Origin of the sequence: Mucilaginibacter corticis (assembly GCF_007558865.1) — a bacterium.
GTDB lineage: Bacteria > Bacteroidota > Bacteroidia > Sphingobacteriales > Sphingobacteriaceae > Mucilaginibacter > Mucilaginibacter corticis.
In genome coordinates, this window is the sequence record NZ_VLPK01000008.1 from 56,330 (window position 1) to 114,000 (window position 57,671).

49 protein-coding genes (2 of these 49 running past the window's edge) are annotated in these 57,671 nt (G+C 46.4%); 41 read left to right on the forward strand and 8 right to left on the reverse strand.

The features are described from left to right. From FO440_RS23685 to FO440_RS23730, 10 genes are all read left to right on the forward strand, one after another. Positions 1-498 carry the 3' portion of a hypothetical protein gene (locus FO440_RS23685; protein WP_144250799.1) on the forward strand. 378 nt of this gene lie to the left of the window's left edge, so 498 of the gene's 876 nt are visible here — the last part of the coding sequence; the start codon falls outside the window, past its left edge; it ends in the stop codon at positions 496-498. 337 nt (positions 499-835) lie between these two features. Continuing rightward, positions 836-4,213 (forward strand): SusC/RagA family TonB-linked outer membrane protein, encoded by a 3,378-nt coding sequence (locus FO440_RS23690; protein WP_144250800.1) that lies wholly within the window; start codon positions 836-838, stop codon positions 4,211-4,213. A 20-nt stretch (positions 4,214-4,233) separates the two neighbouring features. Continuing rightward, entirely contained in the window at positions 4,234-5,766 is a 1,533-nt protein-coding gene (locus FO440_RS23695) for a RagB/SusD family nutrient uptake outer membrane protein (RefSeq protein ID WP_144250801.1), read from the forward strand. Positions 5,767-5,809: 43 nt separating this feature from the next. Next, positions 5,810-6,667: a glycerophosphodiester phosphodiesterase family protein gene (locus FO440_RS23700; RefSeq protein ID WP_144250802.1), complete on the forward strand. Its 858-nt coding sequence runs from the start codon at positions 5,810-5,812 to the stop codon at positions 6,665-6,667. Continuing rightward, positions 6,664-7,089, forward strand: coding sequence for a hypothetical protein (locus FO440_RS23705; protein WP_246104315.1), 426 nt, complete (start codon positions 6,664-6,666; stop codon positions 7,087-7,089). The genes FO440_RS23700 and FO440_RS23705 overlap by 4 nt, the downstream gene beginning before the upstream one ends. A 47-nt stretch (positions 7,090-7,136) precedes the next feature. Further along, positions 7,137-11,111 carry a hybrid sensor histidine kinase/response regulator transcription factor gene (locus FO440_RS23710; RefSeq protein ID WP_144250803.1) on the forward strand — a complete coding sequence of 1,325 codons (3,975 nt, stop codon included), beginning with the start codon at positions 7,137-7,139 and terminating at the stop codon, positions 11,109-11,111. Positions 11,112-11,384: 273 nt separating this feature from the next. Further along, positions 11,385-14,501 (forward strand): SusC/RagA family TonB-linked outer membrane protein, encoded by a 3,117-nt coding sequence (locus tag FO440_RS23715; RefSeq protein WP_222104047.1) that lies wholly within the window; start codon positions 11,385-11,387, stop codon positions 14,499-14,501. Positions 14,502-14,517: 16 nt separating this feature from the next. After that, complete coding sequence (locus tag FO440_RS23720; RefSeq protein WP_144250804.1) at positions 14,518-16,077, forward strand: RagB/SusD family nutrient uptake outer membrane protein; 1,560 nt, start codon at positions 14,518-14,520, stop codon at positions 16,075-16,077. 46 nt (positions 16,078-16,123) lie between these two features. Next, positions 16,124-17,185 carry a glycoside hydrolase family 43 protein gene (locus tag FO440_RS23725; RefSeq protein WP_144250805.1) on the forward strand — a complete coding sequence of 354 codons (1,062 nt, stop codon included), beginning with the start codon at positions 16,124-16,126 and terminating at the stop codon, positions 17,183-17,185. 1 nt (position 17,186) lies between these two features. Beyond that, on the forward strand, positions 17,187-18,236 hold the full coding sequence (locus FO440_RS23730) for a glycoside hydrolase family 43 protein (protein WP_144250806.1): 1,050 nt from the start codon (positions 17,187-17,189) through the stop codon (positions 18,234-18,236). Between the two features lie 105 nt (positions 18,237-18,341). On the opposite strand, the gene katG is transcribed toward FO440_RS23730, so the two are convergent. The 4 genes from katG to FO440_RS23750 form a co-directional block, all read right to left on the reverse strand. Then, positions 18,342-20,609: a catalase/peroxidase HPI gene (katG, locus tag FO440_RS23735; RefSeq protein WP_144250807.1), complete on the reverse strand. Its 2,268-nt coding sequence runs from the start codon at positions 20,607-20,609 to the stop codon at positions 18,342-18,344. A 38-nt stretch (positions 20,610-20,647) separates the two neighbouring features. After that, entirely contained in the window at positions 20,648-21,058 is a 411-nt protein-coding gene (locus tag FO440_RS23740; RefSeq protein WP_144250808.1) for a nuclear transport factor 2 family protein, read from the reverse strand. 90 nt (positions 21,059-21,148) lie between these two features. Continuing rightward, positions 21,149-22,669, reverse strand: a complete 1,521-nt coding sequence (locus FO440_RS23745; RefSeq protein ID WP_246104316.1) for a carboxylesterase/lipase family protein — start codon at positions 22,667-22,669, stop codon at positions 21,149-21,151. A gap of 10 nt (positions 22,670-22,679) precedes the next feature. Next, on the reverse strand, positions 22,680-24,062 hold the full coding sequence (locus FO440_RS23750; protein WP_144250809.1) for a glycoside hydrolase family 30 protein: 1,383 nt from the start codon (positions 24,060-24,062) through the stop codon (positions 22,680-22,682). 335 nt (positions 24,063-24,397) lie between these two features. Here FO440_RS23750 and FO440_RS23755 point away from each other — a divergent pair, with 335 nt between their 5' ends. The 6 genes from FO440_RS23755 to FO440_RS23775 all read left to right on the forward strand — a co-directional run bounded on the left by FO440_RS23755 (position 24,398) and on the right by FO440_RS23775 (position 29,351). Beyond that, positions 24,398-25,243, forward strand: a complete 846-nt coding sequence (locus tag FO440_RS23755; RefSeq protein WP_144250810.1) for an RteC domain-containing protein — start codon at positions 24,398-24,400, stop codon at positions 25,241-25,243. A gap of 456 nt (positions 25,244-25,699) precedes the next feature. Next, complete coding sequence (locus FO440_RS25030) at positions 25,700-25,834, forward strand: hypothetical protein (protein ID WP_262711515.1); 135 nt, start codon at positions 25,700-25,702, stop codon at positions 25,832-25,834. A gap of 56 nt (positions 25,835-25,890) precedes the next feature. Then, a complete protein-coding gene (locus tag FO440_RS23760) occupies positions 25,891-26,274 on the forward strand; it encodes a glycine cleavage system protein H (protein WP_144250811.1) in 384 nt (127 codons plus the stop codon). Positions 26,275-26,470: 196 nt separating this feature from the next. Continuing rightward, on the forward strand, positions 26,471-27,586 hold the full coding sequence (locus tag FO440_RS23765) for a histidine decarboxylase (protein WP_144250812.1): 1,116 nt from the start codon (positions 26,471-26,473) through the stop codon (positions 27,584-27,586). Positions 27,587-27,588: 2 nt separating this feature from the next. Then, positions 27,589-28,521, forward strand: a complete 933-nt coding sequence (locus tag FO440_RS23770; protein WP_144250813.1) for an NAD-dependent epimerase/dehydratase family protein — start codon at positions 27,589-27,591, stop codon at positions 28,519-28,521. Then, positions 28,518-29,351, forward strand: coding sequence for a sigma-70 family RNA polymerase sigma factor (locus tag FO440_RS23775; RefSeq protein WP_144250814.1), 834 nt, complete (start codon positions 28,518-28,520; stop codon positions 29,349-29,351). Before FO440_RS23770 ends, FO440_RS23775 begins: the two co-directional genes overlap by 4 nt. Before the next feature lies 1 nt (position 29,352). Here FO440_RS23775 and FO440_RS23780 read toward each other — a convergent pair whose 3' ends face one another. Next, positions 29,353-29,568, reverse strand: coding sequence for a CHC2 zinc finger domain-containing protein (locus FO440_RS23780; protein ID WP_186292788.1), 216 nt, complete (start codon positions 29,566-29,568; stop codon positions 29,353-29,355). Positions 29,569-29,741: 173 nt separating this feature from the next. Then, positions 29,742-30,011: a helix-turn-helix domain-containing protein gene (locus tag FO440_RS23785; RefSeq protein WP_144250816.1), complete on the reverse strand. Its 270-nt coding sequence runs from the start codon at positions 30,009-30,011 to the stop codon at positions 29,742-29,744. 249 nt (positions 30,012-30,260) lie between these two features. Between FO440_RS23785 and FO440_RS23790 the strand changes: the two genes are divergently transcribed. From FO440_RS23790 to FO440_RS23800, 3 genes are read left to right on the forward strand one after another with little or no spacing between them, the layout of a single operon-like run. Continuing rightward, the gene (locus tag FO440_RS23790) at positions 30,261-30,890 is read left to right on the forward strand and encodes a SatD family protein (protein WP_144250817.1); all 630 of its coding nucleotides are present in this window, start codon (positions 30,261-30,263) and stop codon (positions 30,888-30,890) included. Next, positions 30,868-31,221: a hypothetical protein gene (locus tag FO440_RS23795; RefSeq protein WP_144250818.1), complete on the forward strand. Its 354-nt coding sequence runs from the start codon at positions 30,868-30,870 to the stop codon at positions 31,219-31,221. The genes FO440_RS23790 and FO440_RS23795 overlap by 23 nt, the downstream gene beginning before the upstream one ends. Before the next feature lie 3 nt (positions 31,222-31,224). After that, complete coding sequence (locus FO440_RS23800; RefSeq protein ID WP_144250819.1) at positions 31,225-31,416, forward strand: hypothetical protein; 192 nt, start codon at positions 31,225-31,227, stop codon at positions 31,414-31,416. An 11-nt stretch (positions 31,417-31,427) separates the two neighbouring features. Here FO440_RS23800 and FO440_RS23805 read toward each other — a convergent pair whose 3' ends face one another. Continuing rightward, the gene (locus FO440_RS23805; RefSeq protein WP_144250820.1) at positions 31,428-32,552 is read right to left on the reverse strand and encodes an acyltransferase family protein; all 1,125 of its coding nucleotides are present in this window, start codon (positions 32,550-32,552) and stop codon (positions 31,428-31,430) included. Positions 32,553-32,572: 20 nt separating this feature from the next. Further along, positions 32,573-34,108, reverse strand: coding sequence for an AAA domain-containing protein (locus tag FO440_RS23810; RefSeq protein ID WP_317129824.1), 1,536 nt, complete (start codon positions 34,106-34,108; stop codon positions 32,573-32,575). Positions 34,109-34,840: 732 nt separating this feature from the next. Between FO440_RS23810 and FO440_RS23815 the strand changes: the two genes are divergently transcribed. From FO440_RS23815 to FO440_RS23920, 22 genes are all read left to right on the forward strand, one after another. Beyond that, positions 34,841-36,385 carry an IS630 family transposase gene (locus FO440_RS23815; protein ID WP_144250822.1) on the forward strand — a complete coding sequence of 515 codons (1,545 nt, stop codon included), beginning with the start codon at positions 34,841-34,843 and terminating at the stop codon, positions 36,383-36,385. Between the two features lie 63 nt (positions 36,386-36,448). After that, positions 36,449-36,727 carry a hypothetical protein gene (locus tag FO440_RS23820; protein WP_144250823.1) on the forward strand — a complete coding sequence of 93 codons (279 nt, stop codon included), beginning with the start codon at positions 36,449-36,451 and terminating at the stop codon, positions 36,725-36,727. A gap of 74 nt (positions 36,728-36,801) precedes the next feature. Next, the gene (locus tag FO440_RS23825) at positions 36,802-37,014 is read left to right on the forward strand and encodes a hypothetical protein (protein WP_144250824.1); all 213 of its coding nucleotides are present in this window, start codon (positions 36,802-36,804) and stop codon (positions 37,012-37,014) included. After that, positions 37,014-37,592 carry a hypothetical protein gene (locus FO440_RS23830; protein WP_144250825.1) on the forward strand — a complete coding sequence of 193 codons (579 nt, stop codon included), beginning with the start codon at positions 37,014-37,016 and terminating at the stop codon, positions 37,590-37,592. Before FO440_RS23825 ends, FO440_RS23830 begins: the two co-directional genes overlap by 1 nt. Positions 37,593-37,859: 267 nt before the next feature. Continuing rightward, positions 37,860-38,588, forward strand: a complete 729-nt coding sequence (locus FO440_RS23835) for a polysaccharide biosynthesis/export family protein (RefSeq protein ID WP_186292789.1) — start codon at positions 37,860-37,862, stop codon at positions 38,586-38,588. Continuing rightward, on the forward strand, positions 38,585-41,011 hold the full coding sequence (locus tag FO440_RS23840) for a GumC family protein (RefSeq protein WP_144250827.1): 2,427 nt from the start codon (positions 38,585-38,587) through the stop codon (positions 41,009-41,011). Before FO440_RS23835 ends, FO440_RS23840 begins: the two co-directional genes overlap by 4 nt. Positions 41,012-41,031: 20 nt before the next feature. Next, the gene (locus FO440_RS23845; protein ID WP_144250828.1) at positions 41,032-41,562 is read left to right on the forward strand and encodes a UpxY family transcription antiterminator; all 531 of its coding nucleotides are present in this window, start codon (positions 41,032-41,034) and stop codon (positions 41,560-41,562) included. A gap of 113 nt (positions 41,563-41,675) precedes the next feature. After that, positions 41,676-43,463 (forward strand): asparagine synthase (glutamine-hydrolyzing), encoded by a 1,788-nt coding sequence (asnB, locus tag FO440_RS23850; protein ID WP_144250829.1) that lies wholly within the window; start codon positions 41,676-41,678, stop codon positions 43,461-43,463. Then, positions 43,456-44,577: a glycosyltransferase family 4 protein gene (locus FO440_RS23855; RefSeq protein ID WP_144250830.1), complete on the forward strand. Its 1,122-nt coding sequence runs from the start codon at positions 43,456-43,458 to the stop codon at positions 44,575-44,577. The genes asnB and FO440_RS23855 overlap by 8 nt, the downstream gene beginning before the upstream one ends. Further along, the gene (locus FO440_RS23860) at positions 44,570-45,433 is read left to right on the forward strand and encodes an ABC transporter permease (protein ID WP_144250831.1); all 864 of its coding nucleotides are present in this window, start codon (positions 44,570-44,572) and stop codon (positions 45,431-45,433) included. Before FO440_RS23855 ends, FO440_RS23860 begins: the two co-directional genes overlap by 8 nt. Before the next feature lie 3 nt (positions 45,434-45,436). Beyond that, the gene (locus FO440_RS23865; protein ID WP_144250832.1) at positions 45,437-46,726 is read left to right on the forward strand and encodes an ABC transporter ATP-binding protein; all 1,290 of its coding nucleotides are present in this window, start codon (positions 45,437-45,439) and stop codon (positions 46,724-46,726) included. Then, positions 46,713-47,621, forward strand: coding sequence for an FkbM family methyltransferase (locus FO440_RS23870; RefSeq protein WP_144250833.1), 909 nt, complete (start codon positions 46,713-46,715; stop codon positions 47,619-47,621). The genes FO440_RS23865 and FO440_RS23870 overlap by 14 nt, the downstream gene beginning before the upstream one ends. Next, positions 47,621-48,409, forward strand: a complete 789-nt coding sequence (locus tag FO440_RS23875; protein WP_144250834.1) for a glycosyltransferase family 2 protein — start codon at positions 47,621-47,623, stop codon at positions 48,407-48,409. Before FO440_RS23870 ends, FO440_RS23875 begins: the two co-directional genes overlap by 1 nt. Continuing rightward, positions 48,406-49,527, forward strand: coding sequence for a glycosyltransferase family 4 protein (locus tag FO440_RS23880; protein WP_144250835.1), 1,122 nt, complete (start codon positions 48,406-48,408; stop codon positions 49,525-49,527). Before FO440_RS23875 ends, FO440_RS23880 begins: the two co-directional genes overlap by 4 nt. Positions 49,528-49,532: 5 nt before the next feature. After that, positions 49,533-50,543: a glycosyltransferase gene (locus FO440_RS23885; protein ID WP_186292790.1), complete on the forward strand. Its 1,011-nt coding sequence runs from the start codon at positions 49,533-49,535 to the stop codon at positions 50,541-50,543. An 11-nt stretch (positions 50,544-50,554) separates the two neighbouring features. Next, complete coding sequence (locus FO440_RS23890; RefSeq protein WP_144250837.1) at positions 50,555-51,469, forward strand: hypothetical protein; 915 nt, start codon at positions 50,555-50,557, stop codon at positions 51,467-51,469. Further along, a complete protein-coding gene (locus FO440_RS23895; protein ID WP_144250838.1) occupies positions 51,466-52,611 on the forward strand; it encodes a glycosyltransferase family 9 protein in 1,146 nt (381 codons plus the stop codon). The genes FO440_RS23890 and FO440_RS23895 overlap by 4 nt, the downstream gene beginning before the upstream one ends. After that, complete coding sequence (locus tag FO440_RS23900; protein WP_222104049.1) at positions 52,598-53,524, forward strand: glycosyltransferase family 2 protein; 927 nt, start codon at positions 52,598-52,600, stop codon at positions 53,522-53,524. Before FO440_RS23895 ends, FO440_RS23900 begins: the two co-directional genes overlap by 14 nt. Positions 53,525-53,653: 129 nt before the next feature. Then, positions 53,654-54,922 carry an MBOAT family O-acyltransferase gene (locus FO440_RS23905; RefSeq protein ID WP_246104317.1) on the forward strand — a complete coding sequence of 423 codons (1,269 nt, stop codon included), beginning with the start codon at positions 53,654-53,656 and terminating at the stop codon, positions 54,920-54,922. Beyond that, positions 54,922-56,031, forward strand: a complete 1,110-nt coding sequence (locus FO440_RS23910) for a hypothetical protein (RefSeq protein ID WP_144250840.1) — start codon at positions 54,922-54,924, stop codon at positions 56,029-56,031. Before FO440_RS23905 ends, FO440_RS23910 begins: the two co-directional genes overlap by 1 nt. A 6-nt stretch (positions 56,032-56,037) precedes the next feature. Further along, positions 56,038-56,913, forward strand: a complete 876-nt coding sequence (locus FO440_RS23915; RefSeq protein WP_186292791.1) for a glycosyltransferase family 2 protein — start codon at positions 56,038-56,040, stop codon at positions 56,911-56,913. Positions 56,914-56,958: 45 nt separating this feature from the next. Further along, a protein-coding gene (locus FO440_RS23920) for a glycosyltransferase family 9 protein (RefSeq protein ID WP_144250842.1) crosses the window boundary here: on the forward strand, positions 56,959-57,671 show its 5' portion. It continues 190 nt past the right edge of the window; 713 of the gene's 903 nt are visible here — the first part of the coding sequence; its start codon is at positions 56,959-56,961; its stop codon lies off the right edge, out of view.

A 57,671-nucleotide genomic window follows, 5' to 3' on the forward strand; every position in this document is an offset into this window, starting at 1 on the left:
GCATTACTGGAAAAAGGAACGCTTGACGGCCCGCTGCTGAACACGATCGACGATGACGCCTGCATCCAGGGAACCCGCCCTGAATATGTTCAGTACCACCATAAATGGTACGTAGCGACGGCCGATTACGGCAACCATGGGAACGAAGTACGTTTATATGATCCGGAGAAATTAAGCAAGTGCAAAAAAACCTCCGAGCCGGGTGTGCTCTTTAAAAAATTCACCTGCACGCCCTGGGTGCAAAACCTGAACTGGATCGCTGATAAAGGGATATTGGTGCTCCTACAAAATAAACTGGAGGGCCGCCAGTGGCGCTTCACTTATCTGGACCTGGAGAGATCCGTCGACTCGGGTAAACAGGTTGTGATCAGCCAGGTCGACCATATCGGCCGGGCCGATGAACTGGAAGGCTTTGCATATACCGGTGATGACCGGCAAGGCATTGCCGTGACTTCCTCGCGTGCCAACAATGTTAATTTTATAAAAACTTCCTGGTAAATAAGTTACTTATCGCGCTATTGGTTAATTAAAACTTAATATTTAAGTAGCATACACTTTAACTTACCCCAATAGCTTTGTTGCAAATATTTCAATAATTCTACCGAATATTTTGGCTATTTTTCATAAGTAACGCTTTTTTTTATAAAAGTGTTAACAATTGTTAATTACTGCATAAATAAACGCCTATGTAACAAACCCCCTTTAAGCTATCGGTTCCGGCGATCCATGAAGAACCGGGGAATGCGCTAACATTCACCCGGTCCGGTAAATTGTCAAATAACTCATAAAGCGCTTGCAAGCTTTCATTCGTTCTCAACAATCAATATTTAAAAGTATGCATAAAAAGATTACGCATAAGCCTTTAACAGGATTTTATGTTAAACTTCACCTGATCGGCTTGCTCTTGCTCGCCCTTTGCCAGCCGCTCGCCGCGGCGATCTTACCAGTTAACGCACATCATGCCTTAAAATTATCCGGTACCGTGGTTGATGAAACCAACCAGCCGTTACCGGGCGTATCAGTAAGGGTAAAAAACACCGATAATGGTGTAGCTACCGGTGTCGATGGTAAATTCAGCATTAACGCTGACCCGGGTTCAACACTGGTCTTCTCCTTTATCGGTTATGAAACGCAGGAGATCGTATTAACGAATCAAACCGAACTGAGCGTTAAGCTGAAGCCGGTAACGAATATTTTAAATGAAGTGGTCGCTATCGGTTATCAAAAGGTCCGTAAAAGTGATTTTACGGGCGCGGTAGCCAGCGTAAAAGCGGATGAGCTGAACTTAACAGCGCCGACCGCCGGCCAGGCCCTGGTGGGTAAGGTCGCGGGGGTACAGGTTTCGCAGATCACGGGCGCACCATACCAAAGTACCAAGATAACCGTACGCGGTGTCGGTTCCTTCAATGCCAGTTCTGATCCCTTGTACGTGATCGACGGTTACCCGGCAGGAAACGACCTGTTTATCAATACCGAAGATATCGAATCGATCGATATCCTGAAAGACGCCGCCTCTGCCGCCATCTATGGTTCAAGAGCTGCAGGTGGTGTGGTGCTGATCACGACCAAGCATGGTTCAAAAATAAACAGCCCCGGCAAGTTTGAGTATGACTTCCAGGTTGGTATGAACCAGATTGCTAAAAAAGTTAATTTATTAAATTCGGACCAGTTCGCACAGCTGGTGATCGATGGGCGGAACGATACTTACCACGATCTCTGGGTAGCCGCCGGGCATACCTGGAACGACGCGATGTATTCGGACCCGAATGCTACCCGTATCGCCAATGTCGGCAATGCGGCATCCGTAAGTATCCCGCCGGGATTGTATAATTTTACGACCCAGTCGCTGATCCACCAGACGATCAACACCGACTGGCAGGATGAACTTTACCGTAACGCGTTTACACAAAGCCATAACCTTTCATTCAGTGGTAATTCCAACGGGACCAGCTATTACTTCAGTACCGGTTACCAGGACCAGCCCGGGATCATGCTGGGTACCGGCCAGCAAAAGATCAACCTGCGCGCCAATGTAGATGGTAATATCGGGAAGCGCCTGAAAGCGGGCGTTAATATTTCATTTACGCAAAACACCAACCAGGAAACACAGGATGGCCGCTGGGACCACAGCCCGGCATTCGGCGCGCTGATCTATATGCCTTTTTTCCCGGCTTATAATGCGGACGGCAGCATAGCTACCAACTTAGCGGCCGCGCAGTCCACGGCTTATGGTTACCAGTCGATCGAGAACCCGATCGCTACAGCGACCCTGATCAAGATCAGCCGCGTAGGGGACAGGGCCACTTACAATGCCCATGCCAGCTATACCATATTAGATGGTTTTACCTTTAATGCCAACCTGGGGATGCAAACCTATGGGGAAAATTATAACTATTACCTGCCGACCAGCATTAGTAACGGCGCTAACCCGCCTTATTCGTCACAATCCATAGCGGCTGCCAAAGCGGTTCGCCAGGTGATCGATTACCGCGACGAGTTAGGTGAGTTTACCCTGAACTACACCAAACAACTGGGGGACCACCACATCGACGGTTTGCTGGGTTATACCGCTCAAAAAACAGTGAATAACGTACTTACTGAACAAGGCATCGGGTTCCAGAATGACAATGTGCCGAACATCACCGGCGCGGCCCCGAACCTGATCACCCTGATCACACCCAGCAGTACCCAAATAGAAGGCGTTCAGCCTACGCAGGATCAAACGTATACCTTGTTATCTTACCTGGCCCGTGTTAACTATAATTACGCCGGCCGTTATTTCCTTTCCGGATCCTTCCGTACAGATGGTTCTTCGCGTTTCGGCGAAAATAACCGCTATGCCGCTTTCCCTTCGGTATCCGGCGGCTGGAACCTGTCCGATGAGTCCTTTTACCACAACTGGCTCGGCGCGGGATCTACCGTTAAATTTCGCGCGAGCTGGGGTTTAAGCGGTAATAATAACGTAGGTAATTATAACACCCAGCGTGTTTATAATTCGCCGACCAACGCCGTTTTCGGCACAGGCAGCCTGGCACCGGCGCTTACCGCCGGCAATATTAAAGACGGGAACCTGGGCTGGGAAACCACCTCGCAGTATAATTTTGGCACGGACCTGGGCCTGTTCAAAGGGCGCCTGTTCATTATTGCCAACTATTACCTGAGCCATTCTTATAATTTATTGTTCAATGAACCGATATCTGCGGTTGCCGGCAGTTCCACGATCCTGACGAACCTACCGGGTTCTAAGATCAGCAACAAAGGATTTGATTTGCAGGCGGATGGTAAACTGATCTCCAAACGTGATTTTGTTCTTGGCCTGAGCGGTAATATCTCCCTTAACCGGAACAAAGTATTGTCCCTTAGCGGTAACAATACCATCATCAACGCCGGCGCGGAGCGTTCTTATCTGACCAGCATCACCGAAACCGGTTATCCGATCGGGATGTTTTACGGCTATAAGGTAGCCGGGATCGTCAGCCAGGCGGACCTCGCTAATATCGCGGCGGATAACGCGGTCTACAACCCGGTTACCCAATCTTACCCGGCAGGTTATAAACTGAAAGGGCCGCCGCGTTCCTCTTTTTCGACTACCGCACTTTCACAAGGCGATCTGTATTTCAAAGATGTTAACGGTGACGGGATCATCAATTCAAAAGATGCCGGTATCATCGGTAACCCGTACCCAAAATTCACCTATGGTTTCGCGCTTAACGCAACTTATAAAAGCTTCTACTTCAGTACCGCATTCGCAGGCTCTTATGGTAACCAGGTACTCGACGGCCAGGATTACTACCTGTACAACATGGAAGGCTCGGGTAACCAGTATGAAAACGTGGTTGATCGTTACCGTTCGCCCTCAGATCCCGGTAACGGAACAGTTTACCGTGCTTCACGCGGCGGTACCCAAAGTAACAGTACCCGCCTATCCACCTTTTACCTGCAGGACGGCTCGTTCCTGAGAAATACCAACACGACGATCGGTTATACCCTGAAATCAAAATATATCGAGAAGAACCTTGGGTTGACCTCGCTTAAATTCTACGGCTCGGTAAACAATGCGTTCACGATCACTAAGTATAAGGGTTATAATCCTGAGGTGAACTATGACTATACCTACGGCGGATCACAGGGCGCGAACCTGTCACCGGGCATCGATTATGGTGTTTACCCGCTGGTACGTTCTTATAACCTGGGCATCAAAGCTAATTTTTAATGGTATTCAATTTTAAAAAGATGAAGAATAAATATTTAATATCGATGTGCCTGCTGGCTTTGTTGGCCCTGGGCTCATGTAAAAAAGATTTCCTGCAGCAGACCGACCCGGACGCGAACGCGATCAGCAAATCTTTTAAAACTGAAAATGACGTATTACTGGCCGTTAACGGCTGCTATTCCTTATTAAGAAGCGGTAACACCATCGGGGAGGGCAGCGACCTATGGACGGACCAGCGCTCGGATGATACCGGTACGAATGATAACCAGTCCAACGCCGGTGAACCTTTCCAGTTCAATAACTTTTCGCTGATCCCTACTAATAGTTATATGTACACCCACTGGCTGGCCATGTACACCGTGATCGCCAATTGCAATATCGTTTTGTCGAATGTCGATAAAGTAACTTTTGCTAAAGCGGCGACCAAACAAAACTATGTAGCGGAAGTCAAATTTATCCGCGCGCTGATCTACTTCCACCTGGTGCGTGAATGGGGCGATGTACCGCTGGTTACCAAACAACTGACCAGCACCGAAGATGTTGCGGCCAGCACCGGGCGTACCCCGCAGGCACAGGTTTATGCCCAGATCGTGGCAGACCTGAAAGATGCGGTAGCCAGCCCGCTCCCCGCGACCCAATCCGCCGGTGTGATCGGCAGGATCTCGCTGGCTGCTGTAAATACCTTACTGGGCCAGGTCTACCTGACCATGGCGACCACCGGTGACCAAAGCGCTAGGACAGCCAACCTGAATAACGCGTTAACTTACCTTACGGCGGCTTACAACGCGAAGACCTTTAATAACTTAAGCGACATTCCTTATACCGACGTATTTGATGTGACCAAAAAATCAACCTGCCCTGAACTGATCTGGCAGATCGTTAATATCCAGGGTGACCCCGTGTATAGCTCGAGCATCGCGGCCAACAGCCAGGCGATCGGGGAAACGACCGATTCGCAAAAACCATCAACCAGCGTGGGTGATAACGTGACGCATGACCTTGTGAATGATTATGAAACGGGGGATGCCCGCGGTACTTTTTCGATCAAGTACGCCGCAGCGGCAACGGTCAAGGACTGGTATGTCACCAAATTCAGGGATGTCAGCGCCGGTGCGGGTAAAAACGGCTATGGCGGGAACGACTGGATCCTGATGCGTTACGCGGATGTGATCCTGATGCTGGCCGAAGTAAACCAGTACCTGGGCAACAACACGGCGGCTATCCAATACCTGGACATGGTACGTACCCGTGCGGGTATGCCAACTTATGAGGTATCTTCACTTGACCCGGTTTACAATGCAAAATATCCGGGTTTAAAACTGGCCATATTGCATGAAAGGCGCGTGGAACTGGCTTTTGAGCACCACCGCTGGTTCGACCTGTTGAGGACCTTCTCCACAGATGAACTGGTCGCTTATTTTAAAGCTAAAAACCAGGCAGATTTTGGTTCGGCGCTCCTGAGCAATTTTTCGGCCAAGGACCGGTATTTCCCGATACCGTTCAATGAAACCAAACTGGATCCGGCCAAAGTTTATCAAAACCCCGGTTATTAATCACTATTTTACAGGGAGCCGTACTACGGCTCCCTTTTTTCTTATGAAAAAAATACAAGTATTCCTATTACTGGTTTTTGCCGGTTATGCGTCTTTTGCCCAAAACAAAATAATGGTCACCGCGCACAGGGGCGACTGGCGCAACGCGCCGGAAAACTCCTTATTGGGCTTCACCTACGCAGCTAAGATGGGCGTGGATATGGTCGAGCTGGACCTGAAAAAAACAAAAGACGGCGAGCTCGTGATCATGCATGACGCGACCATTAACCGCACAACGGATGGTAAAGGCGAACCGGCTGATTACACGCTGGCTGAACTCAAAACATTTCATTTAAAAAACGGACTCGGCCGGGTAAGCAATAACCCGATACCGACGCTGAAAGAAGTCATGCTTGCCCTTAAGGGAAAGCCGGTAAAAGTAAACCTGGATAAAAGTTACCCCTTTTATCGTGAAACTTATGCCCTGTTAAAACAGACCGGAACGCTTGAACAGGCCGTTTTTAAAGCAGAAGTGCCTTTTGACAGCCTTAAGCAAAAATACCCGGAACTTATCGGCAAGATCACCTATATGCCGGTAGTAAACCTGGATAAACCCGGAGCCAAAAAGACCATTACGGACTATCTCGCTCACATGAAGCTCTATGCAGTTGAGCTGACCTTCAGTAAAGATACATCGGACATCCTGGCCCATAATGAATTCATCCGGCAAACCGGCGCGAAGGTATGGATCAACTCCCTCTGGGCATCGCTCAACGGCGGCCATGACGATGATCTGGCAGTAGAAGAAAATAACAAAAAGGACAGCTGGGACTGGATCATTGCGCACCATGCGACCATTATTCAAACGGACCGCCCGCAATTGTTATTACGCTACTTAAAGCAAAAACACCTGCATCAATGAGCGTACAGCACTTAAACTCCGGCTATAAAAGCCTTGCTGGTCTTCTTTCGATTCATGCGCCTTCAACAAAACAGCCCATAGTTTGTTGTACAACCATAAAACAAGCTCCTATGGAATGGTCCCATTACCTCGCCGCGTTTTTCTCCGGCGCATTCTTATCCAACGCCGTGCCGCATTTTGTCAACGGCGTATCCGGCACCCGTTTCCCAACCCCCTTCGCCAAACCACCCGGCAGGGGCCTGTCCTCACCGGTAACTAATGTCCTCTGGGCCGCCTTCAACCTGCTCATAGGCGGAATCCTCTGGCAAGTCTCCCGCCTCAGCCTGGGAAACACGACCGCTTTAATTACGTTTCTCGCCGGCTTCCTGGCTATGGGCATTCTGTCCGCTCTAAACTTTCAAAAAAAGGAACGCCTGTCATGATCCTGCTTTAAATTGATAAAAGGCTATATTTGTTTAAAATAACCTTTTTGAAGCCTGTATATCTATTCTTCCTTTTTCTTTTTTGTGTTTTGGCCGGTGATGCACAGCCTTATTACTTCAGGCATTACCAGGTAGAGCAGGGGCTTTCCCATAATACGGTTTATTGCTGTTTGCAGGATAAACAGGGCTTTCTTTGGTTCGGCACAAAGGATGGACTGAACCGTTTTGACGGCTATAATTTTAAAGTCTACCGGCATAATATTAACGATAAAAACAGTATCAGTGATAATATGGTGCGTTGCCTGCGCCTGGATCATAATGGCCGGATGTGGGTGGGCACCAACCAGGGACTCGATCTATTTAACGCGACGAACGAAACCTTTATCCATGTAAATTCCTCAAGATCGCATATTGTGTGGACCATGCAATTTGACCAGCATGACAATTGCTGGTTTATAGCGGGCACTTCACTCTTCAGGTATAATCTGAAAACAGGCAAACTGACGAATTTTACACCCATGCAGCATTTTGAGGCTACCTTCATCGCCCAGAATGATGACGGGTATATCTGGGTGTCTGCGACCTCCGGGAATATGGAACGGCTGGATACATTACACAACACCTTTAAAAGTTATAACGTATTTAACCATTCCCCGTCGGTAGCTTCCAATTATATTGAAACGATCTACCAGGCCGGTCACAATAAGATCTTTGTGGGGACGACCAGCCAGGGCTTTAAAGAATTTGATTGCGCGACAGGTACATATAAAGACCTGCTCACTATAAACGCGGAGCATACCGGGATTTATGTGCGGGATTTCGTTCGGTATGCCGGGGATGAATACTGGCTCGCCACCGAATCGGGAATTTATATTTACCATGCCAAAAACGGTACCTTTTCGAACCTGAAAAAGCGTTATAATGATCCTTATTCTGTATCCGATAATGCCATTTACGCGCTGTATAAGGATGGACAAGGCGGTATCTGGGCCGGTACTTATTTCGGGGGTATCAATTACTATACCGGGCAATATGCCGCCTTTAATAAATATTACCCGGGATCCGGCAAAAGTTCACTGATGGGTAATGTCGTTCGTGAGATCTGCAAAGACGGCTACGGTAATTTATGGATAGGCACGGAAGATAACGGGCTCAATAAATTAAGCCCGGATAAACATACTTGGGTGCATTATTACCCGGGAATTAAAAACGGGATCACCAATATCAATATCCACGGCCTGGTCGCCAATGGTAACGAATTGCTGATCGGCACCTTTGAGCGCGGGCTGGATATTTTTAATATTAAAACCGGGAAAGTTGAACGGGTGTATGTGGCCGCTAAAGAAAAGAACGCTTTGAAAAGCAATTTTGTGATCACCTTTTGTAAAACCCGTTCCGGAACCATATATGTCGGCACAACCTGGGGACTATACCGTTATAACCCGCAAAGCAAGGATTTTACGCTGATAGATAAGCTGCCTTTTAATGATTACATCTATTCGCTGGCAGAAGACCACCGGGGAAAGATCTGGGTGGGAACGACCTTTGACGGGATCTATTGCTACGATCCGGTAAAAAATACAGCGGACAAACTGAATTACCGGTACAAGGTCAAGAATGCGCTGGGCACCTCCAGTATTAACGGGATTTTTGAAGATAGCGCGCATATGCTCTGGTTCTCGACTGAAGGGCTTGGTTTATGGCGCTACGATCCGGACCGTAAAACCTACCGGTTTTTTGACCTGGGTAACGGGTTTCCCAGCAATTATGTATTTAAAGTACTGGAGGACAACCACCGGCATTTATGGATAACAACAACCAAAGGCCTGGTTTCCCTGGATATGGGGACGCAAAATATAAAGGTCTACACGCAGGCTAACGGTTTGTTAAGCGACCAGTTCAATTACAATTCAGCCTATAAGGATACGGACGGTACAATGTACTTTGGTTGTCTGAAAGGAATGATCAGCTTTAATCCTGACCTGTTTTCAGAAACTCATTTTGTGTCCCCGGTATATATCACCGGTTTCCAGGTGCAAAACCGGGAGCTGGCAGTGAGTGGCAGCGACTCGCTGCTCCGTAAGTCAATCATCCACACCAAACAGATCGATCTGAATTATAAACAAACTTCTTTCAGCATCGATTTTGCGGCCTTAAATTATTCATCCCCGGAAATGTCGCAATATCAGTACATGATGTCCGGACTGGATAAGGGCTGGACCACCCTGAAAAGTAACCGCCGCGTTTATTTCACGCAGCTGCAGCCCGGACATTACCGGTTTATGGTTAAGGCATCAAACAGTAACGGGACCTGGTCGGGGCAGGAGGCCAGCCTCGCCATCATCATCGCCCCGCCTTTTTGGGAACGTCCCTGGGCCTACCTGTGCTATGCGCTTTTATTGATTTTGATACTGTACTATCTGTTTGACCAGTACCACCGGCGCAACCGGGCTGCAAATGAACGCTTAATTGAAATGCTGGAAATTGATAAAGAGAAACAGATCTACCATGCTAAAATAGAATTTTTTACTAATGTCGCCCACGAGATCCGGACCCCTTTGACGCTGATCAAGGGCCCGATGGAAAAAATGATCCGGAAAGTTGAAAGTGTACCCGAGATCCACCATAATCTGAAGATCATGGAACGGAACACGAACCGCCTGCTTGACCTGGCCAACCAGTTACTGGATTTCAGGAAAGCGGAGACCAATGGTTTAAGCCTGAATTTTGTCCGTACAGATATCGTTGCGTCGCTGAACGATATCGTATCCGGCTTTGAACCCATAGCAGAGCAAAAGAACCAGGATTTTACCTTTCTGCACAACGATCAGCATTTTTACGCCTATATCGATGTGGAAGCATTTAACAAAATTATCAGCAACCTGGTGATCAACGCGATCAAATATGGACGCTCCGTCATCGAGGTGGAATTATTAAAAAGAGAACCCGGCGACCCGACCTTTGCAGTGGAGATCAGGAATAACGGGGAGCTGGTGCCCGATGAAATGCGTGAGCGGCTTTTTGAACCGTTTTTCAGGATGAAGGAATCTGAAAAGCAGGTGGGTACCGGGATCGGCCTGTCCCTGTCCAGGTCACTGGCGGAATTGCACCGCGGGCAATTGGTATTGAAAAAACCGGTAAACCAATTGAATACTTTTAATGTTACCTTACCCGTGCACCAGGAAAAGGAATTTGACCTGGACGGTTCAAAAACGGAGTATGAAATTGCCGGTACGGTAAAAGATGATAAATTTGATTTTATGAAACCCCACCTCTTATTAGTAGATGACAATCCTGAAATTCTGGACTTTATAGCGGATGAGCTGAATGAGAAATACGCAGTGATCAAGGCTACCGGGGCCCAGGAAGCCCTGGACATGATCGAAATGGAACATATCCAGCTGGTCATCAGTGACGTGATGATGCCGGGCATGGATGGTTTTGAGTTTTGCAAACGGATGAAAACCAACTTCGATTACAGTCATATTCCCATCATCCTGCTGACGGCAAAAAACACCATACAAAGCAAAATAGAGGGTTTGGAAGTAGGAGCGGACGCTTATATAGAAAAGCCTTTTTCACCGGAACATTTACAGGTACAAATTGCAAACCTGCTGGTCAACAGGAGCCGGATCATGGATCATTTTGCCAGTTCGCCCCTGGCGCATATCAAGACCATGGCGTACTCCAAGCCGGATGAAAGTTTTTTGGATAAGTTAAACGCGATCATTAACCAGCATATGGAAAATGAAGCACTGGATGTGGAACAAATCGCCGGCTTAATGAATATGAGCAAGCCCACGCTCTACCGTAAAGTAAAAGCCATCTCCAACCTGACCATCAATGAACTGATCAATATTACCCGCTTAAAAGCTGCCGCCCGCCTGCTGGAGCGCGGTGACCTTAAAATCTTTGAGGTAGCCAATATGATCGGCTATAGTTCCCAATCCCAGCTGGGACGCAATTTTTTAAAGCAGTTTGGCCTAACCCCTTCGGAATACCAGCAAAGTAAGCGGGTGTGAATTAACCTTTACTAAAATTACAGCGCCAATTTTTTCTTTGAATGATACTTTTTGTAGAATTATTGAGACGATCTGCCTAACGCTTGCCATTTAATTCCTTTTCCTTTGTTAGACCATTATAATTCCCGGTTGCCCTGTAGCAGCGGGTTATAACCTATAACAAACATTTATGATCAAGCTGTATCCAACTTAAGCGGCTTGCCGGCGGCTAAATTCCGCCCGCAACGCACGAGCACATTATCTGATTTTTTAAAAAAGCTAATCTATTCAATTATGAGTTTTTCTTTACTAATTCCAAAGTCCTGGTATAAGATCACGAGAGCAGTACTGGGACAAGTATGCCTGAGCCTGGCCATAATGGGTATGGCCAAAGCACAGGCCGGGCAGCAGGTTGCCGTAAGCGGGACAGTGAGCACCGCGGCAGGCGAAACATTGCCGGGCGTAAGTGTCGTCATCAAAAATTCCGGTACCGGCACGACCACCGATGTTAACGGTAAGTTTTCCATTAATGTAGCTGACGCTAACAGTACGCTGGTTTTTAGCTATGTTGGCTATTCATCACAGGAGATCGCCCTGGCGGGTAAGACGCAACTAAACGTGGTACTTGAACCGTCTAAACAAACCAACCTGGAGGAGGTGGTGGTTATAGGTTACCAGTCCGTTCGTAAAAAAGACCTGACCGGCGCGGTGGCCAGCATCAGTCCTCAGGATGCTAACCGGGTCACTTCGAGCTCGCTGGGCGAATCCTTACAAGGTTTGTCCCCGGGTGTGACCGTAAGAACCAGTGGCGCACCGGGAGCAGGCGCTGAAATTGAAATCCGGGGCATCGGCAGTTATCTTTCTTCGGCACCGCTATATGTGATCGACGGCATGCTTTCTGACGCTAATGTTACGGTAAATAATAATGATATCGAATCCATTCAGATCCTGAAAGATGCCTCTGCGGCGGCGATCTACGGTTCCCGTGCGGCAAACGGCGTGATCATTATCACTACAAAACAAGGAAAGAACGGTCCGCCAAAAATTACTTTTTCGGCAAAGTACGGCAAACAATACATTCCGAAAAAATGGGATGTGATGAACAGTACACAATATGCGGCGATCAAACGCCAGGAGTATTTAAACTCAGGTACAGCCGCTGATCAGATCCCGGCAAGCATCGCCGCTGGAACTTTTAATCCTTCGATCAATACCGACTGGCAAAAATTAGATGAACGTGCCGGCAATGATCAGGATTATAACGTGACGATATCCGGTGGTACTGATCATTCCAAATACCTGGTATCCGGCAGTTATTATGATAACCAAAGCGTTTTGTTGGCAAACTCGTTCAACCGCGCCAGTTTGCGTATCAACACTGAGTCAAAAAAAGGGATACTGACTTTTGGTGAGAACGCCTTATTGACCAATACCAATACACGTGTGCCTAATGAAGGCAGCCCGTTCTTTGACCTGCCCACTTCATTACCAACCGTTCCGGTGAAGGATCCTAAATGGATCAATTCTACGAATCCCCAGGGATTCACCAACGGTACCAACGACCAGGGACAAAATGTGGACCTAAGCTATGCCAATAATATATTGGCCGGCAACCAGGTAAGCAGCCAGTACACCAATAACGCGAAGCTGATCAGTAACGCCTTTGCACAGTTACAATTGACCAGCTGGCTGTATTACAAGTTTAATATCGGCCTGGAAACCAGTTTTGATTATACCCGTAACTTGTTTGACGGTATTCCTATCCGGTATGGTACGCCTTCGGCATCAAGCGCTGTGAATGAAGTACGCGGCCAGTTTACCAACCTGCTGATGGAACATACACTTAATTTTAACAAGTCTTTTGGCGAACATACGATTAACGGTGTTTTTGGGTTTACCCAGCAGCGCGAAAAGGATACTTTCACCGGTGGCGGAAGAACAGATCTTACGTTTATAGATGGCGCCTATCAAACCTCCATCAATTCAGCAACAGGTGATCCGACTTCGTTAGGTGGCACCGGTACTGATTTTAAAATTATCAGTTACCTGGGAAGGGTGAATTATACCTTTAATGACAAATATTTATTTACGGCAACCGGGCGTATTGACCAGGATTCCAGGTTTGGCGCTAATTTTCAAACCGGATTCTTTCCTTCACTCGCGGCAGCATGGCGGATTAACCGGGAAAGCTTTTTTAAAGCGGATTGGATAGATGATCTGAAATTAAGCGGGTCTTATGGCGTATTAGGGGTGAATACCATCCCGCAATTTGCCAATATGGGCTATATCAATAACGCCCCAAGGGCGGTTTTTGGTAATGACGTGATCGCGAATGGTGCTTACCAGGCATCTTTGTATAACCCCGATGTTCACTGGGAAAGCCGCCATGAAACAAATATAGGCCTTGATGCAACTATTCTGAACAACAGGTTAACGGTATCGGCGGCGGTATACCGGAATGTTTCTAAAGATGCTTTGCTGATCGAACAGCTACCCGGTTACCTGGGTGCCAATAATAATCCATATATCAATGCCGGATCCATCAGTAATAAAGGGATTGAGTTTTCAGCAACGTATCGCGATAACAGCCGTCAATTTAAATGGAGCATTTCAGGCAATGTAACCACCATTAAAAATAAAGTATTAAGTGTAGGTGACCAGGGTGGTGCAGATTACCTGGTACAGAACCCGGATATTACCCGTGCGCAGGTCGGTCACCCGATCGGTTCCTGGTACGTACTCAAAGATATCGGCCTGTTTCAAAGCCAGGCAGAGATCAATAATTACAAAAGGTCAAACGGCGATCTGATAGAACCCTTCGCAAAACCGGGTGACATCAAATTTTACGCAGATCCAAACGGTACGGGCCAGATCAGTAATAATGACCGTGTTTTCAACGGTTCGGCCTTACCGAATTTACAAACCGGTTTACAGTTTAATGCGGCGTATAAACAATTTACCATGAATATTCAATTGGTTGGTGTATTTGGTTCAACCATATTTGATGCCGTTCGTCAAACTTTAGACAGCTATCAAACCAGTAATTTCCGGGCCGACATAAACCCCTGGACCCCTACCAATACACATACTGCTGATCCGCGCCTGGGGCTTGCAGGAAATGATGCGGGTATCGTGAGCAACAATACTTATGCAAGTTCACGCTGGCTGGAGAATGGTTCCTACGGCCGTATCCGTAATCTTGAAATAGGTTATGCCTTACCTAAAAGCCTGTTGACCCAATGGCATATCGATAATGCAAGGATCTTCATCAGCGGCCAGAACCTGCTGACCGTAACCAGGTACAAAGGGCAGGACCCGGATGTAACCGGTAACCTAACCCAGCCAGGTTTTGACAATGGCGGCTGGCCGCCAAGCAGGATCCTTTCCCTTGGAATTAACTGTGGATTTTAATTAAGATTTTATTAAGATGAAAAAAATAATCATAGGCTTCGCCGCAGTTTTGACAATGGGGCTGGCCGGTTGCAAAAAATCATTGAATATTGTGAACCCGGATGCCGTGACGACGCAGCAGTTTTGGAAAACTGCTGCTGACGCGCAATCGGGCGTAAATGCCATTTACAGTACTTTTCACCGGACCGGGCCATGCCGATGGTATTTCTTTGCCACCATGATCCGTGCAGACGAAGGTTGGAGCAAAAGTGGCGACCCGAACCTGATCGCTAATTTTGACCAGTTTGTGGTTAGCGATTACAATTACGGTAACGTTTATGGCGGGCTTTGGACCGATAATTATTTTGGTGTTAACCGCGCCAACCAGGTTCTGGATAATGTGCCGAATATCAATATGGATGCCAACCTGAAAGCGCGGTATATAGGCGAGGCAAAGTTTTTAAGGGCCTTATTCTATTATCACCTCGCTACCTTTTTTGGCAATGTGCCTATTTTGTTAAAATCCTCATTGCCTTCAGATAAGCCGGAAACATCACCGCAAGCCGCAGTCTGGGCACAGGTTGAAAAAGACTGCGCGGACGCCGCAGCGGTGTTACCCGCAAGTTATACCGGCAGCGACATTGGCCGTGCAACTAAAGGCGCAGCCAACGCGCTGATGGCCAAAGCCTACATGCAGCAGCGCAATTACCAGGCGGCCTTGGCACCCTTGCAAGCGGTAATACAAAGTGGTACATATGCTTTAACAGCTAATTACCAGGATAATTTTCTATCAACTACAGAAAATAACAGTGAATCCGTTTTTGAATACAATAATGCGTTAAATCCAAATGATACCCATGACGATGATACGGATGTCGGTGCTGAGGACAACCTGAACTATGGTTCATCCATACCGCCATTTTTTGCACCTCCGCAGCTGGGCTTTACAGATGGTGAAGCCAGGCGTTGGCCGGTTGCCGAATTTGAGCAAGAGAAAACAACTACAGGCCAGCGCGACCCGCGATTAGCAGTTACGTTCCTGTTTGATTCGACCGATGTGCGCGGCCCGAACTTTACGCAGATCTACGGACAGACTTTTGCGTCAAGATATGGCACGAACAACGTGGCTAACGATAATTTTATTTGGTTCGCCAAGCTGTTGGATTATAATAATGGCACCAGTGCGGCTCCGGGTAATTTTGAAATTTTCCACTCGCCGAATAACTATCGTTTTATTCGATATGCCGACGTGTTATTACTCTATGCGGAGTGCCTGAATGCAACAGGCGCTACATCAAGTGCCTATCAATATGTAGATCAGGTAAGGCGAAGAGCCGGCCTGGCAACTTTGAGCGTAGCCAAACCTGGTTTGAGCCAGGACCAGTTTTTGGTACAGCTTAAACATGAAAGGATCACAGAGCTTACCGGCGAAGGCCATCGCTGGAACGACCTGGCGCGCTGGGGAGACCTCGGACCTGGCCTGGCGTCCCGCGATGCAGGGTTCAAAAACTTTAAAACCGGGAAGAATGAATTTTTTCCGGTACCGCAGCGGGAAATTGATGTAAATCCAAAACTGAAACAAAACCCCGGCTACTAACCGGACCAAGGGGGCAGGTTTGCCTGCCCCCTTAAAATACCATTCTATGATCCATTTAAAAAACAGTCTCTATTTGCTGCTCGTATGTATCGTATTTTCATGCGGTAAGAACGCTGAAAAGACCACCGGCACTACCGGCACCACGGGCACAAGCACAGGGTTGTCGTATTTTACGAATCCATTGCTTAATACAGGGCCGGACCCCTGGGTGGTACAGTCAGGTGATAACTATTACTTTACGGCTACAACCGGGAATAACATCACGGTTTATCAAACGTCAAAAATGTCGCAACTCAGCAAAGCGCCAAAACAGGTAGTTTGGACACCGCCGGCAACCGGTCCGTATTCGGGCGATATTTGGGCACCCGAGATTCATAACCTGAACAATAAATGGTATATCTATTTTGCGGCTGATAACGGCAACGATACAACGCATCGTATTTACGTGCTGGAGTCTTCAGCGGCAACGCCGGAAACAGGCTCCTGGACCCTAAAAGGCAAACTGGCAGCAGCTACGGACAGGTGGGCGATAGACCCAACCATTCTTTCTTATAACAATCAATTATATTGTATCTGGGCCGGCTGGCAAGGCTATAACCAGCCGGGTACAGAGCAACTCTATATCGCTAAAATGAAAGATCCTTATACGATCGAAGGGGATCGTGTGATGTTATCGCAGTCCACCTATTCCTGGGAGAAAAATGGCGCTCTCATCAATGAGGGGCCGGAGATCCTCACCAATAAAAATGGCAATGTGTTTTTAATTTACTCAGCCAGCAGCTGCTTCACCGACGATTATTGCCTGGGCATGCTCAGCCTGCGAAACGGGGGGGATCCGATGAATCCGGCGGACTGGACTAAAAAAGCGGATCCGGTATTCGCCAAGAACGCGGCTGGCGGGAGTTTTGGCCCGGGCCATTGCAGCTTTTTTGTATCAAAAGACACGAAAGAAAACTGGATCTTATACCATGCAAATTCCTTCAGTGGTCAAGGCTGCGGGGATACCCGCAACCCGCGGATGCAAAAATTTACTTTTAACGCGGACGGTACGCCTGATTTTGGCAACCCGGTAGCCGTTGGCAATCAAATCGTTCCATCAGGAGAATAACATGAAAAAGATCTATTTTAGTTTCTGCCTGTCACTGACTATAGCAACAAATGTCATGGCCCAGGCACACCAACCCAAAATATTCAAGAATCCACTATTGAACTCAGGTGCTGATCCCTGGGTAACTTACCGGGATGGGTATTACTATTACACTAATAGTACCGGCAAAGACCTTCAACTATGGAAGACGAAAGATATGACCGACCTGAAAAATGCGCAGCATCAGGTTATATGGACCCCACCCGCAGGTAAGCCCTGGTCAAAAGAATTATGGGCTCCTGAAATTCATTACATCAACCATAAATGGTATATGTATTTTGCCGCGGATGATGGTGAGAATAACCACCATCGTTTGTATGTGATTGAAAACAGTTCTGCTGATCCGATGCGGGGACGTTGGGCTTTTAAGGGGCAGATTACAGATGAAACCAATAAATGGGCCATCGATGCATCTGTTTTTGAAAACAAAGGGATGCTCTACATGATCTGGGCAGGTTGGGACGGGGATACCAATGGCGAGCAGGACATCTTTATCGCCAGGCTGAAAAACCCCTGCACCATAGGAAGTAAAAGGGTTAAAATATCATCACCTACCTTCAATTGGGAAAAATACGGGGATTTGCATGACCCGGGAAACCCGCCGCATGTCAATGTAAATGAAGGGCCTGAAATATTGAAACACAACAATAAATTGTTCCTCGTGTACTCTGCCAGCGGATGCTGGACTGATTATTATGCTTTAGGCATGTTAACGGCAGATGCAAACAGTGATTTACTGGATCAACGTTCCTGGGCGAAATCTCCGGATCCGGTTTTCAAGCAATCGCCGGAAAATAAAGTCTACGCTACAGGCCATAATTCCTTCTTTAAATCGCCGGACGGCAAGCAAGACTGGATCTTATACCACGCCAACCCGCAGCCCGGCATGGGCTGCGGCGATGACCGTTCGCCGAGGGCCCAGCAGTTTACCTGGCATAAAGATGGCACACCCGATTTCGGAAAACCGCTACCCACTGGTATCGCATTAGCAATACCTTCCGGCACCCCTTAAAATAGGGATGTTCAAAAACCAGCGATCGGTGCCGGGCTTGTTGTCGGCAATTAGTGATGTTCAGGTTTAAAAAAGGCACCGCGCTTATAAGGCGGTGCCTTTTTTTTAACCGATATCGAAGCGGTCCAGGTTCATGACTTTTGTCCAGGCGGCGACAAAGTCTTTCAGGAATTTGTCACCCGCGTCAGCGCTGGCATACACCTCCGCGATTGCGCGCAGTTCCGCATTGGAACCAAATACCAGGTCAGCCCTCGTGGCGGTCCATTTATGCGCTCCCGTGGCCCGGTTACTGCCTTCGTACAGTTCCTGATCCGGGCCTGCCGCTTTCCAGGCGGTGCGCATGTCCAGAAGGTTGACGAAGAAGTCGTTGGTCAGCACGCCTGGCCTTTGCGTGAAAACACCGTGCCCGGAACCGTCATAGTTGATATTCAATACCCTTAAACCACCGGTCAGTACCGTTAGTTCCGGCGCGGTGAGGGTCAGCAAATTTGCCTTGTCAATAAAGGACGCCTCTGTAGACACCGGTAATTTAGATTTCCGGTAGTTGCGGAAACCGTCGGCGGCCGGCTCCAGGTAGCCGAAGGACTCCACATCCGTTTTTTCCTGCGAGGCATCCGTACGGCCGGGAGTGAAGGGAACCGAAAGCGTATGACCGGCCTCTTTTGCTGCCTTTTCGATCCCGGCGTTACCGGCCAGCACGATCAGGTCCGCAAAGGAAATTTTCTTGCTGCCCGCGTTAAATTCCTGCCGGATCCCTTCCAGCACACCCAGTACTTTTTGCAGCTGTGCGGGGTTATTTACCTGCCAGTCCCTTTGCGGAGCCAGGCGGACCCTTGCGCCGTTGGCCCCGCCGCGTTTATCGGAGCCCCTGAAAGTTGCGGCAGACGCCCATGCCGTTCCGACCAGTTCGGATACGCTCAATTCGGAGGCCAGGATCTTTTCTTTCAATACAGCACCGTCCGCAAGACCGATCAGGGGATGGTCAAGTGCCGGCAAGGGGTCCTGCCAGAGCAGCTCTTCCTGCGGAACGTCCGGGCCGAGATAACGGGAAACCGGTCCCATATCCCGATGTGTTAATTTGAACCAGGCGCGGGCGAAAGCGTCCGAAAATGCGGCATGGTCTTCGAGAAAATGCCGGGATATCTTTTCATAGGCTGGGTCGAACCGCAGGGCGAGGTCAGTAGTGAGCATCGCGGGCAAATGTTTTTTAGTACCGTCATAGGCATCAGGAATGATCGCGTCCGCGTTTTTAGCGACCCATTGTTGCGCGCCTGCGGGGCTTTTGGTCAGCTCCCATTCAAATCCAAACAAGTTCTCAAAGAAATTATTACTCCACCGGGTAGGGGTGGTCGTCCAGGTCACTTCCAGCCCGCTGGTAATGGTATCCGCGCCCTTACCCGAACCGTAAGCATTCTTCCAGCCAAAACCCTGCAGCTCCAGGTCAGCGGCCTCGGGTTCTTTACCCACGTTGTCCGCCGGGGCGGCCCCATGGGTCTTGCCGAAGCTATGACCGCCTGCGATCAGCGCGACGGTTTCTTCATCGTTCATGGCCATGCGGCCGAAAGTATCACGGATATCCCTGGCTGCGGCAAGCGGGTCAGGATTTCCGTCCGGCCCCTCCGGGTTGACGTAGATCAGGCCCATCTGCACCGCCGCCAGCGGTTTTTCCAGGTAACGGCTATGGATATCCCCATCCGCGTCATCATCTGATACCAAAACGCCATGGTTCTCCACGACGCCCTCTGAACCATGCGCGTAACGCAGGTCGCCGCCCAGCCACGTGGTTTCAGCACCCCAGTAAACCGATTCGTCCGCTTCCCATACATCTTCGCGCCCGCCGGCAAAACCAAAAGTTTTAAAGCCCATGGATTCCAGCGCGATATTTCCCGCGAGGATCATCAGGTCCGCCCAGGAGATCCTGCGGCCGTATTTTTGCTTGATGGGCCAGAGCAACCTGCGCGCCTTATCCAGGCTCACGTTATCCGGCCAGCTGTTCAGCGGGGCGAAACGCTGCAGGCCCGCGCCGCCGCCCCCGCGGCCGTCCGTGACCCGGTAGGTGCCGGCGCTGTGCCAGGCCATCCGGATGAATAAGCCGCCGTAATGACCGAAGTCCGCCGGCCACCAGTCCTGTGAATCCGTCATCAGGGCGTGCAGGTCTTTCTTGACCGATTCCAGGTCAAGGCCCTTGAAAGCCGCGGCATAATCAAAATCACCGCCCATCGGATCAGCCAGGGAAGAATGCTGGCGTAAAATATTCAACTTCAGTTGCTTTGGCCACCAATCATGGTTGCGGGTGCCACCGCCGGCGGTGTTTTGTTTACTGCCGCCGTTGTGGAAGGGGCATTTGCTGATGTCATTTGATTCGTTTTCCATTTCTCAAATTTTTAGGTATCCAATGATTTAAAGTTAGATTATTTAAAAGACAATCCGGCGGCTTGCCTGATCCCGGCGACATTGGGGTAATCCCGGTATACTTTGATTTTATCACCCTCTATATACAGCAGCGCTACAGACGAAGGAAAGTGAAAGGATTGTCCGTCTGCCAACCGTTTGCCCTTAATTTCAAAAGAAACAAACACCGTCATCCCGTCCGCGCCCGGGATGGATGAGGCGGAAACACTTTCTATCTTCATCGCTTTGTTGATGGGGCTTTCGGTCATTTTCGCGAAATGGGCGCCGATGGCGGCAATCCCTGCGATTCGTTTATTCTCGGTGGCAAAGGGCGTTTCATAAACGCCGTCAGCCGCGAACAGCGCCACGAACGGATTGAAGTCGCGGGTTTGAAAAGCGTTGCGGATGGTTTCTATTACGTTCTGTATCATTTCTTTTCAGTAAATAATTACAACATTCTGATCAGCTTTTTTGTGTCTGTTCTATCTTCATACTTGATTCACATGGACACACTTCTTTGGTTACGGATTAAAGAAACTATCCATCAACACATACCGTTTTGCATTTTTTTCAGGCTGTGATTTACTCTCGGTATCGATCACCATTACTTTCGGGATACTGCTTTGCAGGCCGTACCAGGTGGGTAAGCCGGTGCCGTTCGGATTTCCGGTCTTTACAAAGTTGACGAAGAAATTTTGCATCGTTTCTGATACCTTATAATCGTCGTCCGTCCAGGCATAAACCTTGTTGGTTGGCAGGTTTCCAAGGGCATATTCTATTTCTGAGGCGTGTACCGCGCCTAAAGCCTGGTCAGCATTACCCGGGCGTTTTCTGGCAAACAAATACCGGTAAACAGGGTGTCCGTTAGTTTTGCTATGCAGGTCAATAAACTTCCAGGTGGCATAGGCAATGAATTTGTCCGATGCCAGGTCGGTCGCGGCCCGCAATACTTCAGCGTCGGTATTAGCCGGATAAACCCGGAGGATCTCATCGGCGCGGTTGCCGTATAGCTGATGAACCGCTGATTGATAGTTTTCAACCGTAGGTTCAGCCTTACCCAGTACGTCGCCCGCGCCAACCTCGGCCGTATTCCAGCCCGCTAATAAAGGCACGTCCATTTGTCTGCCCGTAGCGTAAATGGCTTGTGGGGATTCCGGGAGAAAATAGCCGTCAACAGTAGTCGGGAAACGATTATTTGCGGCCAGCTTTAATAAGGTATCTGCCGGGATTTTACGCAACTCCGCGATAGATGCTGCGTTGATACTTTTAGCAAATTTTAAGCCGTTTGCTTCGGCTTCCGTCAATGGCACCGGCGAACGATTACCCAGGAAGGAGCCGCTTTCACCTATTCCGCCTACAAACAAGCCTTTTGATAAAGGCGATGCGATCTGCCCGCATACAGACATCGAGCCTGCCGACTCGCCGGCGATGGTTATTTTATCCGGGTCGCCGCCAAAGGCTGCAACATTTTTCTTCACCCAAACCAATGCTGCGTGCTGGTCTAACAAACCGTAATTGCCTGAAGCATGGTGCGGCGATTCCGCCGTTAGGTCCGGATGCGCTAAAAAGCCAAAAATACCCAGGCGGTAGTTTACAGTGATCGTAATGATGCCTTTTTTAGCCAGGGCTTCTCCGTCATAACGGTATTCTGATCCGTCACCGGCATTCAGTCCTCCGCCATAAAAATAAACCAGCACCGGCAATTTCTCCTGTGCTGATTTTGCAGGTGTCCAGATATTCAGGTATAAACAGTCTTCGCTTTTGCCGGCGCTTCTGAACAGCATATCGCTGTAAATTGGGCGCTGCATGGCTTGCGGCCCAAAATGATCCGCTTTGCGTATGCCTTTCCAGTTTAAGGGTGCCCGCGGTTCTTTCCAGCGCAAATTGCCAACCGGTGCCTGTGCAAAGGGTACGCCTTTATAGGAAACGATACCGCTGGCTTCGGTAACACCTTGTAAAATGCCGTTTGCTGTTTTAGCTTCCTGCGAATAGGCCTGCGCAGACAAAAGTACTCCTATCAAAACAAATATTTTTTTCATCATAAATCTAAATTTACCAGACATAAGTAGCAACCGATGCCGCGCTCAAGTGCGCAATCACCGCCTTGTTTTTATAAGCTATTTTAAAGGTTTGTGCCGAGTTACCTTTATTTGCAACCACCAATACGGTCTTACCGTCTGGCGTGGCAAAGGCTACATCTGACAGGCCATCCGGTAAAGAACTTTCGATCCGGACCGAACCGGCCGGAACAAATTTTGACACCTGCCCGATGGTGTAATAAGCCAAATTCCGACTCACCTTGTCCCCGTCAATGGTAATAGCCCCCTGGCAGCCCGCACAACCGCCGTTATCGGTATGCGGTTTGTTTTGCGGGTCGGCGGCTATATTCCATAAGATCACGTTACGGCTCCAGTTACGGGTAGCGCCAATAACGATGCGTTCTTCAGGATTAGCCACATTAAAATCACTATGGCTTACGGCCATCATCTCGGTAAAATAAAGGTTCTTGTCCGGGAAAGCATCATGCACTTTACTTAACGCGGTTACCGGCCCGGCGTATAAGTGAAAGCCCGAGCCATCCACATATTGATTAGCCATCGGGTCGGTCATAATAGAGATTGGGTATTCGGGGGCGTCGCAATTATGATCATACAGAATAATCTTAGTTTTAATACCATTTGCTTTAAATAAGGGGCCCAGGTTATTTTTAATAAAGTTCAGCTCCTCTTTAGCCAGGAACTGGTTGCTGGGTGTATTGCCGTCATTAAATGGTTCATTTTGTATAGTGACAGCGTCTATCCTGATCCCGTGCTTTGCCATCTCCTGGACGTATTTTACAAAGTACCGGGCGTAAACGTCATAATATTGGTCCTGCAGCCTGCCGCCCTGGATATTATGATTTGATTTCATCCATAACGGGGGCGACCAGGGCGAACCTAAGATCTTAATCGCAGGGTTAACGGCCAGTATCTCTTTCAGCACCGGTATGACGTCCCGCTCGTCCTCCTTTAGCGTAAACTTTTCCAGCTTTAGGTCCGTTTGTCCCGCAGGAACATCATCATAAGAAAAAGTGTGGTCGTTTAGGTCAGATGAACCGATACTTAGACGTAAATAACTGATGCCGACATCATTTGGTCCGTTGCCAAATAATTCCCGGATGATTTTATGGCGCTCGCCTGCAGACATGCGGATCATGTTTTGGGCGCTGCCACCGGTAAGCGCAAAGCCAAACCCGTCAACCTGCTGGTATTTTTTCGCCGGATCAACCGTAATGACCGGTAACTTTTCGTCAACGCCCGTGCCAAAGGCCAGGGGCGATTGTTTGCTGAGCAAGGCCGACTTTTCGTTATTGGTCAGCCACCAGCTGATCGTATTTTGCGCGCAGCATGCGGTATTCAGCAGTATGGCGGTAAATAAGACTGTTAGGAATTTCATTGGGTCATGATTTAGTGACAAGATAAAGATATTACACTAAAAAGAATATTTAATAAAGCTCTTGTTTATAAGGATTAGGGGTTTGCTTCTTCATGAAATTTGTTTTGACTTTCCGGAGTGATCCCGGCCCTGGTAAATCCCGGAGCGGTGCCGTATAGCTGACCGGCTTATTTAACGATCACTAAATCAATTCAGGGCTTCAGATTTTAACGTGTAAATCAATTGGATACACTTTTTTCAGCACTGCGCTAATCCTTGTTTTGCTCCATCATCAATAAATAAGATGTAAAACGGGGGTTACCCCATTACCGTCATGGATTTATATTAAAGCAATTATGTACAATCAACGTTACGAAAAATGCCTGCAGGACCTGCAGGCAGAAATCAAACTATTGGACGAAGCCGGCATTTCACCGGCAGACCGTATCCGGCAAAGTGTACCCATCATCAGCCGGGTCACCGCGGATGTAAGGGAGCAGGTGTTACAGGATGGCTTTGGCGACGCGGCGCAGGAGATCAGTTTTTTCAAACAAGTCAAACCTCAAATGCTGGCTTTACGGCTATTTGAAACCTTGTTTTACAATTTATGTACCGGCAAGCCCGAAGGAACGCCAGAAATGCTGAAAGCTTATTATGAGGCGGAACTCTTACAGGTATTCCGGGAATTTAAAGTCAACCCGTTCGCCTATGCTTACTATAAAGCCGGTGCCTGCGAACTTGACCATTTCTACTTTATCCGCGACGCGAAGCTCCATGATTTGCCCATTTGTGAGCTCATCGATCCCTCACCCGGTTTCTCCACCGCCATGGATTATTCCTTCGCAAAATTTATCGCCTATGAAAAGCTCCGGGATCATCTTTTGCAGCAATTGACCAATGAACTGATCCGGGAGAAAGTTTCAGGCGCCGCGTTAAACGAGCTGCCCATGATCCGCTGGACCGGCGACTCGATCAACCTCGCTGAACTGGGTTACGGGATCTGGCTGACCGGCCAGGTCAATAACGGTCATGCCACGATAACCGAGATCCTCGCAGTCCTGGAATCAATATTTAATATCAGGATCGGGACCGCCTTCCGCAGGTGGCAGTCCATCAGCCGGAGAAAAAGGCTGAGCCAGACCAAATATACCGATGAAATGAAAGCGGCGCTGGTGAAAAGACTGGATGATGAGAATAGCTGAAATATCAATTTTCGGGATTTATGCGATTTGTGGGAAGAACCGCATTTAGCTGGCCTTGGTAAGCGTTTGATCTCAGTGCCGTTAGAACATCCTTTTAATGGACGATTTGGGAGAAATCCCTGTTTTTCGACTGCGACGCCGTAGGTTTTCACAAAGTAAAAATACCCGGCACTGATCCGCCATTTAATCTCAACCTTTAGTTCATAATTATAAGCAATGTCTTCAGGATGTTTCATTAGTTTATTTGGTTTTAGTTCGAAAAATGTGCCGGTTAGCCGGCGCATTTTTGAAATTGTACATGTCTACGCTTCTCACAAGGTAGAATCATAGGTTGGTTCGAAAGGTGCCGGGTCCTCCGGCACCTTTTATGAACAGCTGATGCGCCGGGAGATCATGATACTCAAACGTTCTTTATCGTTTTTTCATTCGTAAAATGAGATTAGTTAAGTTAAAAAAATGATGGTACCTAACACCCACCAGGAGCAGGTGGGTGTTTTTCGTTTACTCCGAACGTATTTAAATGATCAAAAACAACATATTGTTAACTGGCGCGCCGGGACAGATCGGAACCGGTGGCCGCGCCGTTTCTAAATATGTCAAACTGAGCGCGCCTCCGGGAGTAGGGGGGCTTCTTTAAGTCAAATTATATGAAAGAATATCCTGCAAATTTAAAATACACGGCAGACCATGAATGGGTAAGCCTTAATGGCAATGAAGTAACTGTCGGCATCACCGCCTTCGCCGCAGGTGAATTGGGCGACCTGGTCTATCTTGACCTGCGCGCTGCCGGAACGTACCTGGAGGCTGGTGAGGTATTCGGGACCATTGAAGCGGTGAAGACCGTATCCGACCTGATCATGCCTGTGAGCGGCACTATTACCGCTGTAAACATCCTGGCGATCTCAGCCCCTGAAGAAATCGCAGGTGATGTTTATGGCATGGCAGGCTGGCTGATCAAGGTGTTGCTAGAAGACCCGGCTGAAACCGAAGGCTTGCTGGAAAGGGGCGCTTATTATAAACTTATCGCTTGATTTTTATGTACAAAACTTTACAGCTGCAACCGATCACTGATTTGCTTCCGTGCAGTGAGATCACCCGGGAAGATGGCCGGCAGGTCATTGCCTTCTGCGCGAATAACGAACCCGTCCCGTCCGGGCGGCCGGCTGATGTGGCAGCACAATTTTGAAGGAACAGATATTTCCGCACAAACATTTCGATCAAAATAACATGAATACACTTTTAGAGCAGGATCAGATACGCCTGGATAATTATATCAGCAAAGTAAAAGAGCGCGCGGCACAGTTCCTGGGTTACCCGATCGCGGTGGATTTTAATTACGATGAACTGCTGCCGCTGCTGCGCTACCCGTTAAACAATGTCGGCGACCCTACGGTCGAATCTACCTATGATTTGAACTCCCGTTCGCTGGAAATGGAAGTACTGGCTTTTTTCGCGGATCTTTTCCGCGCCAGGGCAGGCGAGTGGTGGGGCTACGTGACCAACGGCGGTTCCGAAGGCAACCTGTACGGGCTTTATGTCGCCCGTGAGTTATACCCCAAAGCGATGGTATATTATTCAGAAGCGACGCATTACAGCATTCAAAAGAATATCAGCCTGCTCAACATGCCCAGCATCGTCATCCGCACTCAAGAGAACGGCGAGATCGATTATGAGGACCTTTGCAATACCATTAAGCTGAACAGGCACCTGCCCGTGATCATGGTGGCCAATATCGGTACCACGATGACCGAGGCCAAGGACGATATCATCCGCATCAAAAGCATTTTCAAGGAGAACGCCATCGCAGCCAGTTATATCCATTGCGACGCCGCCCTGACCGGTTGTTACGCCGGTTTCCTGGAACCTAAGCCACCCTTTGACTTCCGGGACGGCGCGGACAGTATCGCCATCAGCGGGCATAAGTTCCTGGGCTCGCCGATACCCTGCGGCGCGGTGATCGTAAAAAAGATCTACCGTGACCGGATCGGCAGAGAGGTGCCCTACATCGGCACGCTTGATACCACCATTTCGGGATCTCGTAACGGCCACAGCCCGGTATTCCTTTGGTACCGGATCAGGCAATTGGGACTGGACGGGATAAAAAGGCGGATCGAAGAGAGTCTTGAACTGGCTGCTTACACCATAACACAATTTCAATCTATCGGTATAACGGCCCGGAGAAATGAAAACGCCATTACGGTGGTCTTCCCCCAGCCATCGCAACAGGTCATTTTGAAATGGCAGCTGGCGACAGACGCCGGCCGGTCTCATATTTTATGTATGCCCGGCGTAAAGAAGCAACATATTGATCTATTGATCGCAGATATAAAAACAGGAATTTAAAGATGAAAAAAGATCACATATTGATTATCGGCGCGCTCGGCCAGATCGGTACCGAACTCACTATCGCGCTCAGGGAAATCCATGGCGAAGCCAACATCTTTGCCGCGGACATCCAGGCCACAGGCAGCGGTCCCAATTATCTGTGTCTTGACGCGCTCGATCATCAGCAGCTGGAGAAAGTGGTCAAAGAACACGGCATCAACCAGATCTATTTACTGGCAGCCATGTTATCCGCCAACGGGGAGAAGGATATCAATGCCGCCTGGCGCCTGAATGTCCAGAGCCTGATGTCTGTCCTGCAGATCGCCAAAGAGCAAAAGCTGGATAAAGTTTTTTGGCCGAGCAGTATCGCTATCTTCGGCCATAATGCTGCCAAGCATAACTGCCGCCAGCACGCGCGCGCGGAACCGGTCACGGTTTACGGCATCAGTAAAAAAGCCGGTGAACACTTCTGCAATTACTATTTCGAACATTATGGGGTGGATGTACGCAGCCTGCGCTTTCCCGGCCTGATCTCGTATACTGCGCCTCCCGGGGGCGGAACAACGGATTACGCGGTGGATATATACCACCAGGCAATCAAGAATCAGCATTATTCCTGCTTTCTTAAAGAAGATTGCTGCCTGCCGATGATGTATATGCCCGACGCGATCCGTGCGATACTCGAACTCATGGACGCGCCCAAAGAAAACATCACGATCAGGACCTCTTACAATATCGCGGGTATGAGTTTCGCCCCCTGCGATATCGCGGCCGCGATCAAAAAACATATCCCGGATTTTACCATGGATACGCAAGTCGATTTCCGGCAGGCCATCGCCCAAAGCTGGCCGGCCAGTATTGATGACGCGCAGGCCAGCGCGGACTGGGGCTGGAAACCCGGGTATGACCTGCAAAGTATGACCAAAGACATGCTGGAAAATCTGCAGCGATGAGAGGTATTCACATTACCAGCTCGATCACGGACAGGGGAAGCCAGGCGGTCGAGCTATATTTTAACGATATTTCAAAAACTGCGCTGCTGAGCGGCCAGGAAGAAGTGGAGCTGGCGCAAAAGATCCGCCAGGGTGACCAGGCAGCGCTGGATAAGCTGGTGAGCGCCAATTTACGCTTCGTGGTTTCTGTTGCCAAGAAATACCAGTACCAGGGCCTGCCCTTAAGTGACCTGATCAATGAAGGTAATCTGGGCCTGATCAAGGCGGCCAAACGGTTTGATGAAACCCGCGGCTTCAAGTTCATTTCTTTCGCGGTCTGGTGGATCCGCCAGAGCATTGTCGCGGGCCTGCTCGAAAACGCCCGGATGATCCGTTTGCCATCCAATATTGTTGCCGATATCTCTCAGATCAACCGTGCCGCGGGGGCGATCGAGCAGGAAACCACACGTGCGCCCACACAGGAACAGATCGCTCAACTGGCTAAGATGAGTCTGAACAAAGTCAGGGACGGCCTGCACAGCGCGGCATGGACCTGTTCGTATGATTCCGTTTTAGATGAAGATGGTTATACTTTGCTGGACCGTTTGAGTAGCCCGGATCATGAAACTGATAAGCACTTGCTGGCAGAATCGCGGCAGCAGGAAATGCAAAGCCAGCTCTGCCGTCTGTCTGGAAAAGAACAGCAGGTGATCCGTATGACCTATGGTTTTAATAACACTTACGAAATGTCGGCCTCTGAGATCTCCGGGATCTTAGGTCTGAGCGCCGAGCGGATCCGTCAGATCAGGAACAGCGCTTTGGATAAGTTAAAAGCCGGCCTGGTAAAATAAATTAATTTCGGGCTTGTATGGCCCTGGTAAATTCATCCGCACCGCCTTCTCGTCCGCAGCCAAAGCATTTAAAGATCTCTTTGGAGGGATAGACCATAAAGGAGGATGTGGTGTCGTTGTGAAACGGGCAGTTGCCTTTAAGGACCTTTCGGCCTTCCTGCAGCCTGACGTATTGCGTAATTAAACCGATGAAATCGTTTGGATGTAGTTCTGACAAGTTAATATGCGTATAGCACAAACATAATAAAGCTGCGCTATGAGCAGCAGCGGTGTTGATAAATTACATGTTGTGAATAAATTTCAGCATTCGTGTGCAAAAACAAATTGATGACAGGCGCTGATCAGGTACCTGTGGCGGGAACAATAAAGATGAACCCGAAAGCTTTTTCATTATTTTTTATTGCTGTGGCCGTTCAAAACCGACATTATTTCATCGTAGCTATAATAAAGTATACCGCCTATTTTTGATGGCGTCAAAGTTCCGTCCTGGCGCAGTTTGTGCAAGGTATTAGGCGATATTTTTAATAGGTTTTTCACCTGGTAACTTTTAAGCCATTTCTTTGGCTCGTCGCTCGATTTACCTAATAATGCTTTTATCTCGGTGAGTAATTTTTGTCCGAATATTTCTAAATCCTCTTTTGTTATGATTTCAGCTGCCATGTTTTATTTATTATCAACAGCAAAGCAACGGATGGAGCCGATAACAATTAGGTTGTTAAGAGGTTGGAAACCACAAATTATTGCTAATTTTCAGTGATGTTTTAAACATTTTATTAAGCTCAATTAGCAGCGGTTATCATGCTGTACACTTGGTTTCATAAAATAAAATAATTATTTCATTTTATTTGAAATAAAATTATTATTTCATTATTTGTGATATATTATTGACATTTTCACTATATTTGAAATATGAAAGAATATATCATCTTAATGGCGGATATCATCGGCAGCCGCAAGCAGGAACAGTCCGAATTAATGGCCGGGTTTAAAGAGATCGTGCAAGCGGCAAATGCGCAGGCCGGCTGGTTCGTTTCACCATTAACGATCACACTGGGGGATGAGTTCCAGGGCGTGCTTACTGATCCGGGCACAGCCATCCGGGCGATCCTGTTTCTGGAGGAAATGATCGTGAGCAGGGAGATGGCGTTCAAGCTGCGCTATGTGATCGTCGAAGGGTTGATCGAAACACCCGTTAACCGGGAGATCGCGTACGGGATGCTGGGAGACGGTTTAACGCGGGCCAGGCAATATCTGACCAACCTGAAAAAGGAAGAATCCCGTTTCTTTTTTTGGCTGAAAGACCAGGCGAAGAAAAAAGCGTTAAATAATGTTTTTATGGCGCTGCAGGATGTACTCGACGACTGGCGGCCGGAGAAAGATTTTTACCTGGTCAGGGAGTTCCTGGCAGAAGAGAGCTATCGGAAGGTGGCTGATAAACTTGGCAAAGAACCGTCCCTGATGTGGAAGCGGCGAAAAAGTTTGCGGATAAATACCTATCTTGCCCTAAAAGAAACCAGTGATTATATCGCCTATGCCTAAATTCCTGATCTTAGCTATCCTTTTCGTGGTGACAGAAGTCATTATCGCCTTTTTGTTCGCGGTCATCGCCCAGATCTTCTATAAACGGGTAGGCCTGGACTTTAAAGCGATCTTTAAGGGGATGGCCGAACGCGTTTTTTTATTTATCCTGCTGGCGAACGGTTATAGCAGCGCCCTGACTTTTTTCAGCGCGCTTAAACTGGCCACCCGGCTCAAACATGAAGAGCCTAAGCAGACGCTGGACGGTTTTAACGACTATTACCTCCTGGGGAATTTACTCTCCGTCGCAGTCGCCATCGGTTATGTCAACGCCTTCCAGCATATACAATAAACAATGAAAATTCCGGGAATTACGGTCCATAACAAATATTTCTATTACACTGGCAATGTGCTGATGGGAATAGGGATCTACCTGGATTTAACCAACAAAGCAAGCTATAATGCGATCAGTATATTACTTGTTTCAGGATTCTTACTGATGTTATTAGGCGTAAAAAAGCCAAAACAAAATAAGGATATGGTTTAAAAGTCAGGACCTTACCTAATTTTTCCCTTGTTATATTTAAGCTTTTCTTTTATTTTAAGGAAATACCATTCATATTGGTATGAAAAAAAGGCAATAACAAAAACAACCCCAATTTTAAATATAACTAATTGCCACAGCGGTAATCCGTGCAAATAACGCATCCAGGGCTGCCAGGTATTTGAGCCTATAAACAGCTGCTGCCATATATAGAGGCTATAAGAAAGAATGCCGATGCGCATCAATATTTTTGATGTTAAAATTCGGATTAACGGCCCTTTTTGCCCGAAAGAAAAAATAATAACAAAAGCCATCAATATTGCAGAAATGTACTCGCTGGCATATTTTGTATAAAGCTGGAAATTACGTGTACGAATAATAATTGCAATAACTAATAAAATAATGTCCCCAAAGGCATATAACCGCGAAGCTTTTAGTGTGATCATTTGTTTGAAAACCATTATCGCACATACGGACCCGATCAGGATGATGACCGGTCCCTTCCAGAAAGCATACATACAGGATTTTACAAACAATCCTCCTCCAGCAATAGTCGGAAAACAGGTAGCTGCTATACACGTGAGCGGTACAACGGTTATCAGCAGCAGCCCGACAATAAAATAACATTCTAAATTAAACACTAACAACAATGGGAATACCAGGTAAAATTGTTCTTCGACAGCTAATGACCAAAAATGCGCGGTATAATAGGAGCCGCCCATGGGTAAATTAGTGATAAAAGTTCCGGCTCCGATAAAATCAAAGGCGCTAAGATGTAGCCGGAATATAATGTTCAATATGGCCAAGACGACAAGGAACAGATAGGCGACCGGCAATATCCGAAGGGCGCGACGGATATAAAAATATTTGAGTGATATCTTTCCGTTCGTCACTTTCTCTTTAAGCAGCAAGGTGGTGATCAAAAAACCACTAATAATAAAGAATAAGTGAACCCCGGTATCGCTTTCGATCAGCATCCCGGATGTGTGGTATAAATATTTATTTATTCCAAAATGGGGCAATAACACCATTAATATCGCCAGGCCCCGCAATCCGTCTAAAAAAGGAAAATAATTCGCTGTTAAAGGCTCAGGTATAGTGAGGATGGGCGATTTTATTATTTTAATGAGTCTTTTCAAAGCGGTAATTTACAATAATCTTATTGATAATCCCAGGCGCTTTGGTAGCCGCCCAGTTTTTCTGCATAGGCGATCAATTCCTCGAAGAAGGGCGTTTGGGCGAGGGTGGTACTGTCACCGACCAGAACGATTTTGAGTTTGGCACGGGTCATGGCGACATTAAGACGGCGGTAGTCTTTAAGAAAGCCTATCTGTCCGTCCGCGTTACTGCGGGTGAGTGAAATATAGATGATGTCACGTTCCTGTCCCTGGAAGCTGTCTACAGTATTAACTTCAATTGACGTAGCTAACAGCAATTCTTTCAGTAGCTTAACTTGTTCCCTGTACGGTGCGATAACGCCGACGCTGACCCTTTTGTAGTTTTGTTCGCTGATATGACGAACGACAAAGGAGGCTTCTTCCGGGTTGCGGATACTGTTGCCTTCAATCTGCTCCTGGTAACCGGTACCTGCGGTGTCTATAAAGGTAAAAGGCAGGTCATCCGGCCGCCATAATCGATTGGCCACTAACATATTTGCAGTTAATAGGTTATTGTAAAACTTTAAGGATGAAAAACCCATGATGGCCTTGTTCATCCGGTATTGTTCATTCAGCAGGGTAACAGCTCCGGGATGCAGCTTTACGGCTTTCTCCAGCAAAGTGACTTTTAAGCCATTCTGCTGCGATTTAACGGTCGGCGGGAGCTGGAGGTGGTCGCCAGCCAAAACAAGGCGCTGTGCCTTTAAAATAGGGATCCAGGCTGCCGGTTCCAGTGACTGGCCGGCTTCGTCGATCACGACTGTTCTGAACTTCAGTTTTTTGATGGTATAATGAACCGCACCGACGAGGGTGGAGGTGATGACCCGGGCTTTGCTGATCACATCTTCGGCCACAAATTCTTCGATCCGGGCTACATCGCGCATGATCCGGTGTGCTCCATCGAAAAGCGCTTTGCGCTGTTCTCGTTCGGCATTTCCGAAGCTGCGTTTGTACTTGTGCGCCATGTTTTTGAATTCGGCGGCTTGTTTTTTAAGTTTTTTGGCGGCTTTGAGCTGTTCATGGGTACCCATGCGGGCATCCAGCGTGAGATTTTGCAGTTGGTCACTCACACGCACAGGGTTACCGATGCGTAAAACATGAATTCCGCTGTCAGCTAATTTTTCACTCAGCAGGTCTACAGCGGTATTACTGGGTGCCACCACCAGAATTTGCGGTTCACCGGCTGCTATCAGCGCATGGATAGCGGCTACGATAGTTGTCGTTTTGCCGGTGCCCGGTGGACCGTGGACTATGGCCAGTTCCTGTGCGCCTAATATATTTGCTACGGCCGTTTGCTGTGAACAGTTCAGACTTTCGTTTTGGTAGATAGGTGACGTAAAACCCGGACTCGCGCTTCCGGTAAGGACCCGGATCAATTGACTGTCTGATTTTTCTGCTTGTCTGAGCGCGTCCCGCATTTCGTCATAACTGTACGCGTCGAAAAGCAAATCTATCCCTAATTTGCCCTGGCCGGCCCAGTCGGGGAGCTCTTCGGTTAACAAGGTGATGCGCATGCGGTCATTTCCAATGTAAGTCACCGTGCCGTTGACCCGGTCCAGGGTATTGTGGTTGGAAAAAAACGCGACCGGGCTGCCGAAACGAAACTGGTGATCCAGCTCCTTATGCGTGGTGCGCTCGACCTCGATGCTCAGGTAATCCCCCCGTACGGCTTCGGTATGGCGGATCGCGACAGGGTACCAGGCCTGCCCGTTATCGCGGCGCCGTACCACGCCGGTGCCTTCTGTCAATTCCTTAAACGCTGCTTCGTCCGCTGCGCGTTCTGCGGCCAGTAATTCTGCTAATTCGCTGAAATAACTCATGGTTTCTTGAGCAGGATGATGGTGGTCAACACGGTGGCCAGGTCGGTTACAGCAATGGTCATAAAAACGGTGCCGCTAAGGCAATACAATAATAACAAAATTTAATTTGGCAATGATTAATGCCTGATCGATCCAATTACAATTTTCATAAATGTTAATTCTTATATTTGATTATGGTTTAAATATCAATGTTTAATATATGTTTATCTAAAGTGATTATTGAAGAATCAGAATCATAGCTGTTTCAACTATGGTGAAATCAATAATTAACAATTGAGGCAAATCAGGAAACCGGCTTGTTTGTAATGCAGATATGTTCAGGGCCTCATTCGCGTAATCAAAACATCAGTATTTGCAAGAAACCGTTTTAGAACAAGGCAAAACTTTTTTGATATTTAATCAACAATATTGTGCGACAATTGTAGATAGATCACGTGTGTTCCGAATGTAGTGTACCGTTTCCAACTCGATATTGAAAAAGCCAATATTTTACGCCGCCGGTTTATCGACGGGGACTACCATTCGTGGGCGCTCGCTAAAGAATTAAATATCTCGACGACAACCACCTGGCGTTACCAGCGCGAATTTGAAAAGATTCGCGCTGAATATCCGGAACGATTAAAAGACTTCGGCTTTTACCCAAAAGAATCGCCAAGGCCACATTGGCAGACACCAAAATATACGGAATTTGTATTGATCGTGACCGCGCTGGCCGCCGAAGAAAAAACGTCCAAAATGAATACCGTTGCCATGTGGGAGAAATACCGCCTGCGCAGCGATAATGCCTATACTTTGCCAACCTTTAAACGCGAGTTTATCCAATGGCTCCGGACAAGCGTAAAATTTGACCCGGTAAAGCTGCTGGACCGGATTGAACCTAAAGATATGTCCACACTTAAACATTGGCGGCAAAGCAATGACAAACGGCTCTGGCAGATCTCAAAAGCACTGACAATGGCCCAGCAGGGAGCTTCACGGATGGAGATTATTGACAAGGTAGAAACGGTTTACCACACCCTTACTTCGTGGATTGCCGGCTATAAAAAAAGCGGCCTGAAGGCATTTGATAAACCAAAATGTATCCCTAATAAAATCGGGCCTGTCCTGGTTAAGGCAAGAAAAGAAAAATTATTCCGCCTGATTCACGAAACGCCAAAGGCCCATGGCCTGAACCGGACAAGCTGGAGCGCAAGAGCACTTACACTGGTTTACAACCGCCTTTACCAACCGACGCTCAATTATGGCCAAATCCGGTACTGCCTGGTCCAGATGGGTTATAAATATCGAAAATCGAAGGAAATGCTGAGCAGCCCGGATCCTAAATTCCGGGAAAAGATCAAAAAAATTCAAAACATACTGCAAAAGCTGAAGCCGGATGAAAAGTTCTTTTCGATTGACGAATACGGCCCGGTTTCCATAAAGATCAAAGGCGGACGGACTTTAAAGCTTAAGACGGAAAGTCCGGATGTTGTGCCGGAAAAACAAAAGGTAAAAGGCATGGTCATTTGTACCACGGCACTTGAACTTTCGACCAACCAGGTGACGCATTTTTATTCGCCGAAAAAAAACACTTTTGAAATGACGCGGTTAATTGACGTATTGATAAACCAGTACCCTGACCAAAAAACGCTTTATCTATGCTGGGACGCGGCTAGCTGGCACAATTCGAAAATCCTGATGACACATATCAACGATCATAATAAGTTAAAACAGGTGCAGATCAGGCTGGCGCCCCTGCCGGCAAGTACACAATTTTTGAATGTGGTTGAATCCGTATTCGCCGGCCTGGCAAAGGCGGTCATCCATAATAGCGACTACACCTGTGTGGATGAATGTAAACAAGCTATTGATCTGCATTTTTCGGCTCGTAACGCTTATTTTAAAGAACACCCTAAAAGGGCCGGCAAAAAAATTTGGGGAAAAGAGATCGTCAAAGCAAAATTCAGTGAGGATCATCATTGCCTGAATAGGCCAGCGATGAAAGGGAACAAATGAGTCTGAATTTTATGAATTATATTTATTAAAAGCTTATTTTTGATCGACAGGACCGGCACAATAATGAATAACACTATCGACGTTATAACCACAGTTATATATTTATCAGTGAATCTTTCTGTCGGTTTTTTTGTCGGCAGGAACAGGAACTGCGGCTGGCAAATCGCCTGTTCAGCTGCATTTTTGCTGCCCGTACTTGGCCTTTTGCTCGTGTATTTTTCCCCAAAAAAAGAAACCATAACTGCAAGGCGCTTAAGACATATTACTCTATATGATAAGGGTCTGATTGATGAAGAAGAACTGGCTTTGCTGGAAAATGCCGGTAATAGCTACGGTCATTAAAAGGACCCGATTGGTTTAAGTTTTCGCATTATCACTTGTTTAATTACCTTTGTTTAGATCCAAATCAAGTTTTCATGAACAAGCAGACCGAAGGTCATTTATTAAAAAAAGGCGTGATGTATGATGATCCGTTTAAGATGACGATCGCAGAGGAACGCGACTGGCAGGCCATACGCCAGGCCCGGACAAGGGAACGTGTATTTGCGGCAGGACAGGCATTGGTTTATGAATGGCGCGGGCGAATGGTCGCTGAATACCCGGATAATATGGTTGATATTGTATCGTAATGCCTGAATTATTTGTTATCGCGGGACCACCGGGGATCGGCAAAAGCATGAATGGTCAAGAATTCACCAGGGCCGGCATCGAAATCATCAATGAAAATGATAACTGGGTTGACGATCAAAAAAACGGCTTCAGCGACAGTGTCAAAAGGCAGCTCCGCGCCGGAAATGATTTTGCTTATGAGCTCAGCTTAAGTTCACGGGAACATTATGACTATATCAGAGCAGTTAAAGCGTTCAATCCGGGACATAAATTAATCGTCAACCTGTTTTTTACCGATTCTTTGCAGTTATGCTTCGACAGGGCCAGGAGCCGGCATGAAAACGGGTCACATTTCGTACCACCAGAGCGTATAGCGCAAATGTACAACGATATCATTCCTTTGTTGAAAAGCAATTTTGAAGTAATAGACACCCTACGATTGATTGATGCGAAGAAGACGGGACAATTTTCTCCGGCTGCGGAATACACCAGGGCCGGAAACCGTTTTATCGTGCGTGACTGGGAGCCAAAATGGTTACTGGACAATTTGCGGCCCTTTCTCGAACGGCGGCCCAAGCCTCAAACGAGCGGCTGCTAGTCACTTGTTAAAGTTAGAATTTTTACGAAGTTGTCAATAAACCGCCTGCCTGTACAGCATTTGTGGATAATTTTTATGGCAATGTCAATTGTGTTATCTCCGATTAGCCTAAATTCGGGACTTGTTTTCCGGGTTGCCCAGTTTAGAACATTTACTGTGTAAACTCACAATTTTATGTAAATTTGGACTTGTTCCTAATCTAATAAGACTAACAGACCAGTGCGTATGCGTAAATTATTTTATCTGTGCTTAATCCTTTTTTTTACTTTGGGAATTACTTCTTGCGGAAAACAATACCAGGCTTTGTTCCAGCAGAAGAGCGCTTTGGAAAATGGCAATTATACAGATACCGTTAGTGACTACCGTATTAAACCACAGGACCAGTTGCTGATCAGAAATTTGCAGGATATCAAATATATTGTCAGCCAGCCGGCAGATAGTCACGGGAACACCTCGGAAACGTCAGGACAGGGGCAAACCTTCGAGGTGAAAACAGATGGGACAGTCACATTGCCGGTCATCAATACCGTTACCGTCGCCGGACTGACAAGAATCCAGGCAAAAAACCTGATAGAAGATCTTTACCGGAAAAGTTTGCTTAAAGACCCGATAATTGATCTTAGGATCACCAATCTTAAAGTAACCATTTTCGGCGAAATAAAAACGCAGGGGAATTTTCCGTTGCTTAAAGACCGTACGACTTTATCCGAGGTCCTGGGCGACGCAGGCGGCATTACGGAAAGTGCAGATGAAACGAACATAGAAATCATTCGCGGAACTGAGAAAAGACCGAAGGTTATCAAAATAGATCTGAGTAATATTAATTCGATCAACGATCCCCGGGCGATCGTGCAAAACGGCGATATGATCTATGTTTCAAAAAACAGACGCGCGATCCGTAACGACAAAATACAGAATTTTTCAGCTATTTATCAACCGGGTTTGATCGTTCTTAATACGCTATTGCTCATCTTTACGCTTGCGCGCATTAAATGAAGGAAACAGAAAACATACCGCATAAACTGCCCAGCCAGGAAATAGATTATTTTAAGATCGCTAAAATATTACTGAGCAGGTGGTATTGGATCGTTGGTTCGGTTCTCCTGGCAGTGCTGTTTTCAAATGTTTACTTATGGTATACGCCGAAAACCTATGCGACTTCCGGTACCATGAAATTTGAAGAAAAAAAGTCCGAGATCTCAGATATCGCCGGGGCCGTAACCACATCCGATAAAGGCCCTTCGAAGGTCCAGACAGAGACCATGGTACTGCAGAGCAGAAATGTCGTGATCAGCGCGATCAGGGATATGGATTACCGGGTCAGTTTTTACGTTGTGGGCAGGGTGCTTAACCGTACGAATGAATTGTACCCGCAAAAACCACTGGACATTGAGTTCCTGAAGTTTGATACGGCGAATTTTTTTCATGACCTGGTTAGCTTTAAGCCGGTAAATAATTCTTCTTTTTCGCTCAGTTATCCCGAATATGGAAAACAAGTTGAAAAGGTCATCAGTTATAACGCGCCGTTCACACTGGGTAGTACCGCCTTACGCATTAAACGCCCGGCCGGCCTTTTGAAAAATGTGGTCTACCAGTTCAAATTCAATGCCCCGGAAGATTTCCTGGACAGGGTAAGGGGCGGTCTGCATACCAGCGAGATCATCAGGAATTCCAACATCGTTTCTATCCAGCAAACGGACGCTAATCCGCAATTCGCGGCCGATGCTTTAAACGCGGTAATGACGGAATACCTGAATTATGACCGGTACCAAAGAATGCAGTCAGCGACTCAAATGATCAGTTTCATTGACACGCAGCTAAAATATCTTTCAGGACAGGTAAAAGGATCCGAAAAATCGATTGAAAAGTTCAAGCAAAATTTAAAGATCATGGATGTCGGCTCAGCTGCCGAAGCGGCCCTAAGCAAAGCCAAAGAACTTGAATCGCAAAACTCTTTACTGAAGATACAGCTGATCGCCCTGGATCAGTTAAAGGCGGATATCCTTAAAGAAAAAAATAATGTCACGCTGAATTTTAATTTGGAAGGAGTGGTTGATCCGCTGTTGCAGACTTCTATTGTCAAACTTGACGCTTTAATTGCCGATAAATATTCTTTATTAAAAACTTACACAGACAACTCCGGCCCGGTCAATGATATCAACCAGCAGATTTTACGTATTAAAAATTCGGCGTTAAGCAACATCGAAACTTCTATCGCCCTGGTCAAAAAAAACATGGCGTACATCACTGATCAGCAGAAGCCCCTTGCCCAACAAATAGCGCAGTTCCCGGTCGCTGAAAACGATATGGCCGGCCTGAAAAGAAACTTTGAGGTCAACGATAAGGTTTACTCTTTTTTGTCAGAACGGAAACTAAACGCACAGATCAGCCGGTCGGGGATTTTGCCGGGCGCGACCATCCTTGATGTCGCTCAGCCAAATTACGCTCCGGTTGCCCCGGATGAGCACAGTATCCGCCGCTCAGCGATCATAGCTGGTTTACTGATAGGCTTCGGATTAATCATCCTGATCCGCGTGTTAAATCCCTATATTTATGATAAGGAAACGATCGAGAGCCTGACAGCGATCCCTATTTTAGGTGTGATCCGCAAATTTCCGGAGCCGATAGATGAATACAGTTCCCAAATATTGGCGATCAGCCGGCCTAAATCTATTTTTGCCGAATCGGTAAGATCGGTCCGGACAAATTTAAATTTTCTTGCCGCTGACAAAACGCGGAAAGTGATCTGCGTAACCTCGGAAGTTGCAGGGGAGGGTAAGTCCTTTGTTGCTGTAAACCTGTCAAGCACTTTATCGCTGATCGATAAAAAGGTGATACTTATAGCTGCCGACCTGCGCCGCTCGAAATTACATAAGACCTTCCAGGTACCTAATGATATCGGTTTAAGCAATTACTTGGCCCATCAATGTACCGCTGATGATATCATTAAAAACTCATCACTGTCTAACCTTGATTTTATCGTATCCGGGCCCGTTCCTCCTAACCCGTCCGAATTATTGCATTCGGCCAGGGTCGGAGAATTGATCGCTTTATTAAAAACCAGGTATGAAGTGATCATGATCGATACGGCCCCGATAGGACTGGTTTCAGATTCCATACCACTGATCAGGCTGAGCGATATCAATCTGTTTGTGATACGTTCGGGCAAATCGAAATTTTATTCGGCAACTGTTCCCCAGCGTATCGCGCATGAATACCAGCTGGATAACACAGTGATTGTGCTCAACGCCTACGCAGAAGACCTGCTGCATTCGAGGTATTACAATACCAAGTTCACAGGCGAAGGCAATGGTTCAAAATATTACTATTATTCCGATTATACGGGTTACGGAAATTCAGAATATTATGTGGATGATCCTAAAAATAAATGGTGGAACGTCCGGAGATGGTTTAAATGATTGCAAGTACTGTTCAAATAATGCCAGTAAAGTCAGCCGCGGGCGCGCCTAAATGGTATCCGGTAAGTACCCATCCGCGCTCAGAAAAAAAAGCGTACGACGCGTTGACAAAAAAAGGGATCGAAGCTTACTTACCCCTGCAACGCCAGCTTAAGCAATGGAGCGACCGGAAAAAGTGGGTAGAGGAGCCTTTTATAAAATCTTATGTATTTGTACGAATCAGGGAAAGTGAGCAGGCAGATATCCTGATGACACAAGGTGTAGCACGGTTCATCTATTTCTCAGGCAGGATCACCGCTATGCCCGACCGGCAGATCAAAGAACTTAAGTTATTGATCGCAAGTCCGTTTGAGCTGGAGGTTACAGAGGAACACCTGCAGCCGGGTGAGCCGGTTTTGATCAAAGCAGGGCCTTTGAAAGGACTTAAAGGAGAGGTGGTCTCTTATAAGTCTCAAAAACAACTCATGATACGTTTGGGGAATCTGGGGCACTCCATCATTGTAAATGTACCGGCATCGTTGATTGACAGGTTACAGAAAAGGGCATTTTAGCGATAAAAGTGCCCAAATATAAAAATAAAAATTAGTGATTAAGTCGCTGATTAATAATAAGTTGCAATTTTAAAATGTGACTTAAGCGGCGAAGCTTTGAAAATACTTCTCATATGTGCAGGATAGCTGGAATAATAGCTAAGAGGATTAGTCATCATGAGCTTACAGAAAAAGTAAGCTTAATGTGCGATGTGCTGAAACATGGAGGTCCTGATGACGGTGGTATTTTTTCAGATGAGCATGTAAGCCTGGTGTTCGGGCACCGGCGGCTATCCATCATAGACCCGGGTATAAACGGGCACCAGCCAATGGCCGACGTTAACAAGAGGGTCTGGATCACCTTTAACGGTGAGATCTATAATTACCTGCCGATAAGGGAACAGCTTTTAGCTGTCGGAGTCGTATTTCATTCCTTTACAGACACCGAAGTGATCATCAACGCCTATTTGCAATGGGGGGTATCCTCCTTTTCAAAACTGCGCGGCATGTTTGCATTCGCTTTATACGATATAAAAGGCGGCACCACGTTTCTCGTACGCGATGCTTCAGGGGTAAAGCCCTTGTATTATTATGTGAACGGCAAATCCTTGAGTTTTGCCTCCGAGGTCAGGGCATTTAAATCAGCAGGTACCACGCATGAAACCGATCACTCATGGCCGGTAAGATTTTTGGCGTTTGGGCATATACCTGAACCGTTTACCACTTTGAAAAATGTGCTTAGCCTTCAGAAAGGTCATTACCTGGCCTGGCAGCACGATTCCTGCACTTATCAGATCCGGCCGTTTTACCAGATCACTGCAAAGCCCGGTATTATCAGTCTTGAGGATGCTAAAGCGCAGATCAGAGCCGGTTTACAAACCGCTGTTAACCGGCAACTGATGGCCGACGCGCCGATAGGCGTATTCCTCAGCGGCGGTACAGACTCCAGCATCCTGTCCCTGTTGGCGAACCAGCAAACGGAGCAACAGATCAAGACTATCTCGATCTATTTCAACGAGAAGAACTACGATGAAAGCGCCTACCAAAACAACGTATTGCAACAGATCAGCGGTGAAAAATACACCCATTTGGTTAAGCAAAAAGATTTTGAAGAATATTTTCCGAAAATCATCGCAGACATGGATTTGCCTACTACGGACGGGATCAATACCTGGTTTATCAGTAAATATGCGCACCAAGATGGTTTAAAGGCTGTACTTTCAGGCGTAGGGGCAGACGAGCTTTTCGGTGGTTACCCTTCCTTTAACCGCATGAAATACCTGCGGTATCTCCGCAAACTGCCATCTTTCCTGTTTAAGGCCGCAAACTATTTCCAAACGGACCGGCATAGAAAAATATCTTTTTTAGCCAATGAGCACTACCTGGGCGACTATTTACTGTTAAGGGGCTTGTTTGTGGCATCAGATATTGCCCGCATTCTGGACAGGAGCGCCGGCGAGGTGAACGAAATCCTGTTCAGTGAACAGAATTTGAATCATTTAAACCGGTATGATGAAGAACACGCTGCCTGGTTTGAAACGAATTTGTATATGCAAAACCAGCTGTTACGGGACACGGATGTCATGAGTATGTCACACGGGCTGGAAGTAAGGGTTCCCTTTTTGGATGAAGATTTTCAGGAACTGGCGCTTAGCCTTGCACCGGGGATCCGGTTTGATAGCTACCAGCCAAAGAAAATTTTAATCGATAGCTTCCGGGATCTTTTACCGGAACCCACCTGGAACCGGCCAAAAATGGGTTTTACGTTCCCTTTCCAGGAATGGATGAGCCGGCACGGGGAGATCAGCAACGAAAAATTGTATAAAGGCAGGTTCGCCAAAAACGAAGTTTTAAAATTTAAAAACGGGCAGATCCATTGGTCAAAGATCTTCGCCCTCTACCAGATCCAGCAGCATGTCTAAAAGGTTGATGTTATTTACATTGCAGACTTTCAGCACGACCGGCGGGATCCAAAAGATGACCCGGGCGCTGGCGCATTCGTTGTCCGGCTTATCTTACGGGAACGACTGGGATTTTAGTTTGTGGTCAGTTTATGACGCTGATAGAGATTTGATGCCCCAGTATGTTCCAAAAGGAAATTTTCTCGGATTTAATCATAACCGGATAAAATTTATCCTTAAAACGATGATAAATGCCAGGAAAATAGATGTGGTAATATTAAGCCATCTCAACCTTGCACTTGCCGGTTTACTGCTAAAAATGATAAACCCGAAGTGTAAAGTTTTTCTTGTCGCACATGGTATAGAGGTCTGGAGGCCGATATCGGTTTTAAAAAAAATATTTTTAAGACATTGCGATAAAGTTATCTGCGTCAGTAATTTTACGATGCAGCAAATGATCAGCCGGCATCACTGTGCCCCCTTCAAATGCACCGTGCTGAACAATACGATTGATCCGTTCATGGAATTCCCGGTTGCATTTAACAAACCTGATCATTTAATAAAAAAATATAGTATTGATAACCACAACGAAGTTCTGTTTACGCTTTCGCGTCTGGCTTCAACGGAGCAATACAAAGGACACGACCAGGTGATCCGGGCCCTAAGCCGTTTGAAAGAAAGGTTCCCCCGCATTAAGTACATATTGTCTGGTCAATACGACGAAAACGAAAAAATACGGATAGAAAAGCTTATTGCTGATTACCAGGTTGGCGGACACGTTATTCTAACCGGGTTCCTGAAAGAAGAAGAACTGATCCCACACTTTCTGCTGGCGGATCTTTTTGTTTTACCCAGTAAAAAGGAGGGTTTCGGTATTGTGTTTATTGAAGCCATGGCTTGCGGCGTGCCGGTGATCTGTGGAAATGTCGACGGTAGTATTGATGCCGTTTACAGCAGCGAATTAGGAACGGCGATAAATCCCGATGATCTTGTACAACTGGAAGCAGAAATCGCAGGTTATCTAAAGAACAAATTAACCGTGGATGCTAAAAAGAATATACAAACGCAATGTTTGTCGCATTTTAATGAAAAGAACTATATGATACAATTAGCGGAGATGATTAAAAATGGCTGAGCAAAAAGAAGAGGCCTGGGATATTGAAATTACAGCCCGGGATACGCTCTTTGACCTTAAGCTGAAAGATGTATGGCATTACCGGGATTTGCTCGTGCTGCTGGTGCGCAGGGATTTTGTTTCCTTTTACAAGCAAACCATCCTGGGCCCATTGTGGTTCATTATCCAGCCCTTGTTCACGACGATCATTTATACTTTTGTTTTCGGAAACCTGGCGTCAATACCTACCGATGGCTTGCCACAACCGCTTTTTTACATTGCCGGGATCACTTCATGGAATTATTTTGCGGATTGCCTGACGAAAACATCCACCGTTTTTACCACAAATTCAGCGCTTTTTGGAAAAGTTTATTTCCCCAGGCTCATCGTTCCTTTAAGTATCGTTGTTTCCAATTTAATCCGATTTGGGATACAAATGTTACTCTTTTTATTGATGATGGCCATTTACTGGTTTAAGGGAGCCAATTTCCATCCTAATGCCTGGTTAGGGTTATTTCCGCTGTTATTGTTATTGATGGCACTTTTGGGTCTTGGTTTAGGGATGATCTTTTCCGCCATGACTACAAAATACAGGGATCTGAGTTTTTTGCTCCTTTTCGGTATTCAACTGATGATGTACCTGACTACGGTGATTTACCCGCTTTCGGTTGTGGAAACGAAATACCCTTCTTATAAATGGCTGGTGGAATACAATCCGATGACTTCAATTATCGAGGCTTTCAGGTATGGGTTTCTGGGACAGGGCACGTTTACGATGTTGTCTTTAGGAATTACGTCAGTTATCACCCTAATGACGCTTTTAATTGGAATAATTATTTTCAACCGTGTTGAACGCACGTTTATTGATACTGTTTAGATCATGCCTTCAGTTATAAAAGTAGAAAATCTTTCAAAGGCCTACCATCTGGGTGAAATCGGTACAGGGACAATTTCACGGGACCTGGAACGCTTTTGGGCGAAGGTACGCGGGAAAGACGATCCGTTTTTGAAAATAGGCGAAACTAATGATCGTTCAAAAAAAGGCAAAAGTGATGTGGTCTGGAGCTTAAAAGACCTTGATTTTGATATCGCGCAAGGCGACGCGGTCGGGATCATTGGCCGCAACGGAGCCGGAAAAAGCACCCTGCTTAAAATTTTAAGCAGGATAACATCACCAACCAGTGGTTCTGTAAAGATAAAGGGGAGGATAGCGAGTTTACTGGAAGTGGGGACCGGCTTTCACCCGGAATTGACCGGACGGGAGAATATTTATCTCAACGGGGCGATACTTGGCATGCGTAAAGCGGAGATCAAAAGAAAGTTTGATGAGATCGTTGATTTTTCAGGGGTTGAGCGCTATATAGATACGCCGGTGAAAAGGTATTCTTCGGGTATGTATGTTCGTCTTGCCTTTGCCGTAGCGGCACACCTGGAAAGCGAAATCATGATCGTAGATGAGGTGCTGGCTGTCGGCGATGCTGAATTTCAAAAAAAATGCCTGGGCAAGATGGCCGACGTCAGTAAAGTCGGAAACAGAACGGTTTTATTTGTGAGCCATAATATGGGAGCGATCAATCAATTATGCAACAACGCGATCTACCTGCACAATGGATCGGTCGCCGCCTATGGTGATAAATCAGCTGTAATTGAAAATTATCTCACGAACAATACCTCAAATTATAACCGGGAGCTATCAGTGGCGTTTGACGAGCAGGAAAGCGACGAGGATACTTGTTTAAATTCTTTCGAGATATACCCGCATTTTGCCGATGTGAATGATTTCCTGACGCATAAAGACATCGAAGTAGCCTATGACGTGCGGATCATCAAACCCGCGCCCGGCCTAAGGATAGGCTTTGAAATCATGCACCATGCAACCGAGCAATGCGTTTTCAGGTCTTTTCATGATGATTCCTATGAAACGGCTTCAACGCTCGAACAGGGAAACCTGCGTTTGTCAGGCATCATACCGGCCAATCTTTTAAATAAAGGTGAATACATTGTTTATCCGATAGTTGGTTTACATAATGAAAAATGGCTTTGTTTTCATAGATATAGTATATTGATCAACCTGGTTAATATCGGTGGTGTCAATAAATTATATGCTGAAAACCGGCCGGGCATTATGGCTCCATCTATAGACTGGAATATTTTATATGAAACAAATTGACGTAACGGTTGCACAAAAAGTAGCTAACTTGCTGAACCGGTATATTACCTTCAGGAAAGGAGAAGTGCCCGACGGATGGGAGAAACTATTTGCTGATGGCCGGCAACACGTGGAATACCAGCTTAACGACCTGTTAAAAATCAACCTGTATAAAGACAGTAAGCTGGCTAAATTAATTTACGAACAGTTTGAAGAAGCTGAAAAGCAGTTTATCAGCAATTTTTTAAGGCCCGGAGATGTTTTTTTTGACATCGGCGCCAACATCGGGCTGCATTCCTTATACGCCGCTGAAGCGCTTAAAGATTCCGGGGCCATCTATGCATTTGAACCGACACCTGTTACCTTTAACAGGCTGAGAGAGAATGTCACGTTAAACCATTTCCAAAGCATGGCCAATACCTACAATATGGGGCTGTCGAACAAAAAAGACAAGCTTAATTTCCATATTTCAAACAGCGGTTACGATGCCTGGAATTCATTTGCCAATTTACAGCACGTGCCCCTGGAAACGAGCATCCAGGCGAGTGTCTTACGCTTTGATGAGTTTGTCACGGAACATGCCGTTAATTACCGGCAAATTGCCCTCATTAAAGTAGATGTGGAAGGCTGGGAACTTCCGGTGCTGGAGGGCATGGGAGATTTTCTTGAACAAGAGGATTTTAAAACCTGTTTCATGATCGAATTTACAGAAGAAAATGTATTCCGGGCGGGGTATTCCTGCCGGGACCTGTATAATTTTATGACAGATAAAGGCTATGAATGGTTCGTCTACGATACAGCCTCTAATCGGCTGGTTCCGAGCCCGATGAAGGCTTACTATCCTTACGAAAATTTGATCGCGGTCAAAAAAACACAGCTGCAACCTATCCGTAACCGTATCGCCATAGCGCCGTGATGCATATCAGTATTGTAACGGTTTGCCTGGATAACCCGTTTTTGGAAAGGACGATCGCTTCGGTAATCGATCAAAGCTACCCCAATTACACGCACCTGATCATTGATGGTGGTTCGAAAAATCCGGTCACGTTGGATACCATTGGTAAATACAGGAATACGGAAAAGATCAGCATCCTGGCCGAAAAAGACGACGGGATTTACGATGCGATGAATAAAGGCATCCAAAGGTCAAATGGCGATTACCTGATTTTTTTGAATGCGGGAGACGCTTTCTATTCCGGCGAAAGCCTGCAGTGGTTTGTAAACAACTATGACAACCATGATATCGTCTATGGGGACCTGGAATTTGTAAACCCGGAATCAAATTTTAAAGTAAGCTTTCCTGATAAACTGAGTTTTAGTTTTTTTATGAAAAGCTCCCTGCCACATCCGGCATGTTTTATTAACCGAACAGTTTTTGAAAAGGCAGGAATGTATGATACTTCCATGCGGGTCGCCGCTGACTGGGCCTTTTTTTTGAAAGCGATCGCCTTGCACCAGGCTTCCTATAAACACATCGCTTTTGTAATATCGGTCTTTGACCATGGGGGGGTTAGTTCCCAGCCGCAAAACCAGCCTTTGATTGAAGGAGAAAAAAACGCGTTCCTGAAAAGGTATTTTCCGCTTTTCACCGACGACTATGCCACCTATGAGAAAGCAGAACAAAAACTAAATAATTTTAGAAACTCCAGGCTCCGGAAATATTTATCCTTTGTTTTCAGCGTATTGAAATTTCCTGAAAATTGAAAAAACAGATCATTTTCAACCGGCTTTTTGAATATGGCGGAAGCAACACGCACCTGGAAGCCCTGATCCTTTATTTTGGAAAAGAAAATATCGTCTTGATCCTCGAAGAAGAAAGTCAGCTCACCTACCTGCCAAATATAAAAGGCGGCAGTGAACTCAAAACGATCGTAGATGCACGTTTACACAAGTTCGCACACCTGGTATATCCTTCTGTTTTTTCAAACATCAGGGAATTTGTAAAAATCCTCCGGTCACTTTGGCGGGTTGGATCGCTGGCCATTAAACACGGCACGAATGAAATAACGCTTTGCGTAGTGGACCCTGAGAAGTATTTATATTTACTCTGGCTGCCGTTTTTCAAGGTTACCTATATATTGCATTCAACACCTCACGAGCGCTATACCCCCTTCACCTCGTTTACCTGCAACAGCCTGCTGGGCAGGCGAAAAAGGATCGTTACCGTTTCTAACGCGAATAAAGAAGCGGTTATGAGAAACTGGAGCATTTCAGCGGCCAGGCAACTGTCAGTTAAGGTAGTCTACAATTGTGCAATTGCTAATCAAACTACTGAGCCGCAGGCCGGCATGTGGGCGAAGGGCCTGCAATATATTGTGACCATGGGTCATACGGTCGCTTATAAAAATCCCTCCTTTTGGCTGGAAGTCGCCAGGTCGGTCACAGCGGAGCGGGAGGGCGTTCGGTTTCTATGGTTCGGTGACGGCCCGCTGTTGCAGGAGCTTAAATCGGCTGCAATTGATAATCCTGCAATCGTATATTATGGCTCGGTCAACGGCGCGCAGGCTTATTTAAAAAATGCGACGATCTATTACCAGCCCAGTTTGTATGAAACGCATGGAATCGCCGTAGTGGAAGCCATGGCAAACCGATTACCTTGCGTGGTGGCACAGACAGGCGGCCTGGTAGAATCTATAGAAGACGGTTATAACGGGATCGTGGTCAGCACGACCGATATCCTCGAAAATAAAAACGCGCTGATCAGCCTGATTGACGACCCGGCATTGCGGGAAAGTTACGGCATACGCTCATACGAAAAATACCAAAGGATGTTTAGTTTTGAGGCATTCAAGACTAGAATGGACACCATATACAAAAACTGAATTTATTGTCGGCAAAACCAGGGATTTCGGTGATCGTTTGTTGTTATAACAGCGCGGAGCGCCTGCCCGAAACCCTGCGGCACCTGGCGCTGCAGCAGGTTCCTGCTGCGGTTCCCTGGGAAATTATAGTGATTGATAATGCATCTACGGATGCGACGGCAGTTGTTGCCAAACAAGAATGGGATAAATACGGGGATAAAGCCATAGCATTTAACATATTATCGCAGCCGGTCGCCGGTAAGAACCATGCTTTTAACATGGGATTGAAAGCCGCCGGGTACGAGTTCGTGCTGACCTGTGATGACGATAACTGGCTGTACCCGGATTATATTGCCAGGGCGTACCGGGTCATGGCTGGCGATCCGAAAGTCGGCGCGCTGGGCGGATGTGCGTTCTATGAACCACAACAACCCGCAAACAGTGAAATTGCGGAGTTTTCGTATTATTATGTGAACGGGCCGCAAACCTGGGCCGAGACAGATCATTGGGTCTATGGGGCAGGCTCTACTTATAGAAAAAGTATATTAACGGGTCTTTTTGACAGCGGCTGGGATCAAATAACACCGGGGCGTAAAGGAAAAAGTCTGATTAGCGGGGAGGATACAGAGTTTTGTTTTATGATTTATTTAAGCGGCTATAAGATCATCGCGGACGATGAGTTAAAATTCAAACATTTCGTTCCTTTAAAACGTCAAAACATCAGCTATATCCTCGGCCTTTCTTTTTGGCTCAGCTACTCGCATGTGCTGATGAATACTTATTATCCGATTTTAAATGCCGATGAAAGGCCGATCAGCCAGATTATAAACGATTGGTTTTTTGGCGCGACTAAAACCTACCTCAAGAACCTGTTGCTCTTAACGCTAAAAAAAATGAAGTTTTGGGATAAACTTACTGTAGCCGAACAAATTAAATTTAATAAGATCTACGGGACCTGGTGTGCGCTGTTAACAAACAGAAAAAAGGTCATCGCGCATCATAAGCGTACCAGGTTTGTATTGTCAAACAAAAACTGATGCAGCAAATAATGGAAGCTAAAATAGATAACAACCTGGCACCGGTGATCTTGTTTATCTATAACCGGCCGCATCACACCCGGGAAACACTGGCGGCTTTAAATCAAAATTTACTTGCCGGTCAATCTGTATTATATGTTTTTGCGGATGGCCCGAAAGAAAATGCGACAGCTGCTGATCTGGATCTAATTCAACAAGCCCGCGCGGTTGTCCGTGAAAAACAATGGTGCAAAGACGTGATCCTGATCGAAAGGGACAAAAATATGTACCTTGAGGATAACATTATAGACGGAATAACCCAGGTGATCAACAAACATGGGAAGGCGATCATGCTGGATGATGATCTGATCACCTCGCCTTATTTTCTGCAATATTGTAATGATGGTCTGCAGGTTTACGAACACGACAAGCAAATTTTTTCGATCAACAGTTATATGCTCCCGATCGATTTTGAAACAGGGCCCGAAACATTTTTGTGCCCGGTGGCGACCAGTTCTACCGGGTGGGCGACCTGGGCAGACAGGTGGAAGCTATTTGAGGCCAGTCCGGCAGAGATCCCCGAAATCGTTGCAGACATGTATTTACAAAACAGGTTTAATGTAGGCTTAATGGATAAAATGTATATGCTGACACAAATGCATACCTGGGATATCCGATGGTATTATACGGCATTTATCCGGAACGGGCTTGGCGTATTTACGACTAAGTCGCTTATTTTTAATATTGGTTACGACGGGAGCGGGACACACAAAGGCGGGGAAGACTTCATTCAGGAACTTTACACCGAACCGATGCAGGTGACCTACCAGCAGACTATCAATTTAAAGCATTATTCTAAACTATTAAACTTTGTAAAGCCTGACCTGGTTTCTAAAAAACAAAAGCTCAAAAACATCGTCAAACGACTGATCGGCTATAAGCCATGAAATCACTTACTGGAAAAATCAAATTTGTATTGATCCGGGTGCTTGCGCCCGCGATCATTAAAACAGTGTTTTTTTTCGTCCCGAGGAAAGAAAAAACAGTGTTGATCGTCCGAAGTGATGGTGCAGGTGATTATATTTTATTCAGGAACTATTTGTACTTTTTAAGAAACTCGGCTAAATATAAAGATCATCGGATCTACATTCTTGAAAATTCGGTATGTAAGGAACTGGCGACTTATTGGGACGCTGAAATTGTCGACGGATTTATCTGGTACACAGATGGTAATTTTTTAAAATGGGAACTGGTTAAATTGTTGTACGATCTTCAAAAGTTAAGGATTGAAACCATCGTTTACACGAACTACTCCCGGAAATTTACCGTCGACTGGATCATCGGCAAGGTAAATGCAAAATACAAAATCGCCGTCGACGGTGATTGCATCAACGCATCGCCTGAATTGAAAAGCAGGGGAGAAAAATACTACACGGAACTGCTGAAAGTCAATGATCAACCCTTGCATGAATTTGTAAGGAACAAACAAATCTTTGAGACGATGACCGGGGAAAGATGCGACCTGAAAAAACCATTTATCGTGGGTCATCAATTACGCCTGCGACCCAATGGCAGTATTGTTATTTTCGCAGGCGCGGGTCAAACTCATAAGCGATGGAACCCTGTAAGATTTAACCGGTTATGCTTACGGATCGCAGAAAGGTTAAAGATAAAGATCATATTGGCGGGGGCAAAAGACAACGCGGAACAGGAACTGGAAATTAGCAAGGGGCTATCTGATGAACAGCTATCACACCAAACCGGGCTAAACATGATCAGCCTTTGTGAACTCATCGGCGGGGCGGATCTTTTAATCTCCGGTGATACGGTCGCCATCCATATCGCGGCATTGCTTGGTATACCGGCTGTTTGTATTGCGAAAGGGGATCTTTACGGCCGGTTCATTCCTTATCCCCCTGAGCTGTCAGCGCGTATCAGGTGCATATTTCCGGTAAACTTTATCACCACAACCGAGAACTATGACCAATGGTCGCCTTTTGCCATTGATGAGGTTTCGGTCGAGGATGTATTCGATGCGGTTGCAGAAATATTAAATTACGAAGTACAAAATAAAATTGAACCTGCCTGACCTAAAACAATATCGGCTGGCCCTGGAAAAAAAAGGCGCTTTCTGTCCACTAACGAACGTGCCGGTAGTTAAAGAAGGGTTATTAAATGTCTTACCGGAAGCGGGGGAAAGGACCGGCTGGCCCTGGACAACAGAAACAGATCCTTCCATTTACACCGGCAGGAGAAACTGGCCCAAAATTACAATCGTTACGCCGTCTTATAACCAGGGGCAGTTTATTGAGCAAACGATAAGATCTGTGTTATTACAGAATTATCCCAACCTGGAGTATATTATTATTGACGGAGGCAGTTCTGACCAGACAAAAGAGATCTTGCAAAAATATGCCCCATGGATCAGTTACTGGCAAAGTGAAAAAGATCATGGACAGGGCCACGCAATTAATTTGGGCTTTAGCTTAGCCTCGGGAAACTATTATGCCTGGATCAACAGCGATGATTATTATTTAAGTAATGTCTTCCATAAGGTGGCCGATCTTTTTATTAAAAAGAAAACTGATTTCGTGTATGGCTATGGTTATAGTTACCATAGTGACAGCAAGGAATTTGAGCTGATAAAAGTCTTACCTTTTTTGGATTTTTTTATGAAGATCCCGAGCCTGATACAGCCGTCCGCCTTCTGGAGTTCCAAAATACACCAGCCTGTTTGGGAAAAATTGAACTGTTCACTGGATTTTGAGTTATGGCTCCGGCTGGTAAAGGGAAATAAACGGCAGCTGATCAAAGCGCCGCTTTCTGTAGCGACTGTGCATGAAGATGCGAAAACACATGATCCTAAGATGGTTGCAAAATGGCAGGAAGATCATGAAAATATATGGTCAGCAGAAGGGCATGGGGAAGTGTTCGAATGGAAAAGAATAAATTTCCTGAATAGATGCCGAATGAAATTATATAAACTGCTCAGATTGATTTGAGTCCAATGACAAATGCTTTTTAATTCGCTCCTGTTTTTAGTTTTCTTTTTGATCGTAACCTCCGGTTATTATTTATTGCCGCACCGGTTTCGCTGGGTCTGGCTATTAATGGCGAGCTGTTACTTTTACATGTATTTTAAACCTGAATACCTGTTAATCATTCTTTTTACGATTATTGTTGATTATGTCGCGGGGATATTGATAGAAAGGGCGGCAGGCCATACCAAAAAGATCTTTTTGCTCGCCAGCATCATTACCAATGTCGGTGTGTTGGCATTTTATAAATATTTTAATTTTTTTGCAGAGAACCTCAACTTCCTTTCCCGGTATTTTCATGCACCGCAAATTCCTTTGCTAAACTTTATTTTACCTATTGGTCTTTCTTTCCATACCTTCCAGGCCATGAGTTATACAATTGAGGTGTATCGCGGGAACCAGAAAGCAGAAAGGCATTTCGGGCTTTACGCGCTGTATGTAATGTTTTATCCGCAAATGGTAGCCGGCCCCATTGAACGGCCCCAGCACATCTTACCGCAATTGCACCGGGCGATCAGCTATAATAGAGATACCTTTATTTCAGGGGTTTTTTTAATGGCCGTAGGTTTTTTTAAAAAAGTAGTCATCGCCGATCGCTTAGGGCTGTATGTTGATCCTGTTTTTTCCAACCCACATGGCCACTCTGCCATCGAACTGCTTTTAGCCGCCTATTTTTTTGCCTTCCAGATCTATTGCGATTTTAGCGGTTATTCTGATATCGCCATCGGAGCCGCCTTGACTTTAGGGATCGAGCTCATGAAGAACTTTAATTTACCTTATCTTTCCCATAACATCGCGGTGTTTTGGCAGCGGTGGCATATTTCGCTGTCAACCTGGTTCAGGGATTACGTCTATATTCCGCTCGGAGGCAACAGGGTCAGTTTTTACAAGCTTTGCCGCAACCTGCTGGTCGTTTTTCTGGTTAGCGGATTATGGCATGGGGCAAACTGGAAATACCTGGTCTGGGGCCTGATACATGGTTGTTTACTGATTCTTTACCAGGTTTTAAAAAAATTAAAAATAACAGTGAACGGGTTTACTTTCCTGAAATGGCTGATCACTTTCAATTTAGTTTGTCTTGCCTGGATATTTTTCAGGGCAAATACCGTAGGCGAGGGGATGTACATCCTGCTGACTATCCTGAAGTTCAAAAGCCTTGAATATAGCGCGACCAGCCTGATGCCGGTAAAAGAGATTTGGTACTGCGTGTTAATCATCGGGGCCTTGTTAGCAGGCGAATGGTACCTGAGCGCCGCCGAACTTTCAACAGGCAAAAAGATTTTTATGACGCTGACGTTGGGCATAGCCTGTTACCTGCTGGGCATATTCAACGAGGCACAATTTATTTACTTTCAATTCTGATGCGGAAGACCATCTGCCTGTTCCTGCTCATCTCCGGTGTCGCCCTGTTGTATTTAGCCATGAACCAAACCTTGATCAATAAGATTAAACAGGACAGGTATTTTGACCATTTGAACCCGCCGGCAGCCTATAACAAAACCTTATATTACAGGATGTTTGTGAGATCGGACCGCTGGCGATACGGCGATCTTTACGGGTTATGCTATTTGCCCTGGTTCAAGGCCAATTTGGAACCTTTCAAGAAATACGGTTACAACAACCGGCAGAAATTGACCAATCGCATACTTTATATTACAGGTGACAGCTTTTTGGCTGACAAAACGATGGAAGGCGCCTTCAATGGCTTTGATAACGTAGTCTTCTTAGACCAGCGTTTTCCCTATGGGCCGATAGCATTGGATAGTTCCAAGGAAAACTACCTGATCATGGAATTTACGGAAAGGAGGTTAAACGGATTTGACTTTTATAAAACAGACGAAGCAAAATGGGCAAAAGCTGAAATTTCGGCCAAATTAAATTATTCGAAAAGAACGGCACCGGGGACCGACAGTAAATTACCTGCAACTATTTGGGAAAGAATAAACAACGCCTTTTTTAATAAAGATCTGAGCCGGAACTTGGCCTTGTTGCTTTTCGACGACAGGATATTTACGCCGGTCAAGGAGCTAAAGGCAACCCTCAATTACAGATTGCTTGGCTGGTTGCCTCAGGAAGTGGCGATCAGTACGGATGAAAAGCGATTGTTGTTGAACATCACAGTCGATTCAAGTTACCAGCAATCTGCTTTTAAAAATATATCCGGCTCGCAGCTTGATCAGATCAATCAAAATCTGATGGCCGCCAGATCCTATTATGAATCTATTGGTTTCAAAAAAGTATTTTTATCCCTGATACCCAATCCTGTTTCGATCTATGATGCGAAAAGAATGCCCTACAATCATCTTCTTGAGCGCGTAGAAAAGAAAACAAATTTGACGGTGATCCCTTTGTATAATACCTTTAAAAGTTACCCGGGTAATCTTTATTACAGGAATGACGCACATTGGAATCCCAACGGATTTGATATTTGGATCAGCAAAACAAACGAAATCCTTAATGCCGGAAATTAAATTCGTGTGAGGCCTTTTTTTTCAATTATCATTCCGGTCTTTAACAGTTCGCCTACGCTGCCCCGGCTGCTGGAAAGTATTGTTTTTCAGCATTACCGTAATTACGAGCTCGTTTTTGTGGATGGCGCGTCAACAGACGATACATTGACGCAACTCGCCGATTTCGTGCGCCTGAACCATGAGCTTTCTGTTGTCATTGATTCCCGGCCGGACAAAGGGATATATGATGCGATGAACCGGGGCGTTGAAAAGGCATCAGGGGAATGGCTATATTTCATTGGGGGTGACGACCTTTTTTGTGATGCAGGTGTGTTGCAGTCGGTCAAAGCAGCAATCGAAACGGAAAAGCCAGACCTGATCTACGGGAATGTGGAAGGTATTTCCAGCAAAACCAGGTATGTGTATGACAGCAAGGCGAAAGTACTGGCTAAAGGGATACACCACCAAAGCGTATTTTACAAGCGTTGCATTTTTGACGAGCTGGGGAAGTATGACTTGTCATATGCCACTGCAGCGGACTATGATTTTACACTTAAAGTGTTTTTTAACGAGGAATATCAGATAAAATATATTGACCGGGATATCGCCTGCTTTGGAGAAGATGGGTTCAGCGCGTCCAACTTTGACTATAAATTTTTTAGCGGACATTATCGTTTGCTCAAGCGCCACAAGGCGCTGGACAAGCTTGCTGACCCTGCAAAGTGTCTTACAGACTCCATTTATTGCTGTTATTACCTTGCTGGGAGAAAGAATGACAACGCGATAGCCTGGCGGAACCTGTTATTTTACGTGTCCCGCGTCAAACGGGCTTCACTGGCTTTCAGAGCGGCAACTTTTTTACATATGTTAAAATGGACGGTGAAACGTCCCTGGATGATTTAAGTGTCAATTAAAAGCACTTTCCGAACCATTTTTGAAACATTGCGCATGTTCTGTAAGAATGGCGTGCCATCGCATATTTTGTATTTCGGGGACTCGCTCGGGGATAATCTTTTATTGACGACCCTCTCGAAAGCGTTATATGAACGCGGCTATCAAAATATCTGGATAAAATGTGATCACCCGGACCTTTTTAAAAATAACCCCGTCGTAAAACTGGTTATCCCGTTTAATACCTTGCTTTCATCTTATTTACTGAAGCTGGGTAACGTGAAACTGGTGCGTCCGGCTTATACAACATATCAGCCTGAAGAAGACAGGGACTTAATTCCGGAGAAGCACATTCTCCTAAAAATGGCAGATTGGCTTGATATAAAAGGCACCATTGAAAATAAACCTGTTCTGGACCTCGAGGTTGCCGAAACGGCGAAAGGGCTTATTTACGACAAACAAATTGTTATCGTCACCTCAACGGTAAGCGCGCTGATACCTATGAAAAACAAGGAATGGTTTGCCGGGCGGTACCAGCAAATTGTCGACAAGTACGCCAACCAGTATCAGTTCATCCAATTGGGTTCAAAATATGATGCGCCACTCACTAATGTGCTTGACCTGAGGGGTAAAACGACCATCCGGGAGAGCGCCGCCATCTTAAAAAATGCGAGGCTGTTGATTACGCACGTCGGGTTTATGATGCACCTGGCCAGGGCGGTGGATTGTCGCGCGGTGATCATTTATGGCGGCCGTGAAAGTCCGGATCA

Excerpts from the sequence above, each read along its gene's own strand:
- FO440_RS23870 (WP_144250833.1), top strand. The coding sequence starts at position 46,713 with ATGAAACAAATTGACGTAACGGTTGCACAAAAAGTAGCTAACTTGCTG.
- FO440_RS23725 (WP_144250805.1), top strand. The coding sequence starts at position 16,124 with ATGATCCATTTAAAAAACAGTCTCTATTTGCTGCTCGTATGTATCGTA.
- FO440_RS23860 (WP_144250831.1), top strand. The coding sequence starts at position 44,570 with ATGGCTGAGCAAAAAGAAGAGGCCTGGGATATTGAAATTACAGCCCGG.
- FO440_RS23905 (WP_246104317.1), top strand. The coding sequence starts at position 53,654 with ATGTATTTTAAACCTGAATACCTGTTAATCATTCTTTTTACGATTATT.
- FO440_RS23790 (WP_144250817.1), top strand. The coding sequence starts at position 30,261 with ATGAAAGAATATATCATCTTAATGGCGGATATCATCGGCAGCCGCAAG.
- FO440_RS23730 (WP_144250806.1), top strand. The coding sequence starts at position 17,187 with ATGAAAAAGATCTATTTTAGTTTCTGCCTGTCACTGACTATAGCAACA.
- FO440_RS23720 (WP_144250804.1), top strand. The coding sequence starts at position 14,518 with ATGAAAAAAATAATCATAGGCTTCGCCGCAGTTTTGACAATGGGGCTG.
- FO440_RS23755 (WP_144250810.1), top strand. The coding sequence starts at position 24,398 with ATGTACAATCAACGTTACGAAAAATGCCTGCAGGACCTGCAGGCAGAA.
- FO440_RS23825 (WP_144250824.1), top strand. The coding sequence starts at position 36,802 with ATGAACAAGCAGACCGAAGGTCATTTATTAAAAAAAGGCGTGATGTAT.
- FO440_RS23765 (WP_144250812.1), top strand. The coding sequence starts at position 26,471 with ATGAATACACTTTTAGAGCAGGATCAGATACGCCTGGATAATTATATC.
- FO440_RS23715 (WP_222104047.1), top strand. The coding sequence starts at position 11,385 with ATGAGTTTTTCTTTACTAATTCCAAAGTCCTGGTATAAGATCACGAGA.
- FO440_RS23700 (WP_144250802.1), top strand. The coding sequence starts at position 5,810 with ATGAAAAAAATACAAGTATTCCTATTACTGGTTTTTGCCGGTTATGCG.
- FO440_RS23750 (WP_144250809.1), bottom strand. The coding sequence starts at position 24,062 with ATGAAATTCCTAACAGTCTTATTTACCGCCATACTGCTGAATACCGCA.
- FO440_RS23865 (WP_144250832.1), top strand. The coding sequence starts at position 45,437 with ATGCCTTCAGTTATAAAAGTAGAAAATCTTTCAAAGGCCTACCATCTG.
- FO440_RS23820 (WP_144250823.1), top strand. The coding sequence starts at position 36,449 with ATGAATAACACTATCGACGTTATAACCACAGTTATATATTTATCAGTG.
- FO440_RS23845 (WP_144250828.1), top strand. The coding sequence starts at position 41,032 with ATGCCAGTAAAGTCAGCCGCGGGCGCGCCTAAATGGTATCCGGTAAGT.
- FO440_RS23895 (WP_144250838.1), top strand. The coding sequence starts at position 51,466 with ATGAAATCACTTACTGGAAAAATCAAATTTGTATTGATCCGGGTGCTT.
- FO440_RS23705 (WP_246104315.1), top strand. The coding sequence starts at position 6,664 with ATGAGCGTACAGCACTTAAACTCCGGCTATAAAAGCCTTGCTGGTCTT.
- FO440_RS23875 (WP_144250834.1), top strand. The coding sequence starts at position 47,621 with ATGCATATCAGTATTGTAACGGTTTGCCTGGATAACCCGTTTTTGGAA.
- FO440_RS23760 (WP_144250811.1), top strand. The coding sequence starts at position 25,891 with ATGAAAGAATATCCTGCAAATTTAAAATACACGGCAGACCATGAATGG.
- FO440_RS23770 (WP_144250813.1), top strand. The coding sequence starts at position 27,589 with ATGAAAAAAGATCACATATTGATTATCGGCGCGCTCGGCCAGATCGGT.
- asnB (WP_144250829.1), top strand. The coding sequence starts at position 41,676 with ATGTGCAGGATAGCTGGAATAATAGCTAAGAGGATTAGTCATCATGAG.
- FO440_RS23890 (WP_144250837.1), top strand. The coding sequence starts at position 50,555 with ATGGAAGCTAAAATAGATAACAACCTGGCACCGGTGATCTTGTTTATC.
- FO440_RS23745 (WP_246104316.1), bottom strand. The coding sequence starts at position 22,669 with ATGATGAAAAAAATATTTGTTTTGATAGGAGTACTTTTGTCTGCGCAG.
- FO440_RS23775 (WP_144250814.1), top strand. The coding sequence starts at position 28,518 with ATGAGAGGTATTCACATTACCAGCTCGATCACGGACAGGGGAAGCCAG.
- FO440_RS23740 (WP_144250808.1), bottom strand. The coding sequence starts at position 21,058 with ATGATACAGAACGTAATAGAAACCATCCGCAACGCTTTTCAAACCCGC.
- FO440_RS25030 (WP_262711515.1), top strand. The coding sequence starts at position 25,700 with ATGATGGTACCTAACACCCACCAGGAGCAGGTGGGTGTTTTTCGTTTA.
- FO440_RS23800 (WP_144250819.1), top strand. The coding sequence starts at position 31,225 with ATGAAAATTCCGGGAATTACGGTCCATAACAAATATTTCTATTACACT.
- FO440_RS23840 (WP_144250827.1), top strand. The coding sequence starts at position 38,585 with ATGAAGGAAACAGAAAACATACCGCATAAACTGCCCAGCCAGGAAATA.
- FO440_RS23855 (WP_144250830.1), top strand. The coding sequence starts at position 43,456 with ATGTCTAAAAGGTTGATGTTATTTACATTGCAGACTTTCAGCACGACC.
- katG (WP_144250807.1), bottom strand. The coding sequence starts at position 20,609 with ATGGAAAACGAATCAAATGACATCAGCAAATGCCCCTTCCACAACGGC.
- FO440_RS23910 (WP_144250840.1), top strand. The coding sequence starts at position 54,922 with ATGCGGAAGACCATCTGCCTGTTCCTGCTCATCTCCGGTGTCGCCCTG.
- FO440_RS23690 (WP_144250800.1), top strand. The coding sequence starts at position 836 with ATGCATAAAAAGATTACGCATAAGCCTTTAACAGGATTTTATGTTAAA.
- FO440_RS23830 (WP_144250825.1), top strand. The coding sequence starts at position 37,014 with ATGCCTGAATTATTTGTTATCGCGGGACCACCGGGGATCGGCAAAAGC.
- FO440_RS23785 (WP_144250816.1), bottom strand. The coding sequence starts at position 30,011 with ATGGCAGCTGAAATCATAACAAAAGAGGATTTAGAAATATTCGGACAA.
- FO440_RS23695 (WP_144250801.1), top strand. The coding sequence starts at position 4,234 with ATGAAGAATAAATATTTAATATCGATGTGCCTGCTGGCTTTGTTGGCC.